Source organism: Haliscomenobacter sp. (assembly GCF_040403615.1).
GTDB lineage: Bacteria > Bacteroidota > Bacteroidia > Chitinophagales > Saprospiraceae > Haliscomenobacter.
On sequence record NZ_JBBAKG010000005.1, the window covers coordinates 1 to 57,671 of the forward strand.

Sequence of the window (57,671 nt, forward strand, 5' to 3'; positions counted from 1 at the left end):
TCAATGCGGCCAAAGTCAAAACGGGATCTTCGGTAGTCGTCTTGGGCACCGGAGGTGTAGGTTTGAACGTCATTCAAGGCGCTAGAATCGCCGGAGCAGCCAAAATCATTGGCGTAGATGTCAATCCATTGCGCTTGGAAATGGCCAAAAAATACGGCGCAACCCATACGGTATTGGCCGATCGGAACGATACCGGACTGTTAGAAGCGGCAAAAACCATCAAATCCATGACCCAGGGGCGCGGCGCAGATTATGCCTTTGAATGTACCGCCATTCCTGAACTGGGTGCAGCCCCTTTGGCCATGGTCAGAAACGCAGGCACGGCAGTTCAGGTCAGCGGCATCGAGCAAGAGATTGTGATCGACATGAACCTGTTTGAGTGGGACAAAATCTACATCAACCCTCTTTACGGCAAATGTCGGCCTCAAATCGATTTCCCCATTCTCCAGGAACTCTATGCCAAAGGTGACCTGGTATTGGATGAAATGGTCACCCAAACCTATCCTTTGAGCGCCCTGGAGCAAGCCTTTGCCGACATGCACGCGGGCAAAAATGCCAAAGGCGTGATTACCTTTGTTTGACGCAAAAAATCACTTTGTACCATGAGTCAATTTTTCACCATCGAAATCGCTGAGTCTGGAGGCTTGCACCTCCTTACCGTCAAGAGCAATGCCTTGGGGCAGCGCGTCGACATGAGTGTTTTTGTCCCCGAAACAGCGGTGGCATCTAGCCCCGTAGTCATTTTGCTGCACGGCGTATACGGCAGCCATTGGGCCTGGTCGGTCAAAGGCAAAGCGCATTTGACTGCGCAAAGACTCATTCAAGATGGGCAAATCCAGCCCATGATTTTGGCCATGCCATCGGATGGATTGTACGGAGATGGCAGTGGATACGTTCCGCACCACGACTCCAATTTTGAACAATGGATCGTGGAAGAAGTGCCTCAAGTACTGCAAGAACAATTCCCAGTTGTGACCACCGAGTCACCACTTTTCATTACAGGCTTATCGATGGGTGGTTATGGGGCATTGCGGCTGGGAGCCAAGTATCCGCAGGTTTTCCAAGGATTTTCAGGGCTTTCTTCGATCACGCAGTTTGAGCAGATGGCGCAGTTTGTCTCCAATTTTGCGCAGCTACAAAAGGATGCCCTCGAACAGGATGGCGTGCTGGAATGGATGCTGAAAAATCGTGCTCAGCTCCCTCCTTTCCGTTTTGATTGCGGCAGCGAAGACATCCTGATCGATGCCAATCGGCAACTGCACCGGGAGTTGATTGAACAGGGGATAGCGCACGTCTACGAGGAGTTTCCTGGTGGACACGAGTGGCCTTATTGGGAGCGCAATCTAGAGTATAGCCTGAAGTTTTTCAATGAAAGTCTCAAAGTTTGATTTTTTTGCAAAAAGTCCTATTTTAACGTGAGTTAGGGGATTTGCTCAAATACATCTATCATCTTGTAACCCTCGACTTTAGTCGGGGGTTGAGTGCCAGAGTTCTCTCACATCTAACATCCTTCCAGTGGCTTGCATCTACTACAGCTTCATGATGCAGGCCTCTAGAAGGATGTTAGATGTGAAGAGTGAATGCGCTTGGCCCCACCCGTTGAAACGGGCGGTTACAAGATGATAGATGTGGTTAGTGCTAACACATAGCGTATTCAATCTTTTTGAAAATCTCCAAACTCACGTTATTTTAGTCCAATTCAACCCTTCAAAAACACCACCATGCTCAAAGCCGACCACTGGCAAAGCCAAATCTACATCAAAGGATTCGCTGGAAAAATCAACTCCATCAGCCCCGATTTCGACAAACTTGAAGCCCAGGCCATTCAAAAAATGGATCCCAAAGCGGCAGGATACATCGTGGGTGGCGCGGGTCGCCAAGAAACAGTTGCCAACAACCGCTCCGGTTTTGCGTCCTTCAAAATTGTGCCCCGCATGCTGCGCAATGTGGAGCAAAGTGATACGTCGGCAACCCTGTTTGGTCAAAATTTTGCCTCTCCATTTTGGCTTTGCCCCATCGGCGTGCTAGAGATGGTACATCCTGAGGCAGACCTGGCCGTAGCCAGAGCAGCGGCTGAAACGGGTATTCCTTACGTTTTTTCCAACCAGTCTTCGGTACCAATGGAAACTTGCGCCAATGCCATGGGCACTGCGCCGCATTTCTTTCAGTTGTACTGGTCCAAAAACCGCGATCTGGTGGCATCTTTTGTACAAAGGGCTGAAGCCTGCGGTTGTGCGGGCATCGTCCTGACGCTGGATACAACCCTGCTGGGCTGGCGCACCATGGATCTCGACGCAGCTTACCTGCCTTTTATGGAGGGCAAAGGCATCGCTCAATATACCTCCGACCCGGTTTTTCAAAAAATGCTGGACGCCAAAATGCAGGATCCCAATGGCACTCCTCCCCGACCCTCGCTTTCCTGGGATCTGATCAAGGGGCTAATCAAAAGTGTAAACCGCTATCCAGGAGGCAGTTTTGTGCAAAAATTGCGCTCGGGTCGGCCCATGGCGGCAGTGCAACTCTTCGTGCAGACCTACTCCAACCCGGCCCTTACCTGGGATGACCTGGCTTTCCTGCGCGAACACACCAAACTTCCCATCCTGCTCAAAGGCATTTTGCACCCCGACGACGCCCGCAAAGCCCTGGATTACGGCATGAACGGACTGGTGGTGTCCAATCACGGTGGCCGTCAGGTAGATGGGTCCATCAGCGCCATCGAGGCATTGCCTGACGTGGTGGCCGCGGTAGATCAGCGTGTTCCGGTGATCATCGACAGTGGCATCCGCAGTGGCGCCGATGTGTTTAAAGCGCTGGCATTGGGGGCTTCCGCAGTTGGGCTAGGTCGGCCTTACGTGTACGGGCTCACGCTGGATGGCCAATCAGGTGTATTCCAGGTATTGCGCCACCTGATGACCGATTTTGAGTTGACGATGCGTTTGGCAGGATGCAAGTCAGTGGCAGAGATCAATAGGGAGTGTTTGATGTGAATTAATTACTCCCATTACGCAATAGCAGCTTCGCTGCTGTAATTTTTTCACCACCTCAGACACCTGAGTTGCACCTTAGAATCCGAACTGTATTACCTCAGGTGCCCCTTAGGTCTCTAAGGTGGTGAAAAATCAAAGCAGCGAAGCTGCCTGCGTAATCTGAATCAATTAAAAAAACACTTTCGATTCAAATCAGAAATACCCCGAATCAAAAACTAAAACACCTATTCCATGAACTCATCTGCTGATAGCCGCCTGAAATACGGCCTGCTCGCTTTGCTCCTATTTGGCACCGAAGTACTCATTGCCCTTTACCTGCACGACCGCATCATTCGGCCTTACATTGGTGATTTATTGGTGGTCATTTTGATCTATTGCTGTGTCAAAGCCGTGATCAATGCGCCAGTATTTGCTACTGCAATGGGGGTGCTGTTGTTTGCTTATGCGGTAGAGATCTTGCAGTACTTCCGTGTAGTTGATCTCCTGGGGCTGGGGCATTCCAAACTGGCCAGGGTCATCATTGGCAGCTCCTTTGAGTGGATGGATATGCTGGCTTACACGCTGGGGATAGGGCTGGTTTTGATTTTGGAACGCTTGGCTGAAAGAAGCAAGTAAAATTGACTTTTCCCCGACAAAAAACCACCAATTACCCGTGTGCAATCCTCTAACTTCGTGCATCATCGAAGCTAAACGCACACGTTATGAAAAAATACTTAACCCATTTTACTGTTCTGGCTTTCATTCTGAATGCCTCAATATTGTTTAGTCAGGGTTACAAGCCCTTATACTTTCGCCTCAGTCCCGCTGAAGCAGAATACTTGTACCAAAACCCGACAAAAGCGCCCGATTCCAGTTTTTTTCATTCGGAAATCGATGGGTATGAAGAAGAAGAAGGGCATTATCTGAGCGTTACCAATCAAGGGGAGTTGGCAGAAGTCACACTTTACAGTATCGATTCCGCTCAAATCCAGCTGCTCAACAACCACAAAGGACTTGCCTTTTTGTTTACAAATGACCAAGGGAAAAAATTCATCCCCAGCAAAGTATTTTTTGAAAACAAACAAGTCCCATTCAATCCAAAAACTCAATCCTTCCAACTTGCCCACGCTCCGAAAGAAGGTTTGTTAAAAATTGAAACACCGACCCATCAAAGTTATTTCCGATTGGGGCAAATCGACGAAAGGGATCGTTATAGGAGGGGTTTGTACTACCGATTCTCCCACACTAGAGTAGGTTGGATCCTAACCTGGCCAATCCGCAATTTCATTTCCATACCTGTGTATTATGTCAAACGCGGTATAAAAACCAACCAATGGAGTAGACCCTGGCGTTACTGGTTTCCAGGACGACCTTCTCGCAACCTGCAAGGTTACATCGCCCTCAACCAGCCCATGTTCAGACACGGCGACACCCTGAAAATCAAAGCTTTTGTCAGCAGTCCGAATGGCCGACCACTAAAGGGAGGCCTCCAGTTGGAAATAACCCAGCACTGGGGGAAAGTTGTCTACAATAAATCCATTAGTGCTGAAACGCCAGGAAGGTACATTTTGGAATGGCCGCTCAAGGACAGCCTACCACTTGATCAAGATTACAACATCGAGATCTCTTACACTGGGCCAAAAAACTGGAAAGGTTTGAACCATACTTTTCGACTTGAAGATTATCAATTGGATGAAATCAAGTACGAACTGAAGGCTTCGAGTACTTCGTTTCATCGCGGCGAAAAATGTATCCTCAAACTAAGCGCCAAGACAACCAACGAATTGCCAGTTCCAGATGCCGAAGCTGATGTGTATTTGTTGAGCAGTTACATCAAACATTTTCATGCAGACAGCCTTGTGGTGCCAGATACGCTCTGGCACAGCAGAGAAAGCCTGGGCGCAAGGGGAGAATGGAATCTGGTGCTTCCTGATTCCCTCATTCCAGCCGTTTCTGCCGAATTATTCGTGCACGTCAATTTCATCAATAGCTCAGGGGAGTTGAAGCACAAAGAACAAACCCTCCAGTTTTGGCATACAGCAGCTTTAAAGGCTCGAAACACCCCACAAAATACCGATGCATCAGTCAGTGTGTCAGGTTTGCGTACGTCGGATTCCATCCAGATGCGCATCAACAATCCCCAAAAAATTCCGGTCTGGTTTCAAATCAAAACGAGAGGCCAACTGATCAGGGAAGGCTTTTTTCAGGATTCAACCTGGGCTTGGGAAGATCGAGACTTGAGTCCTCAGACCTATCATCTTTATTACCAATATTTATGGCAAGACGAAATTATCCAAGAACAGCAGACCTTTGAGCATTATGAAAAAGCTTTGACCATTGCATTAGAAGGGCCAGACCGGGTTATTCCTGGTCAGGAAGTCAGTTTCGAAGTAAAAGTAAACCGCGGCAATGAACGTCCGGCCAAAGGGGTAGACCTCAGTGCTGGGGCCATCAATGCCCAATTTGGGGAAAAGACAAGCTACACCTTGCCCAATATTGGCTATAAAAAACAACAGAGTCCCAAAAAAGCCAAACAATACTACAAAAAGCCGCCGATATCGAAATACCAAGTCCCGTTTACCCGGTTTTTAACGGAAACCTTTCAGGTCAAAGATTCCCTGTTCTACCAGTACCGCTATACCCAGCAACTGCTTCAAACCTGGCGGGACACTTCCATGAAGAAAGATACTTTTTATCGAACCGTGGCGCAGTTTGCTCCTTTTTTGGTCAAAGGAGGAAAAATGCAGCCCATCTATTTGATTTATGCCAATCGGAAACTGGTATACTATTATGACACCCAGGACAAGGCTTCCTATAGCTTTGTCGGCTTGCCTGGAGAAAACCAAATCACCATTCGAACCCGTACTTGTGAATACATCCTCGACAATGTTATGCTTCGCAAAGGAGAAAAACTAGAGTTGGTCATCAATGAAGATTATTGGAAATATGGGGAAAATAAAGCCCACATCAGGCAAATTCCGCGATCGGATTTTTTCACCAAAGAGGAAAAGCTATTGATCAATCAAAGCATTTTGGCTTTTCATGAGCCGAAAAACAACAATTCCTGGAACAGAGACAGTTTTTTCATCTGGGATACTCCCAACAATCTTCACTTTATTGCGAATCCCAAATTTGGCGATAAAGTGGGGCCGTTTTTCAATCATGCTACCTTAAACTACGTTTCAATCAACAACTTCAAAAAGCAGTTCTTGTTTGAACCTGGCTTTAGCTATTCCATTGAACAGAACCGCGAAAGATTGTATGCTTATAACGTAGTGCCAGAATTGCCCAAAAACGCACCCCTGCAAAAAGCGTTGCCCCAACCCAAGCTAAGACAGCATATCATTTCGCCCAGTTCCATCCGCTTGTATTCGCCCATTCGGCCCTGGTTTCCTTACGACCCAATACCCTTCAAAAAAATAAAACAAAGTGGACGATACCAATTTGAATACCCTACACCTATTCCTTCAGTTGACTCTTTGAACTTATCCTTGGTCGTTGTTCAGAATCTGGAAGAAGGCATCAAGTGGGTCTTACAACCGGGGACTCGCAGTATAAATCATCTTACCGCCGGAGAATATGAGTTACTGTTGTTCAATTCGAAAAAAGACGTTTTTCGCAAAAAGATCATAATAAAAAGAGATACCCTCATCTATAAAAACCTGACTAACATCCATTTCCAAAAAGCAGATAGCCTATTTTGGAAGATACTTAAACACCATGTACCTGAACCATCCTACCTCTATAATACCAGAAGAGACTACAGTTCAACATTAATCAAAACAAGTGGCAAGACAAAATTACTTCAGGGTCAAATTCAAGATGATAACGGAGAACCATTGATCGGTGCTTCGATATTGGTAAAACATACCTCAATAGGAACGAGTACCGACATTGAAGGAAAATTCAGCCTTGAAGTACCGATTGAAGCCACTGAAATCGTCATCAGCTATACCGGCTTCACCACCGAAGAAATCCCTTGGTCACCCGCAACGGGAAGCCATCCCTCAGTTGTTGTTATGAGAACTTCAGCGAATCTATTGTCAGAAGTAGTTGTCACCAGCGGGTACAGCGTATTGCGAAGCAGATCGAATGTGGGCAGTGCTACAACCATCACAATGGCTTCAATGTCGAGTGTAATAGGTATTGAAAATGCTGTACCACAACGAAAAGTGCAACACAAATCTTTGAATTCAATTTTGTCATTTCCAGATACAAGTAGCTTTAGCAATGCCATCCGCAAAAACTTCCACGATCACGCTTTCTGGCAACCCCGTTTGCGTAGCAACCGATATGGAGAAGCCCAGTTCAAGGTCAAATTTCCAGACGACATCACCAATTGGAAGGTGTTTGTCATTGGAGCGGATAAGCGGCTGCAAGCAGGTTTGTACCAAGGCAATATACAATCGTACAAGCCTCTGATGGCCCAATTGGCGACCCCTCGTTTTTTGATCCAGGGCGATCAAACGACCTTGAACGGGAAGGTGCTCAATTACACCAATGATACCTTCAGCATTCACACCTACTTTCAGGTGGAAGATCGCCGCATTTTTGATAAAACCCAAACCCTGAAAGAGGGGTTAGTAGACAGGGTCAGCATTGAAGCTCCGGCTCAAGCAGATTCGCTCCATTTTACCTACGCTTTAGAAACCAGCAATGGCTATCTGGATGGAGAGCAACGATCGCTTCCCGTATTGCCAGTCGGCACCAAAGAGACAGAAGGAATTTTCCTGGTGATCGAGCGAGACACCGTTCTGGATTTCAGTCATAAAACGGGCCAGATCAAATTTCGCGCCGAACCCAACACACTAGCCCTTTTGTTGGATGACATCCAATACCTACGCGATTACCCCTTTGGTTGCAATGAACAAACAGCCAGTAAATTGATGGGATTGCTCAGCGAAAAACAAATCCGCAAGGCACAGTCTCAACCGCTCAATACCGAAAAGATGATTCTTGAAGGCATTGCCCGTTTAACAAAAGGCCAAAACGAGAATGGATCCTGGGGATGGTGGCCAAATGGAGCGGACAATCTGTGGATGTCCAATTACGTCATTCAGGCGCTGATAAAAGCCCAGCAAGAAGGGTATTCCTGTAATGCATTGGAGGACGGATTGCGCTGGCTCAACATAAAATTGCCAATCCTGAAGGAAACAGAATTTTTGCAAAGTTTGAAAACCTTGATCCTGTCTGGTCAGAACATCGATACGACCGGGTTATACACTAAATTGGCTTTACCACAAACCACCTTGCACGACCATTTATTGCGCATCTGGATTCAGCAAGAACTGGGCTTTGGTCCATCCGTATCTACCTTCCTCAAATACCGTAAACTCGACGCCCACGGCGGTGCATTTTGGGAAGAAGAAAACCACGACCTGCACCGCTACAGTTGGGACAACAACCGCCTAGCCAATACCCTCCTCGCCTATCAAATTGCCAAAAAAGCAGGCTTGACGGAAGAACTCAAGCGCATCCGCTTGCACCTGCTGACCCATCGGGGATACATCCACGATGGCCAGCGCGTGGGCAATGGCTGGATGAATACCCGGGAGGTCGCCAGTGTACTCACTACCATTTTGCCAGAACTGTGCGAAGGCAACAGCACCCTAAACATCAGCACCTTACAATTGAGTGGTGCATTGAAAAACACCGTAAGCAAACAAACTTTTAGTGCCAGTTTCAATGCCAATCAACCATTGGTTCTCTCAGTCAAAGGCACCGGCCCATTCTTCTGCACCGCCTACCAGGAATCCTGGAACACGAACCCCGCCCCCAAATCCGATCTGTTTGCCGTAAGCAGCCACCTCGAAGCTGCGGGAGAACCTGTCAAATCGCTTCAATTTGGCAAAGCTGCTCAATTGATTGCTGAAGTGGATGTCAAACAAGAAGGCCAATACGTAATGATCGAAATCCCGATCCCGGCGGGCTGCTCTTATGGCGAAAAAACCAATGGCTACCGCTACCCCGAAGTGCACCGCGAGTACTTCCCAGAAAAAGTCAGCATCTTTTGCGAGAAACTACCGATTGGCCAGCACCGCTTTTCAATCAACCTTGAACCTAGGTTCAGCGGAGTTTACACCTTGAATCCAGTGCGGGTGGAGGAAATGTATTTTCCAGTGCTGTATGGGCGAAATGGTGTGGAGTCGGTAAAGATTAAACCGTAGTTGGGTTTGAAAAAGAGCTATTTCAAAATCGGAATATTGTATGGTAAAACACTCTGATTTCACATTATAAATGTATTTTTTAAATTAATCGGCGTTTTGTATGTCTATTTGAAATAATTGGATAATTTTAAATTATTATTCAGCTCAATTTTAATTCTCTCTAACAAACAAAATTTATGAAACAAACAAAACTTTGGAGTCTTACCATACTCATTATGTGTATGTTAGGACTAAGTCTCCCCCCGAGTGCGTTTGCACAGAGCAAGGTCACTGGGAAAGTTTTGGAGAAAGGGAAAGAAGCGCTCCCCGGCGTAAGCATCCTCATCAAAGGCACCAGCCAAGGCACAGTTACCGAAGTAGACGGTACCTTCAACTTGATGGTGGCCAATGTAAATGATGCGGTCTTACTCTTCTCTTACACCGGATTTGTAACGCAAGAAGTGCCACTCGCTGGCCGTACGAACCTCGACATCAATTTGGTTGCCGACAACCTCCTGCTCAACGAAGTAGTAGTAGTAGGTTACGGCGTACAAAAGAAAGAAACCGTTACTGGCGCAGTATCCAGCGTGAAAGGTTCCGACCTGGTTAAATCTCCCGCGGTCAACGTTTCCAACTCTATTGCTGGCCGCATGGCCGGGGTAGTAGCGGTCAATGGCAGTGGGGAACCGGGCGCCGATGGTTCGAGCATTCGGATTCGGGGTACAAATACGTTGAACAACGCCAGTGCTTTGATCGTAATCGATGGTATTCCGGCTCGTACAGGGGGCTTGGATCGTTTGAACCCCAACGATATCGAAACAATTTCGGTATTGAAGGATGCATCTGCGGCCATCTATGGCTCTCGTGCAGCCAACGGGGTTATCCTGATCACCACCAAACGGGGTAAAATCAGCAAGCCAGAATTGTCTTATTCTTTCAACCAGGGTTACACCCAACCCACCGAATTGCCAAAACTAGCTGATGCTGCTCAGTACACCGAAATGTTGAACGATCTGGACATTTATGGTTTACCTGCCAGCGAATGGGCGGCTGCAACTACTGCTTATAAAACCACGGGCACTTACACTCGTCCTAACGGTCAGGTGCGTAAAGCACCATTCCAACCTGACGACTTTCAGAAGTACCGCGATGGTTCTGACCCTTGGGGCCACCCCAACACCGATTGGTATGCGGCAACCCTCAAAGAATGGTCGCCACAACAACGCCACAACCTACAGTTGACCGGGGGGGGTGAAAACCTCAAATACATGGCATCTTTGGGTTACCAAAATCAGGACGGCGTGTACATCAACTCCGCTACAGGATACAAGCAGTACGACCTGCGCATCAACCTCGACGCCAAAATCAACGAGTACATTAGCGTAAATATGGGGATGCTGGGACGCCAGGAAAACCGCTTTTACCCAACCCAATCAGCGGGTGCCATCTTCCGGATGTTGATGCGGGGCAAACCACAACAGCCAGCTTACTGGCCTGATGGACGCCCTGGGCCAGACATCGAAAACGGCCAAAATCCAGTGGTCATTACCACCGATCAAACGGGTTACAACGATACAAAAAGCGATTTTTTCCAAACCAATGGCCAAATCGACATCAAAATCCCGGGCATCAAAGGTTTGAAATTTTCCGGTACTGCTGCAATCGACAAACTCAACCAAAACAGCAAAGTTTGGACTACTCCATGGACTTTATTTGAGCGAGGCACTGGCTTTGAAGCCGATGGGGTTACCCCAAAATTGGTTGCAGCCAAACGCGGACCTGCCGAGCCAAACCTGAACTTAGGCAATTCGACTCGGTTAAACATCTTGTTGGGTGGAGTTTTGACCTATGAAAAAACCTTTGGAAACCATAGCCTGACCGCTTTAGCGGGTACCAACCGGGAAACCATCGACGGTACCAACTTCAGCGCTTTCCGTCGTTTCTTCATTTCACCAGCGCTTGACCAGCTGTTTGCGGGTGGTGACCTCGAAAGAAACAACAATGGTGGTGCCTTCCAGACTGCACGTATCAACTACTTTGGCCGGGTTGCTTACAACTACAAGGAAAAATACCTCCTGGAGTTCCTTTGGCGTTACGATGGCTCGGATATCTTCCCTGAAGAAACCCGTTATGGCTTCTTCCCTGGCGTAATGGGTGGTTGGGTAATTTCGTCCGAAAAATTCATGGACGCCATCCCTGCGATCAATTACCTGAAATTAAGAGGATCCTGGGGACAATTGGGTAATGACCAAATCGATTCCTACCAGTACCTGTCTACTTACGGCTTCAATAGTTACATCCTCGGCAATGTGGAAACCAAAACCTTGTTTGAGGCGCGGATTCCCAATACCAACATTACCTGGGAAGTCGCTACCAACGCCAACATTGGTTTGGAAGGATCGATCCTAAACGATAAGGTCACCTTTGAATTTGACTACTTCAACAACAAGCGGACCAATATCTTGTGGTTTAAAAACGCATCCGTTCCTCAATCAACAGGTTTGACTCTGCCAAGGCAAAACATTGGCGAAGTAGCAAACCAAGGCTTCGACGCATCGATTGGCTATCGCAGCAACATTGGCGCATTCAAATTCAGTGTCAATGTGAATGGAGGGTATGCCAAAAATAAAATCCTGTTCTGGGATGAAGCTCCTGGATCACCAGAATGGCAACGGACTACTGGACGCCCCATCAACGCCGTCCAGGTTTACCAGTACGATGGAGTATTCGCGACTCAGGAAGAAATCAATGCGGAGAAAATTGACTACAAAGCCATTGTCAATACGCTGCGTCCTGGCGACATGAAGTACAAAGACTTCAACGGTGATGGAAAAATCAATCCCGACGACCGTGTGCGTACTGACTTCAACAACGTTCCTACCTTCCAGGGTGGTTTGAGTTTGATTGCCAGTTACAAAGGTTTTGATTTGAACATCCTTTTCCAGGGTTCGGCTGGTGCAAAATCTTTTGTTAGTCCAGGTGAAATGGGCAACATTGGAAACTATCTATTGGAAATGTACCAAGACCGTTGGACGGTAGAAAACCCCAGCAGTGTACATCCACGGATTGCCAACCGCAGTGACCAGTATTTCTCTGGTGGCAATGATTATTGGTTCAGAAGTACCGATTACATCCGCCTGAAAAACATGGAAATTGGTTACACCTTGCCTGAAAATGTGATCAAAAAAGCAGGTATGACCAGCGTACGTTTGTACTTCAATGGTTTGAACCTGTTCACCATTACTGATTTCAGTGCGTTTGACCCAGAGGCTAGCAGTACATCTGGCCAGTTTTACCCACAACAGCGAGTACTCAACGGTGGCATCACGGTTACATTCTAACATCACCCAAAAAAATCTAAGTAACGATGAGAAACATCATCTTAGCATTAGTTGCAGTTTTGTTCATCAACAGTTGTAATGACGATTTTGTCAATACACAACCTTTGGATCAGTTAGCGGAAACAGCGGTCTGGACCGATGGCTCCCTGGCAGAAGCCTTCGTATCGAATATCTACGCCGGATTGGGCAATGGTGGTTTCGACGAGCAAATGCTCGCTTCATTGACCGACGAAACCATGTTCACTCACCCTGGTCGCAACATTACGACCATTACCGAGTCACGTTCCAACCCAGCCGATCCAGGTTGGATCAATGGCACCTTGAGCTGGAACAACATGTACCTGCGCATTCGTGCCTCCAACCTGGCACTGAGCAATCTGGAGAACCCACAATTCACCAATCCAACCCTGGTGGATCGTTTGAAAGGGGAAGCCAAGTTCATGCGCGCTTATTACTACCAGCAATTGCTGCGCTATTTCGGTGGGGTGCCCATCGTAGACAAACCATACAAATTGGACGATACCGACTTTTTGTCGGCGAGAAATACTTATGAAGAGTGTGTCAATTTCATCGTCAAAGATTGTGATGAAGCCGCAGCTTTATTGGACGGGAAAACGCTAGTAGCCGGTCGTGCTACCAAGGCTGCTGCCCTGGCACTGAAGTCGCGCGTATTGTTGTACGCAGCAAGTGACTTGCACGACATGCCGACTGCCAAAGCGAAGTCAAGTGTACTCTCCGCTTATGCCAAACCTGAATTGGTTGGCTACGTGAGTGGTGACCGCAAAGCCCGCTGGGAAAAAGCCCGTGATGCCGCCAAAGCAGTGGTGGATTTGCCAGGTTTCGGCTTCCAACTCGGTCTATCTGCACCTGCTGCACAGGCCGACGCAGTGAACAATTACAGAAACGCCTCTTTGTCTCAAAACGGTGGCGAAAAGGAATTGATTTTGGCGCGTTATTTCATCAACCTCAAACAGGAAGGTGGCGGTCGCCAAGGTCTGTTCAACGGGCCTAATGGCTATAACAACTGGGCGGGTAACACCCCTATCCAATTGATGATCGACGATTATGAAATGATGGATGGTAGTAAATTTGACTGGAATAATCCAGCCCACGCTGCTGCCCCTTACACCAATCGTGATCCACGTTTCTACTCTTCCATCCTGTACGATGGTTCAAACTGGAAACCACGTCCTGCCGCCGTAGCCTCTAAGGATCCTGTCAACCAAATTCAAACGGGTACTTACGAAGTAATAAGTGGTTCTACCAAAGTGCCAGCCTTTGGCTTGGACACCCGTAAGAGTAGTGTAGAAGACTGGAATGGCAGTTACACAGGCTACTATGCCCGCAAGTTCATCGATCCAAACCCAGCTATCGTTGACCAAAACACCTGGCAGCAAGTGCCATGGCCTACCCTGCGCTACACTGAAGCCATCTTCAACTACGCTGAGGCTTTGATTGAATTGGGTGACGATGCCACTGCCCGCACCTGGCTCAACAAAATCCGCTTCCGTGCAGGTATGCCTGCACTGACCGAATCTGGCGATGCCCTCAAGCAGCGCTTCCGTAACGAGAAACGCATCGAAATGTACCTGGAAGAGCAGCGTTACCACGATACCCGCCGCTGGATGATTGCACCCACTACCCTGGGCCGCAAAGCCAATGGCATCAACATCAATGGTACCCTGAAAGCGGGTAAAAATGTGACACTTTACAAGTACGATCCGACCAACTACGATTATACTTACAAGGTCTTTGAAATCGACCCAGGTAAGGAAAACCGCGCCTGGTTGGACAAACAGTATTACCTGCCGATCCAACGCGATGAGATGAACCGGAACAATAAACTGGTGCAAAACCCAGGGTATTAATCCTGAAGTTCTTCAACTAGAATAAATGCAAGGGGCGCAAGAGAACGAATGGTCTTTTGTGCCCCTTTGCTTTGCTTTTGTATCCTTTGTGCTACATTTGTGCATCAAGTCCAGTTTTTTTTGAAATTCTTGCAATTGAAACATTATCAATAATGAGAGTCATCTACACCATTCAGAAAGCAATTACTTTACTTGTTATACTTCTCTTTTTCTTTCAGTGCAAAAGCGATCAAGCCACGGATACCGCCCCCGCCGATGCACTTTTCACTTTACTGAACCCGGCCAAAACAGGCATCGATTTCCAAAACGCCATCACCGAAGGACTCAACACCAATGTGCTGATGTACGAATACTTTTACAACGGTGGCGGTGTAGCAGTGGGCGATGTCAACAACGATGGCCTCGACGACTTGTATTTCACCAGCAATATGCAGTCCAACCGCCTTTACCTCAACAAAGGCAAAATGACTTTTCAGGACATCACCGCATCAGCAGGAGTCTCCGGTCGCGATGGCCCCTGGAAAACCGGCACAACCATGGCCGATGTAAACGGCGATGGCTTACTCGATATCTATGTTTGTTATTCGGGAAGTTTGAGCCCTGAAAAGCGCACCAACCAACTGTTTATCAACCAGGGCGTGTCTCCATCTGGCGAAGTAACTTTTGTAGAAAAAGCCGCCGAATACGGCCTCAACAGCCCCGCGACCAGTACCCAGGCGACCTTTTTTGATTTCGACAAAGATGGCGATCTCGATATGTTTCTGCTCAACCACAACCCCCGTTCTCTCCCGGTTTTGGATGAAGCCACCACCGCCGAAATCCTCAAAGTAGACGACCCCAGCAACGGCATGCGCTTGTTTCGACACGATAAAAGCGCCAATGGCGAACCGTTTTTTCAAGACATTACCCAACAAGCCGGCTTACTCAGCTCTGCCCTTTCATACGGCTTGGGCGCCGCAATGGCCGATTACAATGGCGATGGCTGGATCGACATGTACATCTCCAACGATTACACCATTCCCGATTTCCTGTACCTCAACAATAAAAAAGGGGGCTTCGTCAATCAAATTCAAAAAAGCATTGGCCATACCTCCCACTTTTCGATGGGCAGCGACGCCGCCGACATCAACAACGACGGCCTGACCGACATCCTCACCCTGGACATGCTGCCAGAAGACAATCGCCGCCAAAAGCTATTGATGACACCCGATAATTACGAAAAATTTGATTTCAACCTCAAGGTCGGTTTTGGACACCAATACATGCGCAACATGCTCCAGATCAATCAAGGGCTGATCAACAACGAATTGAGCTTTGCGGAAATGGGCCAACTGGCAGGCATTTCCAGTACCGACTGGAGTTGGGCGGCCCTGTTTGCCGACTACGACAACGATGGCTGGAAAGACCTCTACATCACCAACGGTTACCTGCGCGACTATACCAACCTGGATTTTCTAAAATACATGGGGGATTTTATCCAAAACAACCAGGGCAGCATCCAGCGCCAAAACGTGCTGGAATTGGTGCAACAAATCCCGGCCTCCAACCTCAGCAACTACCTCTTCAAAAACAACGGCGACTTGAGCTTCCAAAATGTCAGTCAGCCCTGGGGCATCGCCCAACCTTCCAACAGCAATGGGGCAGCCTACTCCGATCTGGACAACGACGGTGACCTGGATCTGGTGGTCAACAACATCAACCTGCCCGCCTCGATTTACCAAAACGAAGCAGACAAGCGCTTTAAAAACCATTACCTGAACCTCAAACTGGAAGGCGAAGGCCAAAACAAACAGGGCCTGGGTGCAAAGGTAACACTGTACCAAAAAGGCAAAATTCAATACCTGGAACAAATGCCTACCCGTGGTTATCAATCAAGCGTATCACCCGTTTTGCATTTTGGCTTGGGCCAAAACAAAACCATCGACAGCTTGAAAATCGTTTGGTTGAGTGGAAAACTAGAGCTAATCTACAAGCTCAGTGGTGATCAACTACTGACCCTCAAGGAGCAAAAAGCAGGCAATGCCGCTTCTACTTCACCAACGTTTCCTGCGCCAATTTTTAAAGAAATAGCATCTCCCATTGCTTTCCTCTCCCCGACCAACAGCATCAATGACTTCAAAAGACAGCCACTCCTGAGCAATCCATTGTCTCAGCTTGGCCCATGTTTGATCAAAGGCGACATCAACGGAGATGGATTGGAGGATGTATACGCAGGTGGCGAGGGCGAGCAAGCTGGCGCACTTTTTTTGCAAAACAAAAATGGCAGTTTTACCCGCAAGACTCAGGCAGCTTTTGAAGCCGACAAAGCCAGCGATGATTCCGATGCCGCCTTTTTGGACGCCAATGGCGATGGCTTCACCGACTTGTACGTGTGCAGCGGTGGCTATGCCAATTTTCTACCCGATGATCCGGCCTTGCAAGATCGCTTGTACCTGAATGACGGCAAAGGCAATTTCAGCAAAAGCAGCAGCGCATTACCCACAATATTGTCCAGCAAAAGCTGCGTTGGTGTTGCTGACATCAATGGCGACAACAAACCGGATTTGTTCGTTGGAGGGCGGGTTATCCCCGGACGTTATCCCGAGACTCCCCACAGTTATTTACTGATCAACAACGGGAAAGGACAATTTGTAGATCAAACCGCCTCCCTCGCACCAACGCTGGCACAGATCGGCATGGTCAGCGACGCAGCCTGGCACGATTTAGATGGCGACAAACGCCCTGAATTGATCCTCGTTGGCGAGTTCATGCCCATCACCGTTTTTGGACAAAAAAATGGCAAATGGACGGATGTGACCAACGCTTACTTTGACAAAAAATACGCAGGATTGTGGAATACATTGCTCCTGGAAGACCTGAATGGCGATGGCAATACCGATCTGCTGGTGGGCAACCTGGGAACAAACTCACAGTTGAAAGCCAGCGACAAAGAGCCCGTGGAACTCTACTTCAAAGACTTTGACGACAATGGCGCCGTTGATCCAATCCTTTGCTACTACAACCAGGGCACCAGCTATCCGTACATTACCCGCGATGAATTGCTGGATCAAATGAGCATCATGCGGCCTCGGTTTCCGGATTACAAAAGTTACGCCGACGCCACTTTGAAGGAGGTATTTACCCCCGAGGAATTAAAAGGCGCAACGCGACTTGAAGCCAACTACCTAAAAACGGCTTTATTTGTAATGGGTTCAAGCCACAAATTTCAGGAGAAAGCCCTGCCATTGGAGGCTCAGGCATCGCCAATCTATGCGATTTGCACGCTGGATGTTGACCAGGATGGCAAAAAAGACTTGTTCCTGGGCGGCAACATCAATAAAGCCCGCCTTAAATTCGGCAAATACGACGCCAACTACGGCCTGATCCTGAAAGGAGACGGCAAGGGCACATTCAGCTCCGTTCCACAAAAACAGGCCGGATTGCGGCTATTGGGAGATGTGCGGAGTGTGCTGACGCTTCAGCGAAAATTGATTGTTGGTGTTCATCAGCAAATGGTTAAGGCATATCAGTTTTGATGATTTTTATTTTTAGTCGTTGAATGCGCAATATTACTGTTGCCTAAGAACCCTGAAAGCAGGGGCGATAGGCTCTAACATTTCGTGCATCGGAAGCCCCGCTAGGGGCGTAATATGGGTAGAAAACAACGGTCCCGGTGTTTTCCAGAGTCCCGTAGGGACGGAATATGGGTATTTTTGCACTTAAAATACCCATGTTCCGTCCCTAACGGGACTTCGGAAATATTGGGAATCCATTTGCTACCCATATCACGCCCCTAACGGGGCTTTTTGCCATGCTAAAATGGAACCAATCGACCCTTCCTTCAGAACTCAGGGGTTCTTAAGCAACAGTAAGCTTATGCATTCAACGCATGAATTTTCCATAAATATCCACCACTCATGCGGAAGTACATTTATAGTTACGTACTGCTTTTTAGCCTATTTGCGTGTACAAAAAAGGCGCCGACTAGCCCCGAAATCACGTCTCAAAACATCTCCAAAGTCATCACCCAAATGACCGACGTGATGATCCACGATGTCAGCAACCCTCCACTGGCAGCGCGATTTTTTGCGTACACCTGTTTGGCGGCCTACGAAGTCATCGCCCTGCACGAATCGGAATTCCCTTCGATGTACGGCAAATTGACCGATTTTCCAAAAATCGAAAAACCAGCTACCAGCGAGGCGTATGATTACAAACTGGCCGCGGTTTTGGCCATGTACGAAACCGCCAAAAAACTCCAGCCTTCCGGCCCAAAACTAGACACTTTGGAAAAAAAATGGCTGGATTCGCTAAAATCAGCAGGGGTAGTACCGACTCAATTGGATCAAGCCCAGGCTTTTGCGCAAGCCATCAGTGTTCAAATCCTCGCCTATGCCAAGGCCGATCGCTACAACCGCATTAGCAATTACCCCCGCTACACGCCGCTGGGTACAGAGGGCAGTTGGTATCCCACGCCTCCGGGCTATTTTGCACCGGTAGAACCTTACTTCAATACCATTCGATCTTTCACCCTGGATTCGGCTGCGCAGTTCAAACCAGTGCCACCAGAACCTTTTTCGGCAGATAAAAAATCCGGCTTTTATGCCCAAATGCAGGAAGTGTATGCCCAGGATTTAAGCCCGGACAAAAAGGAAATCGCCGCTTTTTGGGACTGCAATCCCTTTGCTTTACAAGACAACGGCCACTTGATGGTGGGCATGAAAAAAATCTCCCCCGGGGCACATTGGATGGGGATCGCGGGAATTGCCTGCGAAAAATCCAAAGCGAGCTTGTCAAAAACAATCCAGGCCTATACCGTACTGGCCATTGGCCTCATGGACGGATTTTACTGCTGCTGGGACGAGAAATACCGCAGCAACCGCATCCGCCCTGAAACCGCCATCCGTAAATACATCGACCCAAAGTGGAAGCCTTTTTTGCAAACGCCTCCTTTCCCGGAGTACCTGAGTGGCCATTCCACCATCTCCGCCGCCTCCGCCACGATTCTGACTCATTTCTTTGGCGAAAATTTTGCCTATACCGATACCGTGGAGGAACGCTTTGGCCTGAAGTCCCGAAATTTCCAATCCTTCCAGCAGGCCGCCGATGAGGCTGGAATCTCGCGCATGTACGGCGGCATTCATTTCATCGACGCCATCACCAATGGCCAAAAACAAGGGGAATTGGTGGGGAAATGGGTGCTGGGGAAGGTGGATTGAGGTTGTGCCTTTACACTACTGGACATTTTTATTTCGCGCAGATGCTACACAGATTAAATCGCAGATTTCACACAGATTTTTCTGCGATTTAACCTGCGTCAAATTTGTGTGAACAAAAAATGTCCAGTCGTATGAGGCGCCGCCCCTACTCCACCCCCATCTCCTCCCTCAAAAACGGCGCAGCCTTCACAAAATTCGCCGCGTGCAAGTGGTACACCCAAGTATCCTGAGCAAACAAGAATAGTCCTTGTACCACGATGGCCCAACCAAAGCCTTGCCACAACTCGGGTAAAGACACGCCTTCACGCAAGCCGTGTTCGTGCAGCAACAAACCCGTGAAAACATACGCAAAATCAAGGCCAATATTGAGCAGTAGCATTTTTTCGACGTGGCGCTGGGCTTCAAAACGCTCAAAAGCATTGCCCTTTTGGAATTTGCGAAAAATGGCGTGGTAAAAAACCAGCACAGCGAAGGCCAGATTGATAAAACCCCAAACCATGTGCATCATGAAAAAATAATAGGTCTCTCCATGAAAGGCAACAATGGCCAGCGGCCCGGTTGCAATGCACAACAAACTCCACCAGGCCAACACGGCCAGGTGCCGCCGTACAATGCCCCGGAAACGCTGGTCAAAATCGCGGATTTCATCAAATGGCTCATTCAAACGCAACGGAGTGGTGAAAGCGGTGATGAGATAGCGTGTGTGGCGAAGTTGCATGGTGGATTTTTACCCAAAAATCAACTAAAATTCCTAGTCCTTGCAATGACTAACTCGACTTCAAAAGAATGATTTTTTACCAACTCAGCTGAACATCCATTTTCTCTCCATTTATGAATGCCAAAATGCCAAAAACATCTTTCCCAGATAAAATCGAAGACACTACTCCAATAACTTGGCATTTATTTTTATATTCGCGGCTTAACCTTTTACCATCGACCATGAATCTGAAGCCGCTCTTTTGCATTATCCTGAGCGTCATAGCTCTGACTGCTTTTGCGCAAAAAAACAAGACTGCCCCCAAAGTGATTCCCCCCGCCGATCCCGGCACTGAGGCCACCAGTCCCTTGAGTTTGAATACCGACCATTTAAAAGCCCTGAAGTTTCGCTTCGTAGGCCCAAGTCGAGGTGGTCGCTCTACCGCAGTTGAAGGCGTGCGCCAAGAACCCAACACCTTTTACATGGGTGCAACCGGAGGAGGCGTTTGGAAAACCACCGATGCTGGCCTGACCTGGAAAAACCTCTCTGACCACGACATCAAAACGGCTTCCGTAGGCGCCATTGCTGTTGCGCCGTCCGATCCCAATGTCGTGTACGTCGGCATGGGTACCGCCGATCCGCGTGGCAACGTCATTCCCGGCGATGGCATTTACCGCAGTACCGATGCTGGAAACCATTGGACGCATTTGGGGCTGAAGCAGGCCGGACAGATTGGCAAAATTGTGGTGCATCCCCAAAACCCGGACTGGGTTACGGTGGCGGTTTTGGGCAATGTGTTTGGCCCCAGTACTGAGCGCGGCATTTTCCGCAGCAAAGACGGAGGCAAGACCTGGGAAAAAATCCTTTACGTCAGCGATAAAACCGGCGCAATTGAACTCGTGGCCGATCCTTCCAACCCACGCATTTTGTACGCCGGATTCTGGACTGCCGAGCGCAAATCCTGGACACTTGTCGACGGCAGTGCCGAAGGCGGCGTATGGAAAAGCCTCAATGGTGGCGATACCTGGGAAAAACTCGCTGGTGGATTGCCCGATGGGGTTGTTGGCCGCATTGGCATCGCGGTTTCGCCAGTAAAACCTTCCAGGGTTTGGATTCAAATCGAAGCCAAAGACGAAAGCAAAGGCGGTTTGTACCGCTCTGAGGATAGCGGAAAAACTTTTACCCGCATTTGTCGCGACCATACGATTCGCCAACGTGCCTGGTATTATTCGCGGATTTATGCCGATCCCAAGGACGAAAATACGGTTTACAACCTCAACGTCAACTTCATGAAGTCGATCGATGGGGGCAAAACTTTCTCCCGCATCAATGTACCGCATGGCGATACCCACGTGCTGTGGATCAATCCAGACAACTCCAATACCATGATTCAAGGCAATGATGGCGGGGCTTGCATCACTCTCAACGCAGGCAGTACCTGGAGCAGCCAATTGAACCAACCTACCCCGGAGTTTTACCGCCTCACGCTCGACAATCAGTTTCCTTATCGCTTGTACAGCGCCCAGCAAGACAATTCCACCATTTCCGTCCCCAGTCGTTTTGATCCTGCCCTTAGCCCACAGGAACAATGGCGCGAAGTAGGCGGCGGCGAAAGTGGCCACATTGCGGTAGATCCCCGTAATCCCAATGTGATTTACGCGGGCAATTACATCGGACAGATCACCAAAACCGACTTGAGTCGGGGGCACCGCCGCGATGTAGTTGCTTATCCGCAGATGCACGACGGTACCGCTCCTCGTGATATTCGCTACCGCTTTCAGTGGAACGCGCCGATCCGGGTTTCCCCGCATAATCCTGATGTGGTGTACCACTGTTCGCAATACGTACACCGCTCTACGGATGCTGGCCGCAACTGGGAAGTCATCAGCCCAGATCTGACCACCAACAACGACAAGTACCACGACATTCCTGGTGGACCAATTCAACACGACCATACCGGGGTGGAGCTGTATACCACTATATTTGCTTTTGAAGAATCTACCCAAACTCCCGGTGAGCTTTGGGCTGGCTCTGACGATGGTCGGGTACACCTCTCCCGCGACAATGGCAAAACCTGGCAAAACATTACCCCTGCCAATATTCCTGTAGATGGCACGGTCAACATGATCGATCTTTCGGCACACGCAGCGGGCAGGGCTTTGATTGCCGTACACAAATACCGCGAAAACGATTTCAAACCCTATATTTTTCTGACGGACAACTACGGCAAAAGCTGGACTTTACTCAGCGATGGCAAAAACGGCATTCCTGCTGATCAATACGTCAAAGTGGTACGCGAAGACCCCAAGCGGAAAGGCTTGTTGTATGCAGGCACCGATTTGGGCCTATTTGTGTCTTTTGACGAAGGCAAAAACTGGCAGCCTTTCCAACTCAATCTGCCTCCGGTTTCCATCGCCGATATGGCCATCAAAGATGGAGATTTGGTGCTGGCCACGCATGGCCGGGGATTCTGGATTCTGGATGACCTGACGCCTTTGCACAGCATTGCCACCAAAGTTCAAAGCGAGTTGACCTTGTTCAAACCTCGCGATGCTTACCGCAGCCAATTTCGTGGCTTCCGGGGGCCAGCAGCTCCCGATCCAGCCCCCAATGGCGCGATCATTTATTTCTTTTTGAAAAACAAGGTTGCCGATACGTCTACCTTGAAACTCTCCATCATCGACCCTCAAGGCAAAGCGCGAAAGGTATTTTCTTCAAAACCTGAAACTGACGAAGAATCCTTACGGGCAAGCACCGGCCTCAATCGCTTGGAATGGAATCTGGAGTACGAAGAGCCGATCGCTCAAAATGGCGCACAGTTTTCATTGGCCGATATGGGCGCAGTAAAAGCCATGCCCGGCGCACATAAAATTGTACTGGAATACCAGGGACAGCGTCAAGAACAAGTACTGAGTGTCAAAAAAGATCCACGTTGGAGCCAAAGTGAGGCAGATTTGCAAGCCCAGTACGACTTGACCATGCAGGTAAAAGAACTGTTCAATACCTGCCACTCCACCATTGGTGACATCCGCTCCTGGCGTACCCAAATCAAAGATGTATTGGAACGCAGCAAAACCAATAAGGCCAATAGTGCTAAAGCGGTGAAAGCAGCTGGAGATCCCCTGATAAAAGCATTAACCGAATGGGAAGAAAAACTCATTCAAACCAAAAGTGAAGTGGGGCAAGACCCCATCAACTACCCTTCGCAAATCGACGATCAAATGGCCTATTTGTATTCGATTGTCAACGGCCAGGACGACCGCCCTAATCCGGGTTGTTACGAGCGGCTCGAAGATTTGAAAAAAGCCTTTGTGCCGATCCAAACCCAATTGAACGCATTCAAATCCACCGAGATCAGTGCGTTCAACCGGATGTTGCAACAGCAAGGTTTACAATTGATCATGACCAAAGAAAGATAAACAACTATGTCTTTTCCCATTAAGGAATTAGAAAGATACATCCACCCGACCATTATGGAGCGGGGTAAAAGAATGTTTTTGGAAGATGCTGTTCAGGAACTTGCTCCTACTAGCCCCAATCATTGGCAAGCCCTGGTACGTGGTGAAAACGACAAATACAAGGTCAACATCCTGCTCGATAACGACAAATTTGAAGAAGCCCATTGTACTTGTCCTTACGATGCTGGCATTATTTGCAAACACAGCGTTGCTGCTTTGCTGGAATTGCGCGAAAAATTTGACAAGGATCCGATTATAGTTCAGAACTTGAATACCGTCAAAACCCCTGAAAAACTGTACCAGGAATTTCGCTCGCTTTCACCCGATAACAAACTGGTATTGCGTATCCTGGCCGTGGCATACGAAGGCGTCAACATCAACAAGTTTACCTACATCATCACTGATGCACGGTTTAAAGTAGAGTTTAGCCAGGCCACTTTGCGTAACAGTTTGAATAAAATGGTGCAAAGCGGTTTTTTGACCAGAGAGAAAGCCGATCGTTACGCCATAGATCCTGTATTTGCAGATTATTTATTGGATCAAGAGTTTAAAACCGAAAAAGACTTTGCCCAAGCCATTCCTTCGGTCAAGCGATTTTCGGATTCGGAATGGTGGTTGACCAACTCTCCCGACAAAGCGCGCCGCGCATTTCGAAATGCCCGTCTGGCCTATTATCAAGACGATTTGGCGGCATTTACCAAGGAAATTCAAACGGCAGATACCCATTCACCCAAATCCGGAGAACCCATTTGGCGTTCTTTTTTGCCCAATGAATTTGACCTTGAAAAGCTGGAAAAAGCACCAGTTGGGATTCGCTATCAATTGCTGATCAGCCATTTATCCTTGCTATTGCTGCACCTTAAGCCCACGGATGGCTATTTTCTCTACCTCCTGGAGAAAAAAAACCTGCCCGAAAACCTAGAAACCCGCAATACCATCCTACGCTTGATGGCTCAAATCGTGGTTTTTCAAGGCAAATGGGATCTGTTGGTCAAACTTGCGGTTCATTTCGATGAGTTGAATCAATTGAGTTTTGCGGCGCAACACCATTTTTTCAAAGGCAAATACCGCGAAGCGGAAATCGGATTTGAATTGGCCCAAAAATCCTTTCGCCGTCAAAGCCGCAACAACAAAGCTTTATTGCCAGGACTCAATGGCATTTTTTACCTTTTGGCGCGGAGCAAAGGCCTGGATATGGCTGAATCCGGCCCATTGCTTGACGAAATCAAACGCCAGATTAAACTCGGTGGCAATTACCTGGATATTTTCCATTACCTCGATGCCGTATTGGGCATGTATACAGGCGGATTAGCCCAGGCCAGAGCGGCCGTTGCACTGCGTCCCTGGCACAACATTGGGCTTTTTTTCCAGACTCTGGCCATTTACTGGGTAGATGAAACGGCCCTGAGTGCCAAAGAAATTGCCGGGATGGCCGAACACCTTCAACTCAAAGGTTACCGTTGGCTGGCCTGGCAATTGTGGGCTATCCTGGCCCTCAACGAACCGCAAAATCCGCGTTGGATCGAAGCCAGACAAGCTCTTGAACAAGAAGGGGACAACTGGGAACCAGTCGTAAATATTTTTCCTAAAGTAGAAATCTGGGAAAGCGCCCTCAATGCCCTGCTCAACCTCAGCAGCAAAATCAAACCTTCTACCGTGGAAGGCGCCACCAGATTGGTGTGGCTGGTGGATTTTGAAAACTCCGAAGCCGTAGCCAAGGAGCAAACGTTTGGGAAAAAAGGCTGGACTGCTGGCCGCAACATTTCCATCAACCGACTCATCAACCGGGAGGTCAAAGGAATGACCGATCAGGATGCCAATGCGATCAAAAAAGGCGTGATCCGTGCGGGCTACGACCAATATGAATTGAATGCCACTGCCGTTTTCCCTGGTTTGATTGGTCACCCGTTCTTGTTCCTGATGAAATCACCGGAAATCGCGGTGCAATTGTTGGAAGAAAAACCCGTCCTGCAAACCCGGGAAGTAGAAGGTGGCTACGAGATCTATTTCTCTCGCGAAATCCACGAAGTGGGTTACGAAATCGTCAAGGAATCGCCCACCCGCTACAAGCTGATCCAATACACCGAAGAGCATTATAAAGTGGCCAAAGCGCTGCAAAAGCAAAAGTTGTTTGTGCCGCTCGAAGCCCAAACCAAACTCAAAGAAGCCCTGGCGGGTTTGATGAGTTTGGTGGATGTAGAATCAACTGCGGTAAGCGTCGATGCCGACGCCCGCGAGGTAGAAGCCGATGCCCGCCCTTGTGTGCACTTGTTGCCCGTTGGCGATGGCTTTCACGTGGAATTGTACGTCAAGCCGTTTACCGACTATCCCCCCTACCAACATGCGGGGGAAGGAGAAAGCTCCATTGCCGCCAGAATTGACGAGGAATGGGTACGCACCAATCGTGACCTGAATGCCGAAACAAACAATCAGGTACGCTTGCTGGAAGGAGTACCGGTATTGCAAGAATACCTCCCACACAACAATATCTGGGAACTCGAAGACGCCGATATCTGCCTAGAATTGCTCCTGCAATTGCAACCTTTTATCGACAGTCAAGAGATCATTTTGGAGTGGCCCAAGGGCGAAAAGTTCCGCATCACCCGCGTAGCCGGACTCGGCCAGTTCAGCATGAACATCAACAGCAGGCAAGATTGGTTTGAAGTAAAAGGCGAATTGCGCATAGATGAAAACATGGTGCTCAACATGCGCCAGTTGATCGAACTTTCCCAGCAAAAACGCAATGGATTTGTAGAAATTGGCCCTGGCCAGTTTCTGGCCTTGACCGAAGAGTTTCGCCGCCGCCTTCAGGAGATTAACGCCTTGATGGCACCCAACAAAGATGGATCTTACCAGTTGCACCCACTGGCAGTTCCTGCCATGGAAAGCTTCACATCCTTGCTGGATCAGGTAGAAGCAGATAAGCGCTTCAAGGAATCGATCGACCGCATGAAGGATGCGTTTACGCGCAGTTACGTGCCTCCTGCCGAGTTTAAAGCCACCTTGCGCGAATACCAAACAGAAGGCTTCGAATGGCTATGCCGCCTGGCCGATTGGGGTGTAGGCGCTTGTTTGGCCGACGACATGGGTTTGGGTAAAACCGTACAAGCCCTGGCACTGCTGCAATTGCGTTCTACGCAAGGTCCGGCACTGGTGGTTGCCCCTGCTTCGGTATGCCGCAACTGGGTGGCAGAAATCGGCAAATTCACTCCCGAGCTAACTGCCGTTCTATTTGGAGAAGGCGACCGGGATGCTGAAATTGAAAAAGCCAAACCAGGCCAAATCCTGATCACGACTTACGACCTGATGACCCGCGAAGCGGAAAGTTTCACCAAAAAGGTCTTTTCAACCATCATCCTCGATGAGGCCCAGGCCATCAAAAACCGGGCCACCAAACGCTCCGAAACCGCCATGCGCTTACAGGGCGATTTTAAATTAATCACCACGGGAACGCCCTTGGAAAACCACCTGGGTGAGCTGTGGAACCTGTTTCAGTTCATCAATCCTGGTTTATTGGGCTCCATGGAGAGTTTCAACGAGCGCTTTGCAATACCCATCGAGCGCTTTGCCGATGATACCCGCCGCGATCAATTGCGGAGATTGATTCAACCCTTCATTTTGCGTCGCCGCAAAAACGAAGTGTTGAAAGAGTTGCCAGAAAAAACGGAAATCACCCTCACCGTAGAATTGAGTACTGAAGAAAAAGCGTTCTACGAGGCCTTGCGCCGCAAAGCACTCGAAGACCTAGAGCAATCCATGGAAGGCGGCATACAGGGCGGCCAAAAGCACCTGCGCATTCTGGCCGAAATCATGCGCTTGCGCCGTGCCGCCTGCCATCCCGGCATGGTGGACAGACAGTTCATCAAAGACCAAAGTGCCAAGTTGCGCCTATTTGGAGAAGTAGTGGAAGAATTGCTCGAAAATGGCCACAAAGCGCTGGTCTTTAGCCAGTTTGTTGACCACCTCAGCATCCTGGAAAACTACCTCAAAAGCAAAAGCATCAGCTACCAATACCTGGATGGGCAAACTCCCCTACCCCAACGCCAGAAACGCATTGAAGCATTTCAGGCTGGTGAAGGCGATCTCTTCCTGATCAGCCTCAAAGCCGGTGGTGTGGGGCTCAACCTCACCGCTGCCGACTACGTGATCCACATGGATCCCTGGTGGAACCCCGCCGTAGAAGACCAGGCAACCGATCGCGCCCACCGCATCGGCCAGGAAAAACCGGTGACGGTATACCGCCTGGTAGCCGAAGATACCATCGAGGAAAAAATCCTGAAACTGCACAGCACCAAACGCGATTTGGCCGATTCACTGTTGAGTGGATCCGATATAAGTGCAAGGTTATCGGCAGATGATTTGTTGAACTTGTTGAGGGAGCGGTAATTTAAACGCTAATAAAAATGTTGTCGCACTTCGCTTTCGGCCAAGTGCGGCAACATTTTTTTTCAATTTTTTTAATAACAATATAAACACATAAAAATTAACTTGGATACAACAAAAATTCATCTATATTTGTCATTCGACGATCCAACCAAAATAAAAGTCTGGCTACTATACACGAATCGACACTTGTGTCGGCATCAATTTTATTTTGCCATTTTTTAATCTCGTGTACAGATGAAAAAACTTATAGCCCTGATCGTTCTGCTATTGCCGCAATTGCTGTTTTGCCAATCCATAAAGTGGGGACGTCCCCATCAAAAACCCGATAAAAACCTACACATCAGCCAGGTCATTGGGCGAACCCCACAAGCCATTTACACTTTGCTGACCGATATGCGAAACCCTGCTTTGTTACCGCCCGTCATTCAAGCTTTCAATACCGATTTAAAACTCGAAAAACAGATTCCACTGCGTTTGCAATACGACCAAGGGCTGTTGAACCTTGAAAAAGCGGTTTTGCTCAATAATCGACTGCACCTCCTCCTCAGTTTTAATGACCTGAGAACAGGAAAAATGCGCTTGTACAGCCAGGAGATCAACCCCGAAAACCTGCAACCCTATCGAGCCCCGCGTCAGGTATTAGAACTCAATTGGGAGGAAGGACTTTTTACCAACCCTTTTGGTTTTGAAATCTCTCCAGATCATTCCAAGCTATTGATTTACAATCGATTTCCATATGCTTCCGGCAATTGGTTGCGCAATTGGCTGGTGGTTTGTGATGAGAATGCAGTACCGCTTTGGGCCACCGAACCCGTGTTCCCCTGGCAGGATCGAACCATCCAATTGCTGGGTTACAAAGTGAACAACGAAGGAACCGCAATGGTCTTGCTGAGTCATACCGGAATGACCATTAAAGATCAAGCTGCCGACCCTGCATACGGTATTTTGGCTTTCACAGGACAGGGAAAATCAAAAACGTATACATTCAACCTGGGTTCTGCAAAGCCCCAGCAAATACTATTGGAACTGGCAACGGATGGGCGCATGATTTGTGGCGGTTTTTTTGGCAGCCTTTCAGGTGACCTTACGGGATCTTTCGTATTAGCAATTGATCCGGCTTCAGGAAAGGTAGCGTTGAATCAACAACATTTCGGCCAGGAGGAAATGGCCAACCTGGAAGGTTCTCCCCGGCGCTTATCCGATTTTCAATTGAGAGGATTGCACCTCGATTCCAATGGCGGGATTGCCCTGATTGCAGAACAGTTTCTGCCTCCTTTTCGCGGCAGTGGCCAACGGTTTTATGGGCAAGTATTGATGGTTTGCTTCACTCGGGATCTAGCCAATTGCAAGTTGCAAAGCCTGGACAAAACCCAGGTAAGCTACGATCAGGGATATTTTGATTCCTTTGCCTATCTGGCCAAAGATGATCAAATGCTGTTGCTTTACAACGACAAAAGCAAAAATCCCATGCGCCAGGCCACATTTAACGGCAGTGGCAGTAAACTGAGTGCCTTGGAACACGGCGGCACTGAAAAAGTTAAAGTACGGCCTTCCAACTGCGCGGCACTCTCCAATCAGGAAATGTGGATTTATGCCGAGACCCTGGATAAAAAAAGCTATCAGGTAGCGCTGATGCAATTTTGAAACTGATCTTGGGTGGGTAAGGAATGAGAACAAAATAAATGCAAGCAAATGCCATAAATCACCATGTTGCTGCCTCCGACAAAAGCGCATTGATGGATGGATTTGCTTGCATGACTTATGTTACTTGACCATTTGTGCTTCCACTACCGAAATCGCAATCATGTTCACAATTTCGCGGGTGGTACTGCCCAATTGCAACACGTTTACGGGTTTTTTCAAGCCCATCAACACCGGGCCGATTTTTTCGATTGCTGCCACTTCCTTGACCAGGTTGTAGGCTATGTTGGAAGCAGAGAGGTTGGGAAACAACAAAATATTGGCGCCGTCTTTTCCCAAATCGCAGAAAGGATGGTTTTCCATCAGCAATTCGGTATCAAAAGGCAAGTGGGCTTGCATTTCGCCATCGACGATCAGCCCCGAATGTTTGGCTTTGAGCATCTCCACCGCTTTGCGCATTTTGATGGCATCGTCGCCTTCGGCGCTGCCGAAATTGGAATAAGTCAGTAAGGCTATGCGCGGTTTGATGTTGAATTTTTCAACTTCTTTGGCCGCCAATTCAGCAATTTCGACAATTTCTTCTGCTGTTGGGTTGAAGTTGACCGTGGTATCGGCCAAAAAAAGTGGACCAAAACGACTCATCAAGATGTACATCCCCGACACTTTTTTCACCCCATCCTGGCGGCCAACAATCTGCAAAGCTGGGCGCAGGGTTTCTGGGTAATTGCGGGTCATCCCTCCCAGCATGGCGTCGGCATCACCGGCCTCTACCATCATGCAAGCAAAGTAGTTGCGGCGGCGCATGATGTCGTGGGCTTCCTGCTTGTTGAAGCCTTTGCGTTTGCGTTTTTCAAAAAGGATGTCGCCATATTTTTCAAGTTTGGCCTTGCCTTCGTCGGTTTGTGGCGACATTGGGTCAATGATCTCCACCTGATCCAGGTTCAATTGATTCTCTTCGATCAGGGTCTGGATTCTTTTGATGTTGCCCAACAAAATTGGCGTCGCAATTTTTTCTTCCCGTACTTGTTGTGCAGCTTTGAGTACCGACAAGTTTTCGGCATCGGCCAAAACCACCCGTTTGGGGCTTTGTTTGGCTTTGTTCATGATGGCCTTGGTCAGGGTATTGTCCAAGCCGAGGCGTTTGGACAATTGGGTTTCGTAGGCATCCCAGTCCAGGATCGGAAACTTGGCTACGCCCGTTTCCATGGCGGCACGGGCTACAGCTGGAGCAACCGTGGTGAGCAAACGGGGATCGACGGGCTTGGGAATGATGTACTCACGGCCAAAAACCAGGTTGTCTTTGCCGTAAGCCATGTTGACCATATCGGGAACGGGCTTTTTGGCCAAATCGGCCAAGGCGCGTACGGCGGCCAGTTTCATTTCTTCGTTGATCACTTTGGAGCGCACGTCCAGGGCACCGCGGAAGATGTACGGAAAACCCAAAACGTTGTTGACCTGATTGGGATAATCGCTGCGTCCCGTTGCAAAAATGATGTCTTCGCGTGCGGCCATGGCTTCTTCGTAGGAAATTTCGGGCGTGGGATTGGCCATGGCAAAAACGATACAATCCTTGGCCATGACTTTGACCATTTCCTGATCCATCACATTGCCCTTAGACAACCCGATAAAAACATCGGCGCCTCTCAGCGCATCCAGCAAAGTGGTTTCAGCAGGAACATTGTCGTTGGCAAATTCGATTTTTTTGCCATCAAGATTGGTGCGACTCGGGTGGATCAACCCCTTTGAATCGAACATGAAAATATTTTCCTTCTTTGCCCCCAGGCTATTGTACAACTTTGAGCAAGAAATGGCCGCTCCTCCTGCTCCATTGACCACAATCTTGATGGTGGCAATGTCTTTTTCAACCAATTCCAAGGCATTGAGCAAAGCGGCTGAACTGATGATTGCGGTACCGTGCTGGTCGTCGTGCATCACGGGAATGTTCAACTCCACTTTCAGTCTCTCTTCGATTTCAAAACACTCTGGAGCAGAAATGTCTTCCAGATTGACCCCACCAAAGGTAGGTTCGAGGATTTTGACGGTGCGCACAAATTCGTCGACGTCTTTGGTATCGAGCTCAATGTCAAAAACGTCGATGTCGGCGTAGATTTTGAACAAGAGGCCTTTGCCTTCCATCACAGGTTTGCCGGCAGCAGGACCGATGTCGCCCAATCCCAATACGGCTGTTCCGTTGGAAATTACTGCCACCAGGTTGCCTTTGGCGGTGTATTTGTAGACGTCTTCGGGGTTGGCAGCGATTTCGAGACAAGGCTCGGCAACTCCAGGAGAATAAGCCAGGGTCAGATCGCGTTGGGTCGCCGTTTCTTTCGAAGGGATGACCTCAATTTTTCCAGGGCGTCCTTTGGCGTGGTAGTGAAGCGCTTCTTCTTTTAAGGTTTTATTTGTACTCATGTCAGTAAAAGTGGGTTGAAAAAAGACTCCAAGCTACTTAATTTGTATGACGCAAAAAATTACTTCCCGATTTTTTGACAGGCTTTTGAATAGAAAGCTCACTTAAAATGAACCGTTCGGCTTCCTATTCAAAAGCCAAAATCGGGAAGTTAATTTTTCTGCGTTGCTTGTTAGTGCAAATGTCAGCTTTGTTCCTTTAGATCGCAAATAAAAACTTTATTCAAGTTAAAATTCAAAAATGTACTTTTGGCCATCACAAAAAAACTACTTCGCTATGGCTAGTAAGAATTCATTTGGCAATTCAATGCGGGTTATTCACCGCTATTTGGGCTTCTTTTTGGCTGGAATCATGGCCGTTTATGCATTGAGTGGCGTGCTGCTCATTTTCCGGGATACTGATTTCCTGAAACAAGAAAAGCAAATCACCCAAACCATCAAACCCAACGCTTCTGCTGCCGAAATTGGCAAAATGTTGAAGATGAGAGAGTTTAAGGTAGACAAAGAAGAAGGTGATGTCGTCTATTTTCGGAACGGCACCTACAACAAAAGCACAGGCAAGGCGGAGTTTACGGTAAAAGAGCTGCCGAGGCTTTTGGATAAAATGACGCATTTGCACAAGGCAAAAACGGAAGATCCCTTGTATTTTTTCAATATCTTTTTTGGACTTTCCTTGCTGTTCTTCGTTGTATCTTCTTTTTGGATGTTTATGCCCAGCACCTCCATCTTCAGAAAAGGGTTGTATTTCACGTTGGGAGGTATTGTGCTTACGTTGATACTATTGTTTGCGTAATTCCATCCTTGACTGTTGGATTTGGCAATTCAACAATCCAGGTATGGAGTTTTTAGGTTTTCAACTCCCATAATATTGTCTGTCCATGAAAAAATTCATCTTCATCTTTTGCGCCATTGTATTTAGTTTGGCCTGTTCTCAAAAGAACACCCCCATCACTGTTGATCCACCCATAGATACAAGCAAAGTTGAATTTGCCAAAGGTGCAGATGTAAGTTGGGTCACCGAAATGGAAGCCGCAGGGGTCAAGTTTTACGATGCAACCGGCAAATCCCAGGAATGCATGGCGTTGATGAAAGCCTTGGGAATGAATACCATCCGCTTGCGGGTTTGGGTCAATCCTTCTCCAGTCTGGAACAATACAGCAGATGTGGTGGCTAAAGCCCTGCGCGCCAAAAGCTTGGGCTTGCGCATCATGATCGATTTCCATTACAGCGATTTCTGGGCCGATCCGGGCAAACAAACCAAGCCTGCTGCCTGGGCAGGCAAAGACTTGGCTGGCTTAAAAACCGCGCTGGCTGAACACACCACGGAAGTGCTGAGTGCCCTCAAAAATAATTCCATTGATCCCGAATGGGTACAAGTGGGCAACGAAACCAACGATGGCATGCTTTGGCCAGAAGGCAAAGCCTCGGCCAATATGAGCAACTTTGCCCAATTGCTCAATGCAGGTTACGATGCGGTAAAAGCGGTTTTCCCCAAAGCCAAAGTCATTGCACACATCTCCAATGGTTACAGCAATACGCTCTTTCGCTGGATGTTTGATGGATTGAAGGCCAACGGGGCCAGGTACGATGTGATTGGCATGTCGTTGTATCCAGGCCCCAGCGATTGGTCAAACTTCAACCAACAATGCTTGAGCAACATGAATGACATGGTAACCCGCTACAGCAAAGAAGTGATGATTGTAGAAGTGGGCATGAGCTGGGACAGCCCACAGGAATGCCGCCAGTTTTTGAGTGACCTGATCAGCAAGGTAAAATCTGTGCCTGGCAACAAAGGGCTGGGGGTATTGTACTGGGAGCCTCAGGCTTACAATTGGAAAGGTTATTCGCTGGGTGCTTTTGACAATGCTGGAAAGCCGACTGTGGCGTTTGAGGCATTTAAAAACTAAAAAAAGCCCCTCCCTAATTTAATAAAAATAGAGAGGGGCTTTTTTGAAAATTCTAAGCAATTAGAACAAAATTATTTCGCAGGTTTAACAAAAACTTGCTGGTCGATTTCCCCGTTGATGACGGTTTTATTGGTAATCATGGTGATAGCGCCCATCTGAGAGGTTATGTCAATGGTATTGGCAATTTTGATGCCGTTGACTTCTTCGTAATCGGAAAAAACCAACTCTCCTTCCTGGCCATTCACATTGGTTACCACTTTGTAAGGCAGGTAAGTTTTGGCATCCAGATATTCATCCAGGATTACGCCATCTTTTGAGGTGATTTTCAAGTGGATCATGTCCTTTTTGTCCACTTTTTCTGTACCTACCAGTTCAACTTTATTGCCTTTTTCCTGATAGTTGTACAAGGCGCCAAATGGATCCAATTGTCCCAACAACGGTTTGATTTCGTCGGCACTCATGTCTTCAGGTTCGCCTGTACCGCCCATCATAGAGGGCATGATTTTCCAACCTTTGTCGCCGTTTAATACTTGTACCATCGAGGTACCCATGATTGAGGATTCGCTGCGCATGGATTTGCCAATTACGATTACGCTTTTGCTGGGAATTTCCATGCCTTGCACCGCGATCGTTCTTTCTGAAACCACAGTATTTACGGTTTTCAATTTATCTGCGCCACCCAAGGCGGTAACGTGTAAGGCGACAATTTCGTCTACTGTTTTTTGTGCGTATACATTGGTAAATGCAATAGTGGCTAGCAACAGCCCTAGGAATTTCAATTTCATGTTATCGTTGGTTTAATGTTAAAAAAAGATTAAATGAAGTAGGTTTATTGTCGGTTTTGGCCACCACCAGGTGTTCCTCCTGTGGAATTTTGGCCATTGCCATCGGTCTTAATGTCATCGTTGTTGACAGATTTGCCTTTTTTCCTAGGCATTTCCATCGCGCTCATTTTGCCAACCTTGTAACTGAAGGTGAGGCGAACCCCACGGTTGTAAAGGTATATGTCGTTTACCTGATTGAAAAGGGCTGAATTCAATTCAGTATGGATATTAAAGCGTTTGCTGAGAAAGTTTTCGGCAGCCAATCCCAAACTGGCTTTTTTATCCTTGAATTCCTTTTTCACACCCAAGGTATAAAAGCCAAATCCTCCCTGACGGCCTTGCAACTGAACTTGTGAACCTTGCAAAAATCCAAAGGCTTGAAAACCCCATCCTTTTTTGAATTGTGCCTGGCTAAACATGAACCCGCTGATGTTAAAGCCGGCATTGTTGCGGGATTCGGACACCCCATCCAAATTGATGACTTGTCCATTGAGTTTGGAATAAAGGATGTTCGTGCCAAAACCCACGTTTATTTTTGACGTAACCGCAACATTGGAAAAAATGTTGGTACCATACGTCTGTTGGTTGCCAATGTTATCGTAGGTATTGATCACTGCTCCAGCCAGGCTATCGGAAGGCTTGGTGATTTGCAGAATTGCATTGTTGGTGGTGCGGGCAAAAAACGAAGCAGTAACAAAGGTTTTTTTGATGGTTCTACTCAGGGAGAGTTCGTAGTTATTGGTCAATTCAGGACGCAGGGACGGGTTGCCCACACTGATGTTTTGAGGGTTGGCGGTGTTGAAGTTGGGGTTTAGTTGCTGAAGTCCAGGCCGTTGAATCCGGCGGTTGTAGGCCAGTTTTACGGTAGTCCCTTTGAAGGTTTTGGATGCGTTAAAACTTGGCACCAGCACTCCGTAGTCACCAATGCCAATGACCCCACCTTCGCGGGTGCTGGCATCAATCATGGTGTGTTCGAAACGCAAACCGCCTTTAAAGGTAAAACGCTTTTTGGTGGTATAGGTATAAGAAGTATAGCCAGCTGCAATGTTTTGATGGTAAGTAAGCGCCCCCGCTGGCTGGCCATTGTCGGTGTTGTAATCACCGGTTGCCCCTGCGCTCAGGTAGCGGTAATCGCTATCGACCTGGCGAAAAATACCTTTGCCCCCAAATTCGAGCATTTGATTCTTTTTGATGGGCGTTTGGTAATCTGTTTGCAAGGTAAACTCCTGATTCAGGTTGGCATTGAGGTTGCGCTGTCTTGCAAACAATGCTCCTTTTCCGTCCAACAAGTCTGCGTCAAAATTATTGGTCAGGTCGTTGCGGCTGTACAAGGTGGAGATGCTCCATTCGCGCTGAGGCTTGTAGGTATGCACATAATCCACATTGACATCCAGGGTACCCGACAGGTTTTTGCTGTCCACCGCACGGCTGGAGGAACTGGTTTGCAAACCACCGTTGAACAACTGCGTCAAAAAGTCTTGTTGAAAGCTCATGTTGCGGACCCCGTAACGTGCTCCGGCGGTAATGCTTTGGTTTTTGGCCAAATCATAATCAAACCCCAGGTTGTATTGTCCAAACAAACCTTGGCTGTACCCATCTCCGGTTTGGCGTACCAGGGTGGTAGCGCCATTTAAGGTGCTGCTTTGGTCCAGTTTGGTTTTGGTAACGGTATTGTAATTGGCGCGTCCAAATCCGCCGAGGGTAAAACCTGCCTTGCCTTTGCGGTAATTGCCATTGAGCATCAGGGAAGAACCCCGGTTGCCCACACCTCCGTCTACATTGAGGTTTAGCCCCTGCAGGCTGTTCTTTTTGGTGATGATGTTGATGATGCCCGCCGAACCTTCCGCGTCGTATTTGGCAGAAGGACTGGTGATGACTTCTACGGTTTTGATTTGATCGGCAGGAATTTGCTTCATGGCGTCGGCTACGCTGCTGGCCATGATGGTGCTGGGTTTGTTGTTGATCAGCACCCTGACGTTTTGGCTGCCCCGCAAACTGACGTTGCCATCCAGATCCACGGTGAGTAAAGGGACTTTGCGCAGCACGTCGGTGGCGTCGCCCCCTTTGGAAGAGATGTCTTTTTCAGCGTTGTACACCAAACGATCCACCTTTTCTTCAATGAGTTCCGTCGTACCGGTAATGGTCACTTCATCGAGGTTATTGACGGAAGGGTTGAGTTTTATTGCCCCCAAATCAAAGTCCTGGCCTTTCGTAAAGTTAAGTTTATCCAGGGTTTTGGTTTGGTAGCCGATAAAAGAGATCTGCAATTTGTATTCTCCAGCTTCGATTTTGGTAAAGCTAAACTTGCCTTTTTCATCCGAAACGGCTCCATCTACAGCCTTATCGCCGGGCAATTTGTAAAGGGCAATGGTGGCGTATTCGACGGATTTGACAGTGCTGGAATCAATAAGTGTACCACTGATTTTAACGTTGCCTTTGGGGCTTTGGTTGGCAATGGTACTGGGGGTGCCCACCATGGGGAATTGTGCAATCAAGGTATGTAGTGAACAAAAAAAGAGGGTGATTGCAGTAAGAATCGGGTAAATTTTTTTCATTGTTTGGATTTGATCTTACAAAGGGGCGATAAAAAAATAAGTGTTTCATTTTGCCAAGGGATTAGATGAGTAAACGGTTCATTTCAAGTTTCTTATCTAATTCTTTGGCTCCGAGAAAATGAAACACTTATTTTGCCCAACTACAAAGATGAGGCACAAGTCAGAACCTTTCAAAAAAAGTAGATCAAAGCAGAACTTAGCAAGATGGAATTCAGAAAAAAATTCGATAAATGGCAACTATTTAGCACTCGCCTTCGGCGAGTGCTAAATAGTGTAAAAAAGCAAGCTTAATCCGCATGGTGCATGGTCAAGGTCACCACTCCGGCTTTGTTTTGCACTTCCATGTGGTACAGTTCATCCCCGCTCAATAAGTCAATGATGCCTTTACTGATGGTGGATTTGATTTTTTCGGCATCTTCCATCCACAGTTCCTTACCAATCAGGTAAGCTTCTTCTACGGTCATTTCTTTGTTGAAGCGGATAAAGTACTCTGAACCACCTTCACCCGTATTCACTTCTACCACAGTACCATTGGTATATTCTACCCGGTAGTGATCGTAGCGGCTTTCGCCTTTGGGCATGTCAATACGCTTGCCTTTGGGAGGAGAATGCATTTTGATGTAACGCTCCTGGATGGAACCCGACTCGCTGTCGTTGTCATCATTGGGCAAACTGCCTGGTGTCTTGTACTTGGAAAGGTAGCCATCAAAAACAAACCCTTCTTTTCCGGCGGAAGTGCGCACTTTTACCCAAAAGCCCTTGATGGTGTACCCAGTAAACGGTGTTACGGAATGGGGCGTTTTTTTAAAACTGTCTTTTAAAACAGTTACCAGGGAGCCATAATCAATGGTTGTGATTTTCTTGCCAGTTGGCGCGGCGGTTTCGCGCAAAATCAATCCACTGGTAGCGTGTACCGTAAGTTTATCGCCCACGGCATACGTTCCGATGGAAAAAACCGCAGCCGGAAATGCCAGTAGTAGAAAGAGCAGAAAAAATGGAATGTTTCTCATGTTTTGAATAAAATTTATGAGTATTTGATTTACCAACAATGAATTAAATTTTAATACCCCAACACGGCATCGTCTTTTGCCCTGATGTCGGCCACCCCCTCCAGTTTTTTATCCTTGCGCACCAGGATGGATTCCACCTGCCCGATGCCAGACCACCCCACCACTTTGTGTCCCATGTTCTGGAGTTTGCGGCGCGTGGCTTCGTTGGCAGCACCTTTTTCGAGGTACAATTCGTCGGGAAACCATTGGCTGTGGAAGCGCTTAGCATGGGTAGCGGCGGTCATGTCCATCTTAAAGTCGATCACATTGGTGATGACTTGAAAAACCGAGGTAATGATGGTCGTCCCTCCAGGAGTACCGACCACCATGAATAGCTTGCCATCTTTGGTAACAATGGTAGGCGTCATGCTGCTCAAGGGGCGCTTGCCGGGCAGAATGGCATTGGCATCGCCACCAATCGCGCCGTATAGATTGGGTACGCCAGGTTTGGCGCTGAAATCGTCCATTTCATTGTTGAGCAAAAATCCCGCACCACCTACCACGGTCATTGCCCCATAACCCGCATTGAGCGTGGTGGTGATGGCAACCGCATTGCCTTCGGCATCCACGATGCTGTAATGGGTGGTCTGTTTGCTTTCTTTGGGAAACTCACCGCCTTCGATGGCGCTACTGGGAGTCGCTTTGCTGGGGTCGAAATTGGCAAAGCGCTGCTGGATGTAGCTGCTGTCGATCAAATTGGCAATGGGTACGGTGTAATAATCTGCATCTCCCAGGTGCTTGGCCCGATCGGCGTATACCCTGCGCTCCGCTTCGGCAAACAGGTGAAAGTGCTCTGGCGAGTGAAAGCCAATTTTGGAAAAATCCTGAGGTTCCACCATTCCCAACAATTGAAAAAGGGCGATGCCGCCACTCGAAGGCGGAGGCATGGCAATCAGATCGTATCCCCGGTACTTCCCGAGCATCGGTTTGCGCCATACCGCGTGGTAAGCAGCCATGTCTTGCACGGTGATCCAGCCACTCCCGCGTTGCATCTCAGCAGCCACCAATTCGGCTGTTTTGCCCGTGTAAAACCCTTTGCGGCCTTGGTCCCGGATGCGTTTCAGGGTTTCAGCCAGGTCTTTTTGGATCAGCAATTCGCCAGTTTTCCAACGTTGGCTTGTGTCTTTTTTGACAAAAACACAAGCCTGGGTGTTGTTTTTGATGAACCCCAGTTTGTATTCATTCAACCCATTGGCTTCGGACTCGGTGATGCGAAAACCCTTTTCGGCCAGATCAATGGCGGGTTGCACCAGGCGCTTCCAGTCTTTGAGTTTGGAATATTTTTGAAACATTTGCCAACAACCTTCAACACTGCCGGGTACTCCAGCCGCCAGGTGGCCTTCGGTACTTTTGCCATTGATGACATTGCCTTCGGCATCGAGGTACATATCGCGGTTGGCCTTGGCGGGTGCTTTTTCCCGAAAATCCAGTGCCGCTAAGTCCTGGCCATCGCCACTGCGGTACACCAAAAAACCACCACCTCCAATATTGCCCGCCACGGGATACACCACGGCCAAGGCCAGTTGTACCGCCACTGCTGCGTCGATGGCGTTGCCGCCATCTTTGAGTACTTGCAAACCCACTTCCGAGGCCAGGGGGTGCGCGGTGCTGACAATAGCGCTATCGGCTACCGTGGATTTTTGGATGGAATAGCCTGTGAATGCTGGTTTTTGTTTGCAGGCGGATAAAGCCAGAAACAAGAGAGCAAAGAAGTAAAGGTTAAGGCGCATGGATGAAAGGTTGAATGAGTCGAAAATGGAGGTTTTTATTGTGGCAGCTTCGCTGCGTTTTTTCTTTTTTTCACCACCTTAGAAACCTTAGAAGCCTTTTGCTTAATGCTTTCTGAGGTGTCTAAGGTGGTGAGAAAAATCAAGCAACGCGCAAACCGTTAGGCACAGGGCGTTCGGGGTGGAGCAAGGTAATGGCTTTATCCGAACCGATCAAACCCAGCACCAGACATTCGGAGAAAAAATTGGCGATCTGTTTGGGCGGAAAGTTGACCACGGCAATGACCTGCTTCCCGATCAGGTCTTCTTTCTCGTACAATTTGGTGATCTGCGCCGAACTGCGCTTGATGCCGTGTTCCCCAAAATCGATGGTCAGTCGATAGGCCGGATTGCGGGCTTTTTCAAAATCATGGGCTTCCAAGATGGTGCCTACGCGCATTTCTACTTTTTCAAATTCTTCCCAAGTGAGCATAAATCGGAATTGTTTTTGATTAGGGGCGATAAAAAAATAAGTGTTCATTTTGCCAGAGAATTAGATCAGAAAACGGTTCATTTCAAGTATCTTATCTAATTCTCTGGCTCAAGAAAAATGAACACTTATTTTTGCCCTACTGCTTAGCGTTGGATGAAAATAGAGAATTGAATTAAACTGGCGCTATTTTTTTCACTCATCTCCCTACATTCCTCCTTAACTCCAAATTTGCGTTATTGGGCGACGCAGCTAAAAAATTCTCGCCAATTGTTGTTTATTTGCTCCCATTCGACCCAAACAACAAACACCATGAAATTTGTCATTTCCCTAGTCGTCACCATTTTTTGCCTAGGATTACCGGCAATTGCGCAGGAGCAGCACGATACCATTCGGGTAAACAAAAGCCCCATCCCCATCAAAATAGATGGCGTGCTGGATGAAGCCTGGGCCAATGCAGCCGTTGCAACCGACTTTTGGCAATACTTCCCGATGGATACCTCCCGGGCCTGGAATCCTACCGAAGTGCGGTTGTTGTACGACGACAATTTTATCTACTACCTGGCCATTGCCAAAAATCGGCTCCCTGATGTGATGGGGGATTACGTTACGCCTTCGCTTCGCCGAGATTTTCGGGGCGAAGCCAACGACGCGGTTACTTTTACCATCGATCCCTTTCAGGATGAAACCAACGCTTTTCAATTTGGGGTCAATCCCTTTGGCGTACAACGCGAGGGCTTATTGACCAATGGCGCCAATGGCCCCATGGATTTGGATCAAGCCTGGGACAACAAGTGGTTTGCGGGGGCCAAACAATACAAAGGTTACTGGATTGCCGAGATGGCTATTCCCTTCAAAACCCTGCGGTACAAAGAGAGCAGCCAGTTTTGGAATGTCAAATTTTACCGGATCAGCAGTGACGGCCCGGAGCGTTCGAGTTGGCCAAAAATTCCCCGGCAATATCCCATTATCAATCTGGCTTATCACGGTGTGATGACTTTTGATCAGCCGCTCAAAAAACCTGGCGCGAACATCTCCCTCATCCCTTACACCCTGGTGAATTACAGGGAGGATCGAGTCGACCAAAGGGTTTTTGACCGGGGTTCAAACATCGGTGGAGATGCTAAAATTTCAGTTGGCCCAGCGCTGAATTTGGACTTGACGGTCAATCCTGATTTTTCACAGGTAGAAGTCGACCAACAGGTGGCCAACCTTGATCGTTTTGAGATTTTTTTCCCGGAGCGGCGGCAGTTTTTTCTTGAAAATGCTGACCTGTTTGGCAGTTTTGGCGCACAAAATTTACGCCCTTTTTTCTCGCGCCGCATTGGAATTGCCAAGGATACTACAACTGATTTGAATGTACAAAACCCGATTTATTTCGGGGCTCGATTGAGCGGCAAGTTGGATAAAAACTGGAGGATGGGCTTCCTGAGCATGCAAACTGCGAGAGATTATGACATCAGCCAGCCCTCTACCAATTATACCGTCGGGGTCTTGCAACGCAAGGTGTTTTCCCGCTCCAACATCGGGATCATTGCCATCAATAAACAACCCCTGCGGGACAAATTACTGGAGACCGCCAGTTACGATTTCAACCGGGTAGTTGGCGTTGATTACAACCTGGCTTCCAACGACAACAAGTGGACGGGCAAATTTTTTCACCACCGCACTTTCGACCCAGCTTTAACCGGAGGAAACAATGGCGCCAGTTCGGCCACGATCAATTACAATGCCTTAAACTGGGATGCCTTGTTTATCGTTCAGGATGTTGGTGCTAATTTTAATCCAGAAGTTGGATTTGCCCGTAGAACGGATTATCGCCGGGCGGCGGGAACCATCAATTGGAAGTTTTATCCCAAAAAAGGGCCGCTTCAAAGCCACGGACCAGGGCTCGACTTTGACGTTTTGGGCAATGACACCTATGGAACGACAGATTGGGATTTGAATATCCTTTATAAACTGCGTTTTCGGAATTCAACCATCGTCGATTTTAGATTACGGCGGGAATATGTTTATCTTTTTAATGCCTTTGATCCCACGAATTCAGGTGGATTGAAATTGTCTAAAGGCAGTGCTTTTGCCAATAACCTGTTTCGCTTTATGATGCTTTCCGATGCGCGCAAGCGGGTTTATTTTGAATTAAGTGGACGTATTGGGGAGTATTTTAATGGTTCCCGGGTGAATCTGGAGGGAACCGTCAATTTCAGAAAACAACCTTATGGTATTTTGGGCCTCAATTTTAGTTACAATCGCATTCGCCTGCCTGAGTCTTATGCTGATGCCAATTTTTTATTGATTGGGCCTAAAATTGACCTCTCGTTTTCGCGCAGTTTGTTCTGGACTACTTTTGTTCAATACAACAACCAAAGCAACAACCTCAACATCAACTCCCGGCTGCAGTGGCGTTTCCGGCCCGTATCGGATATCTTTTTGGTATACACCGACAATTATTATTCCGATACGTATGTCAATAAAAACCGGGCTTTGGTGCTTAAATGTACTTATTGGTTGAATCTGTAAGTTGAGGAAGGTTGAGGCTACCTCAAAAGTATTGACAGTCAAGATAATGTAAAGTCTTAGTCGATTTTTGAGATAAAAACCAGAATCAATTGAACAATCGTTCAATAAAAATTTTACCTTTGTTCAAAACCTGAAATCGATGGAAAATCTCAGCGCCGCACATCAAGCTTTAGCGGAAACCTTAGCCGCAGTAGACCAACTTTTCAAGCTGGTTAATGACGAAAAGATCAATTTCAAACCCACCGAAAAATGGTCGTTTGGGGAAGAAATGGTGCACCTCACCTTGTCTACAAATGGAACGGCTATGCTGCTGTCCAGTCCTGAAGAGCGTTTGATGCCCAGTGACCACCCTTCTCGAACCTATGAAGAAATTGGGGCAGAGTACCGCGAAAAACTGGCCTTGAACCCTACCATTGGTCAAGCCATTGCGGATAAGGAAGCAAAAAATTATACCGTGGTAGGGCTGCAAGCCAATTTTGCAGCAGCCACTCAAGCGGCCTTGCAATCCCTGTCTAATTGGGAGGAAGCCAAATCAGATCTTTGGATGGTGTGGAAGCATCCTTTGCTGGGCAAAATGACGGCCAGGGAAATGGTGTATTTTACGGTATACCACAGCAGGCATCACTTGTCGACTTTATCGACAAAGGCAGGGCAGAAAGCACAGTAATCAACAAGTGAATTTGCTTAAATCTAATGACTACTGGATGTTTTCTGTACGGACAGGCTTCTGAAAAATTTGATCCACAGTAAGTTCGAAATTTGGAATTACTGCTGCGGCAGAACACTTGACCTCGCCACTGCAAATGGTCATGTTTTCGCCCTGATAGACATGTACTTCCTTGAGTTCAGGATAAACATGCCAGACTACTTTCACCTTTGCGGCCCGATAATCTTGCATTTTTTTAACGACTCTATTAATGGTATCGTAATTGGAGATGATTTCAATTACAAAATCGGGCTTTTCTTTTTGACCATAAGCCATGTTGCTGCGTTGTTCAGCAGAAAAATAGGCAATGTCTGGTCTGCGGTGAATGTTTTCAAGAAAAAAAGTATCCGCTTCAGCATAGAAACAGCCTAAAACCGAATTGTTTACCCTGAGTTGATCCAAAAAAGCAATTAAATTATCTAAAATGTAGTATTGATCCTGATTCATTGATCGAGGTGCTTTTTCTACAAAACCATTTACCCATTCATATTTATAGGTGTCTTCACGCCGCAAGTACCGGCGTTGGAAGTCGAGCCATGAAATGCTTTTTTTTGCATCTGGAAGTCTGCGAGGCTCACGTGTAAGGGCAATCGATTCTGCCATTTAGATAATTTTTGACCAAAATACGAAATAAGGGATGATAAAAAAAATAAGTGTTTCATTTTGCCCCACTACTAAGGATTACAAGATTTAGTGGTCCTTCTTTTTACCAAAGTATTCTTTTTCCCCGGCCAAAATACGCACCTCCAAGTGATTTTCATCCGGTGGAATCGGGCAACTGTACCCGTCGCTGTAAGCGCAATAAGGGTTGTAAGCTTTGTTGAAATCCAGCACCAAAGTGTTGTCAACAATGTCCTGGACTCGAAGGTCGAGATAGCGCCCGCCCCCGTAAGTGCTTTCGCCATTGCTCTGGTCTTTGAATGGGACAAAAAGTAAATCGCGGTATTGAGGCAAGATTCTGCCCGACATGCGGTAGATGTTCAATTTGTATTCCTGCCCGCTGAGGGTAAATTTGGCGATTCCATATTGAACGTATGTCTTACTTTCTCCGCTGTAAGTGGGCATTTCAAATGGAGTTGCATCAAGTGTTGGGGTAAATGTGCTGGCAAGCAAAAAGGCTTCATCCGGGGCAAAAAAGGCCACTTTTTTGAGTTCTTTTTTGCTCAAGGGCGAAGCAGGGTTTTGCAAAAAAGCACGCAAATAGGACTTGCGGTGGGCCGCGATTTTTTCGAGGTAGACGGTGGAGGTTTGGGCTTGGAGGCTCTGGCTCGATAAACACAAGAACAAAATCCAGGTTATTTTTTTCATGCGGAGGATGGTTGATTTTGGTTACCTTTCGGCAACCGTGGGGGCAACCGCAAGGGTTGCAGCTACTGTTGCCCGACAAAAACAATTTTCCCGTTGTCGGGACTGACTTCGATGCGGGTAATTTTTTTCATTCCGTAAAACGAAAAATCGGCCATTTTTTTCCAATTGCGGTCTACGCCAGGTCGAAAACGATACAAAACCGATCCAGAACCTATCACCAGCGACCCATCGGCCATTACGGCAAAGTCTTCACTGCCATTCAAGGTATTGACCACTTCGGTAACTGCGGCACGACCAAGCACCCGTTGATCCCATTTCATGATTTTCCAGGGCTGGGACAAACTGGAACTTTTTTGAACAAAATACGCGCCATTCCCTGGTACCTTGCGGATGCAGCGCCCAGGATTGACGGCAATGGTCTCTTTACGTGGAGACCCAATTTCGACCTTCACCAGTTGATTGGGTTTGTCGACCAGGAACAGCAACAATTCACGCGCACTCAGCCAGAGGTAATAACCCACATTGTTGATGTCGGTAAAAACGGGTTGCCCCTTGCCCGAACGGCTGAGTGGAAATTGCCAAAGCCTTTGGATGGTATCCCCTACCGGAAATTCCATCCGCACTGCCGAAAAATTCTGCCCATCGCCAACTGGACGAGGAGAGTATTCGCCATCGTAAGTATCGGTCACCCGCGTGCGGATTCCGGTAAGGATGTTGAGGCTGTACAATTCCGGTTGGGATTCTTTGGGGGCTTGCGAAGCAATGTACAACTCATTGTCATTGAAAAAGTAAGGATGGTTGTTGTAGCCCTTCAGGTTAAAAGCGGAAAGAAATTTGGGCGCAGAAAATTGAAAGGTGGTGTCTCCGGTTTTGGCCACATTGAACAAATACAAGTTAGAATTAGGCGCTTGTGCCGACAGATACACCGCAGAACCTAGGATTAGCAACAACAAAGCAATTTTCTTCATGGTCAGATCATCTGTTTGAACGAAGATAGTCAAAAGTTTAAACCTGAAAATTAAGCCTTTGATCTAGTTTTTTTCAGCGTTGATGCACTGCATTTTAATTTGAGCATCAAAGCATTTAAAAATACGGGTTTGTCATGAAAACCAAAGACTTTTACGTCCTCCTTATACGTCTTTTTCTGGGTTATATTTTTGCTTCGGCAGGTTTGTGCAAATTGACCGACGGGAATTTTGGACAACTGATTGGGCCTCCCCTATTGATCGCCCAAATGGCCAAGTATGACCTGCTGCTGTTTGCTCAATTCATCGCATTCTCCCAGGTTTTGGTCGGTTTTTTGGTGATGTCGCAACGTTACTCCGTACTTGGGTTGATCATGTTGATGCCTGTCAATGTCAGCATTTTAATGGTCACTATTTCCCAAAAATGGACGGGAACGCCCTACGTCGATGCTGTTTTGGTAGCGCTGAATATCCTTGCTTTGCTGTACGAATGGCAATCCTTGCGTTTTTTGCTGCTGCCCGACACTACCCAAATCAGCATTCCAGCCCGGGTAAATGAGTTGTTTCCCAATATCTGGTGGGGTACTTTTGGGATAGTTTTGGGCGCAATGGCGGGTCTATTTGGCGCCTGGTCACATTTGGCCACTTTGGTGTTTGGAGCGATGGCTTTTGTTTGTGTCTACATCAACGTTTTCACCTTCAAATCCTATTTTTTGATGGAAAAGATCATCCTCGCGCTGTCGGGTGTCGCCATCTTGACCGTTACTTTTGCGTTTCAGTTGAATAGGTTAGTACCATTCCTCTTGATGGGATCGATTGGATTGACGTTAATTTTGCTTTTGGCACGCACTTTTATACACAGAAAATAGTTTACATTTTGTATATTCATGCTATTGTTTGACTAAACAAAAACCGTCATGACCCTATTCAACCCTGAAGGCAACCAGGCCATGGTTGCTCGAATTGAAGCCCTCCAACCCGATGCCGTCCGCCAATGGGGCAAAATGGAGGTTGCCCAGATGTTGGCGCACTGCATTCAGCCCTTGAAAATCGCTTTTCGCGAAGTCAGATCCAAACGTGCCTGGATTGGCTTTTTCTTTGGAGCAATATCCAAACGCAGATATGTAACCGGCCCAGGTGATTTTGACAAAAACCTGCCCACCGCCCCTACATTTGTACAAACGGGTGAGCGCGATTTCGAAGCTGAAAAAGCAAAATTGTTGACTTACATCAAGCGATTTGTTACCGAAGGCCCTGAAGCGATTACGACGGATTTGCATCCTTTTTTTGGGAAAATGACGCCCGATGATTGGGACAAACTGACCATTAAGCATCTTGATCACCATTTGCGGCAATTTAGCGCCTGAGTACTGCGTTCAAAATCCATATTTTTGAGGTCAAGTACTGGATTTGCATCGAAAGAAATTGTAATCTTGTATAATAGACTTTACGTTAACCCTAAAAGAAGATCAATGAATCGTTTTGCATTTTTCATTTTGTTGCTGGGGATGGGAGTAGGACTCGTAGCCCAAGAAAATACAGCAGGCATCGCTTTTCAAAAAGGCGAATTCCAAACCATGCTGGATAAGGCGAAAGCCGAAAACAAACTCATTTTCATGGACGTATACACCACCTGGTGTGGCCCTTGTAAAATGTTGGATCAAAGTACTTTTTCGGATGCTCAGGTAGGCAGCAAATTCAATGCAGGATTTGTCAACTACAAACTGGATGCAGAGAAAGGCGAGGGCATCGCCATTGCCCGCAAATATGCAGTACGTGCCTACCCCAATATGTTGTTCATCAATGGACAAGGCGAAATCGTACACCGGGTAGTAGGCTACCGTCCTGCGGAAGAGTTGCTCAAAGAAGCAGAAACGGCTGCCCAAAAAGGTGCAACCATGAAACCCCTCTCCTATTTTGAGGAAAATTATGCCAAGAAAAAGACCGACAAGGCTTTCATGCAAGCCTATGTGACGCAGTTGAAAGCCTCCGATAAAGACAACACCAAAATCCTCAACGAATACCTCGCATTGCTGACTCCAGAGGAGAAAGTCTCCGAAAACGTCGTCAAACTGGCTGCCGAAAACATCACGGCTCTGGAAGGTTCTGCTTATCAAATCCTGGCGGGCGTTATGCGCGACGCAGCCAAGCAACCTCGTGCAGTATTGCAGGCGGCTTATTCGGGGTTGATGCAGGTTAAATCTGCCACTTTCCAAAAAGCAGTGCAAACCAAAGACCGTACCCTGCTCGATAAGCTGATTCAGGTGAGCAAGGAAACCGACGGCCCTGGCGCTGCCCAGCAAATTGCCCAGTACGAAATGGAATTTTCCAAAGCAACTGGAGACATGAGTGCTGTGCGCAAGGCTACTGAGAAACAAGCTGACGAGCAGATGAAAATTAAGAAGGAAGTCTTGGCCAAAATGGATGTAGATCAATACGCTTTGTTCAAAAAGCAAGTCCAATTGGAAGAAGCCGATACAACCTCTGCTGATTTCAAGATGATGGACGAAATGATGAAGAGCGCAGCGACCAAAGGCACGGCGATGCAACTAAACGAATTGGCCTGGAGTTACTTCGAAACCATGACCGATAAAGCAGATTGGACAAAGGCGCTGGCCTGGTCGGCCCGCTCCCTGGAATTGGATCGCGATGCCAACTACCTGGATACTTACGCCAACCTTCTTTTCAAATTGGGTAGAAAGGCCGAAGCCATCAAGTTCGAAACGGAAGCTTTGGAAAAAGCAACTCCTGACCAAAAAGAAGGTTTTCAGGAGACGTTGAATATGATGAAGCAATAAAGGCTTTCTTTTGGCAAAAGCAACGATTTTTTTGATTTGGCTGCGCCAAATGTTTTGTAACCGCGACGACACGACGGCGCGACGATTTTGTGCTTCGCACATCATTACGTCGTATTACGTCACACATTTGGCGTAGCCAAATGAATCGTCGCGCCGTCGTGTCGTCGCGGTTACAAAAAAAAGCAGCGGAGCTGCTTACTGCGTAATGTGAGTAATTCATTCCGCCAATTTCTTATGCATTCCCGTCCCTACAAACACCCCGATTAATACACCCATCAAGCCAAAAAACAGCACACTCAGCCAAAAATTATACACCACAATCGCCACCAGACACACCAGCGATAACACCAAGGCAATCACCGGAAAAAATGGATAAAACGGCGCCCGAAATGGCCGTTCCAGCTCAGGTTCTTTTTTGCGCAGCACAAACAAACTTACCATACTCAGCACATACATCACCACCGCACCCAAAGCAGAAAGTACAATCAACTGCTGAGTCGTACCCGAGCATACCGCAATGATGCCGATAATTCCACCGACCACCAAGGCAATATGGGGCGTATGAAAGCGGGGATGAATAGCCGCCAAGCGTTGAGGCAAAAAACCTCCCCTCGCCAACGCAAACAACTGCCGGGAATAGCCCAATATGATGCTGTGAAAAGAGGCTACGAGTCCAAATAAACCAATGCCCGCAAAAAGCTTGGTCAGGCTGCTGTCTTTGCCCATCACGATCCCAATGGCCTCGGGCAAGGGATAATCGATGGCCTCCAGGCGGTGCCAATCGGTAATGCCACCACTCACCATCATGATGCCAATGGCCAAGATGGCCAACGTCGCAATGCCCGACAGATATCCAAAAGGGATGTTGCGCTGAGGGTTTTTGGTTTCCTCGGCCACCATCGCCACCCCTTCAATGGCCAAATAAAACCAAACGGCATAGGGCAAAGCGGCAAACACGCCCACATAACCATGCGGCATGCTATCATTCAAAAACAGCTCCATCCGAAAACTCGGCGATACAATGCCAATGAACAACAACAATTCCGCCACCGCCAACAAAGTAACTACGAGCGTAAATACCGCCGATTCCTTAATGCCCCAAAAATTGATGAGCGAAAAAACAACGTAGCACCCAATCGCCGTATACAATACATCAAAAGCGGGATACAAAAAGTGCAGGTAACTGCCCAAAGCAAACGCAATGGCGGGCGTGGCAAACAAAAACTCAATCAAGGTAGCATACCCGGCAATGAGCCCTGCAATGGGTCCCATCGCCCTTCGCGAATACTCAAATGGCCCGCCAGAGTGGGGAATGGAAGTGGTCAGCTCCGTGAAACTGAAGATAAAAGCAATGTACATCAGCGTCACCAGCAAGGTAGCGATCAGAAAGCCGACGGTGCCTGCGGCGCCCCAGCCGTAGTTCCAGCCAAAGTACTCGCCGGAAATGACCAGGCCAACGGCAATGGCCCAGAGGTGGATGGAGGTTAGGGAGCGGGTTAGGGTGTTGAGCATGGGTACATTAGGTTTCTGATTGAATTCTCGCTTGCAAAATAGAAATTTATATGTATTTTTCTTGTGGGATAAAATTAAGTTTGTTTTTTAAAGGGATTAGTTGAATATTTGTTGAAGTTGACGTTCACGTCCTGAAAATGATAGTGTTCAGCAACTGAATTGAAATTTTTTACCCCCAGAAATATGATCAAAATCACAATTGCCGAAACCCAGCCTGTATTTGCAGAAGGCATTACCAAAATGTTTTCACACACAGCAGGACTACACCTGAACCAACTGACCGATAGCTACCAAGAATTATTAGAGATTTTAAGAACCAGCACAACCGATCTACTTTTACTTGATGCCGAGCTAGATGCTACCATTTCTGAAGAGCTTTTGATCACCCGCATTAAGAAAGAATTTCCTAAATTAAAGATTGTACTTTTTGGCAAAAGTCTCAACTTGGGATTTTTGCCCAGGCTTCGTCGTGCAGGTTTAGACGCATATCTTTTCAAAAACATTACCTGCCAGGAATTAAGAAAGGCCATTTTTACTGTATTGGGCGGAAAAGCTTATTTGCAAGAGTCACTCAGTGCTGCATTGAACAGTTTTTGCACTGAGTTGGATGTAAACTTAAGGAAAAACGATAGAAGACTCACCAAAAGAGAATTACAGATCCTCACCTTGATTGTAGAAGAATATACCAATCAAGAAATTGCCGATCAACTGTTCATCAGCATTCCTACTGTGGAAACCCACCGTAAAAATTTGATTTCAAAAATGGGTGTGAAAAATACCGCTGGACTGGTGCGAGAAGCAATCCTCAGACGAAGTTACCAAGGGTTTTATCATGGTTTTCCATGATAAAAATAAACCTATGGTTTTGGGTGAGAAATAACCAATAATATTTCATTTGCTTTGCAGAAGGGTAAATTAGTATTAGTCAATGTTTGTTTTATAACTTTTTAATTGTACCCATTCAGTTTAATACCTTATAAATATTTATTTTTTTACTGAGTTACTCCCAAATGTGACTCAGAGCGGCGAAGCCATAAAATTTTCGATCATTTATAAAACTATCCCAATGCTTAATGAAGAGAAATGGCATGTTCTGCAAGTAAAACCAAGGTCAGAAAAAAAGGTAGGGCAGCGCCTTCGAGATTTAGGCTTTGAGTCTTGCGTGCCTACACAAAAACAACTCAGAAAATGGAGTGACCGCAAAAAAATGGTGGAGATGGTGCTGTTCAACAATTATGTTTTTGTGGCTACGGATCAAAAACATCGCAACGAGGTATATCAAGTGGGAAATGTTTTTGGCTATCTTAGTTTTTCGGGCAAAGCGGCAATTTTGAGCGATAAAGAAGTAAAAATGATCAAACAACTGTGCCGTCTAATAGAACCTGTTCAAATTAGTTATGATGGAATTAAAGTTGGAGACGAGGTTGAAGTAATTGCTGGTACTTTGATGGGTATATCTGGAAAAGTCATTGCGCTAAATGGGACTTCAAAATTACAACTTGCTTTACCAAGCCTTCATTGTTTTGCCCATGTAGAATTAAAAGAAGTGGAAGTAAGGAAGGTTGTCCGCAGCGCCGAAGGTTGAAATTTCAATCTGAATCAGGAGGATTTAAATACTGATTTTGTTTGAAAAAACTTCTTTTGTTTCTTCACTTTTTCCTTTTTTCTCAACCAATCATTAATTATTCAATATGATAGCAGAAGCGGTTGCTTTCTTGAGAGAAGAATTGAGTAGGTATGTCCTGGTTAATCAGCGACCTGAATCCCCCTTGAGGAGAGAAGACATTTTGCTGGGGAATGTCGCAGCTTTGGAAACGGATACACAAAATAGTCTCAAAAACAAGGTATTGATCAGCCTGGTAAACCTGGAAGAAGAAAGTACCCTGAAAAACGGAAAATCTTACATAAAAAATCCACTAACCAATGGCATAGAATACTTACAACCGCCCGTTTACCTCAATCTTTATTTACTCTTTTCTGCGACCTTGCCAGATTCAGCAGCAAATGATGATTACGATCGGGCATTGCATCGTTTGGGATTAATCATTCAGTTTTTTCAATCGAAAAAATTATTCACCATAAAAAATTCTCCACAGTCTCCTTTTGCGGCTTCTGAAGATGAGGTTTTAAAAGACGAACTGCGCTTACTTCCCGAACTCTACACGCTTACATTTGAACAGATTAATCATTTGTGGGGATCCTTGGGAGGCAAACAAGTACCATTCGCGATGTACAAAGTGCGATTGATCAAGATTCAGGGCAGAATAACTACTGAAGCCCCCCTCATCGAAGAAATTCAGAAAAAAAGTGAAGAATTGGTTGCGCCAAAGATTGCTCAATCAACCAGAAAACCCAATGCAGACGAGGACAATTGAATACAAAATAGTATGTGAGATTCACATTTTGCATGACTACTATCTGATTGATAGTGCTGGTGCGTCTTTTTTTGCAAAAAACAAAGAACAGCAGCAATCACTTTTGAACCGAAAATTACAGGCTGGCAAATATGATGTAAGCAAATTGTTTGAGTTGCAAATCGACAAAGAAACAATTGAAACCATTAAAAATCTCAAATTACGGTTGATCCCCACTTCATTGGGTTTTAACCTTGCAATGGAAGTAAAATCAGAGCCTCAATCTGACGGGAGTGTACGATATCGTCCCGCTATACCGCCAGCTAAAAATGCGACTCTTACCATCGGACTAAAAGCGATTAACCGGCTTTTTGGCAACATCACTAGTGTCGCCCTCAATCAAAAGGACAATAAGATTTATGCTTTTTCGAATGTAGGCAATCGCAGCGATAATGTACTTTCTGTACCCGTATCGGCTTTTGATTCAACTCAGTCCTATCAAATGGGGGATTTAGCATTGATTGGGGGGAAAATTCAACAGGCTTTGGAAAACATTAAAGGAGATCGCACAAAGTGGACGCCAGTAATCGGATCAGGTTTTGTGAATAATGCCGATCGATCAATAGATACAACCTCAGATTTTTATCAAGATTGGAGATTAGGGTTTTCAACCCCAATTGCCCACCCATTTGGCTTGATACAGTTGCAAATTCAAACCGACAATCCGGCTTTAACTTTGATTACACCAGATGGGTATTTGGTTACTAGCAGAACTCCTGGGTTATTTCGAGCTGTTTCAAAGAAATTTGAGCTTCGATTTTTAAGCAGATGTACTTATTGGAGATATGGAAAAGCAGATGGATTTACTAAGGCTGAAATTGATAGTATTAACAATAATCCTTCTGCCTCTTTTGAATGGAATGGCGAAAAATTTGTAACCCGAAAGCCTCGTTGTTTTGCTCAAACTTTGACCATAGACGAAAGTTACAAGGCTTTTCCAAATGCCCAACCTGAATCCCTTCGTGCAGAAGGAGGACGCTTGTACAGCGACATTCATTTTAGCGCAATCAATGCATTCCCTAAATAAGGGTTCCATAAACATCAGTAAAATCAAACAATTATGGCAATAACATCATTAATTCCACGCCTAAAAACACCAGGTGTATACGTTGAGGAAATTCCAAAACTTCCTCCTTCAATTGCCCAGGTAGAAACGGCGATCCCAGCTTTTATCGGTTATACTGAAAGAGCGCTTGACAGTAGAGGGGAGTCTTTGGTCAACAAACCCCAACGAATTACTTCTTTGCTAGAGTATGAACGATATTTTGGCCGTGCAAATGCCGAGAAGGGTAGTATTACGGTCGATATTGTGAAGAAGAAAGAGAATGAATTTGAGTTGAATGGAAAGATCGACCCAGCGAAACGTTCCAAGTTTTTAATGTATTACGCATTGCAATTGTTCTTTGACAATGGTGGAGGTCCTTGTTGGATCGTATCTGTTGGAACTTATGAGACATCAGAGGCGGGCGCTGTTTTAAAAGCAAATTTGTTGAATGGATTAAGCGCTACAGAGCGCATCGATGAAATTACGCTTTATGTGTTTCCTGATGCGCAAGGACTCGATACTGAAATAGACTTTTATGACGTATACGGCAAAGCAATCGATCTTTGTGTAAAATTACAGGACCGGTTTACGGTAATGGATGTTTGGGAAGCCCCAGGTCAGCCAGCTGATGAATGGTTTAAAAGTATCGAAGGTTTCAGGGATAACACACCAACGGAAGTAGATATTATCAAATATGCTGGAGCATATTATCCGCGATTAAAAACCAGTATTGATTTTTGGTACGGTGGGAAAGGTGTTGGAGATGCCAACGTTCTCATTTCAAACTTTGCTGGGGCAAGCAATCTTGCGGAACTTAAGAAACTAGATAACTCATTGTATTTCCGGGCAAGAAATGCGATCGAAGCTATCCCTTGTGAAATGCCACCCTCTCCGGCTATTGTTGGAATATACGCCCGCGTTGATGCATCTAGAGGTGTTTGGAAAGCACCAGCCAATGTAAGTCTTCGTTCGGTGATTGAACCAGTCAAGTTGCTCACACATGAAGAACAAGGTAGGTTGAATGTGGACACCCTGGCTGGAAAATCTATCAATGCCATTCGTACTTTTCCAGGTCGTGGAAACTTAGTTTGGGGCGCACGCACCTTAGCTGGTAACGACAACGAATGGCGATACGTTCCGGTTCGTCGTTTTTTCAATATGGTGGAAGAATCGACCAAAAATGCGACCGCTCAATTTGTTTTTGAGCCCAACGATGCCAATACTTGGACTCGAGTTCGTGCTATGATTGAAAATTTTCTTACCCTGCAATGGCGTGCTGGCGCACTCATGGGAACTACCACTGATGAGGCATACTATGTGCGGGTTGGATTGAACGAAACCATGACAGAATTAGACATCTGGGAAGGCAGAATGATTGTCGAAATAGGTATGGCTGTAGTACGACCAGCGGAGTTCATCATATTGCAATTTAGCCACAAAATGCTTGCGGAGTCCTAATCTCCAATTTGCTACCTAAAAAATAATTTAATATGTCTAATGCTAAATCTAAATGCGCTGATGTGGTCAAGCTGCCAGCTGACCTTATCTGTAAGTTCAGCAAAGATTTAAAAACGCAGATATCGGAGGAATGGAGTAAAATCAATTCATCCCGTACCATGATTGAATGTTATGAAATGGTTCGGGGGTACAAGCTTTGCTGCTTCAACATGACCGAAGAAACGTATCGATATTTTCGAGATATCGACAACTTCGAAATTTTTGACATGCATAAAAGTACCGAAATTATCCAGGCCAATATCGATGCTTACATCAAGAAAAATCTGGAATTGTCGACTGAAATCAAAGCAGGCTCAAAATTATTGAATGATCTGAAGACAAAACTCCACGACGCCAATAACGCTGCTTGTGCAATGCGCAATTGCCTGAAGAGTATTCTGGGCTTTACGGATGATAATGTTCCTAAAGAAATTTCTAAAGTAACAGAGATTGCTAAAGCATTAAGCGCAGATGGTCAATACGCTGCGGAGGCACTGGTCAAAATAGCTGGCATTCATACATTTGCAGATGTAGCTGGGCTCAAAGATTTCGGACAAAAGCTTGTAACCGCATCAAAGGAGCTAAAAACCAAAGTGGATGACAATGCAAAAAAAGCAGCGGAAGAAAACAGATTGGCACAAACGGAATTGACGAACAGCATTAATGAACTCAACAATACTGAATTCAGATTTTTTGGAGAAAATAGTACCATCAATGCGCTTCTCCATACGCGTGAATTCATTTGCGAAGGAGAATGTGAATCCATTGAGGTAGTTGAAGAAATTTGTAAGGAATTCAACGATAAACCTGTGGAAACACCACCAGCTCCTCAAAAAGTCAAAGGGGGGAAGTATTCCAAAGATGATCGAGATTAATTCATTTTTTTGACACAAAAAAAAATAAAAAATGGCAGTATACAATACAAAGCCTTTTCTTAAAGAGAAGGTACCTTTTCTTAATCGACTAGAAAAGGAGTGCTGCTGCGCCGACGAATCACCTGTTGATAACGGAGCAGAGGATTGTGATTGTTTGGAGTGTTGGGAAAAAGAACTTCAAATCGCAACCAATGAATTGAAGGAGGCTACTGCAAAATACAATAAGGCAAAAAGTATTTTTGAGAATGCCTATGCTTGGGAAAGCAAATTAAAGCTGTGGATTGAAAATACCAAAGCCACTCATGAAAAGGCTATAGTTACCTATGCTGAATTGGTCTTATTCATCGAATCCGTGAAAAAATTGGAGGTGAATTCCCAAAAGACCATATTGGTTATACAAAGTCTGGTCTGTTTGATAAAGAAAATTTTTGACTTAAACAGTCAGCTTTGTATTGAATGGGAAGGGAACATTGGTTTCAATTTGATTTATCAATTGAAGGAATACATCCGCTGCCATCAATCACTGGATGAGCCTAAAAAGCAACAGGCATTGGCTTGTATTGAATCTTATGAAGTTAAGGTAAAAGAAATTTACGAGCTGCGGGTTACCATTTTGGGAAAAATGTTGCAACTCCTTCACCTTGCCACTGTAATTGCGACTTTTATTTACAATGAAGAAAGAAATTTTGGATTAAAATGGCAATTGAACGATTTACGGAAACGCCTCATTCAAGAAACGACTTCTCTCGGCAAAATGAATGAATGTTTCTGTGCTCCAGTTGAGCAACCTGATTTGACCCATCCTTGCGGCAAAGAAGAAGAACGAGCTTTGTTGCCAATCATGGCGATGGAAGGAAAAGGGAACAGTGATTATTACAATAAACTAAGCAGGTTGTATAATAAAGCGGAGACTGAATCAATAATGTACCGTCTTGAAATGCAAGATGCTCGCAAGCGCTTGGATGAAATTTCATCAAGAAAAAACAGTCTTGAATTAGCTATCAACGCCGCTGAAGCAGCTGAGGCCGCAAAATAGCAAATTAGATTCCCCTTTTTACAGAAAAAGGCTAATCTATCAATTTAATTTATTCATCAACACAAATCAGCTTTATCATGGCAGCTAAAGGAGATTATCCAATTCCAAAGTTTCATTTTATGGTGGAGTGGGGAGACGGTTTTCGCGTGGGTTTCACCGAAGTGAGTGGACTTGATTTTGAAACCGAAGTGATCGAGTACCGCGAAGGCAGTAGTAAAAAATACAACAAATCCAAGCAACCAGGTCTTACCAAATACAGTGACATCACCCTAAAACGTGGAACATTCGAAGGTGACCTTGATTTTTTCAACCTTTGGAAAGAAACGGTTTTCTTTCAAGAAGGCAACAAAACTG

Annotated in this window: 38 protein-coding genes (1 of these 38 running past the window's edge); 27 read left to right on the forward strand and 11 right to left on the reverse strand. The window is 46.7% G+C overall.

What is annotated here, in order from left to right; genetic code table 11:
- From ABW391_RS02845 to ABW391_RS02885, 9 genes are all read left to right on the forward strand, one after another.
- The coding region (locus ABW391_RS02845) for a zinc-binding dehydrogenase (protein ID WP_353480309.1) at window positions 1-581 on the forward strand (581 nt) is incomplete at its 5' end.
- A 21-nt stretch (window positions 582-602) separates the two neighbouring features.
- A complete protein-coding gene (locus ABW391_RS02850) occupies window positions 603-1,388 on the forward strand; it encodes an alpha/beta hydrolase (protein ID WP_353480310.1) in 786 nt (261 codons plus the stop codon).
- Between the two features lie 333 nt (window positions 1,389-1,721).
- Window positions 1,722-2,987, forward strand: coding sequence for an alpha-hydroxy-acid oxidizing protein (locus tag ABW391_RS02855; protein WP_353480311.1), 1,266 nt, complete (start codon window positions 1,722-1,724; stop codon window positions 2,985-2,987).
- Window positions 2,988-3,218: 231 nt separating this feature from the next.
- On the forward strand, window positions 3,219-3,602 hold the full coding sequence (locus ABW391_RS02860) for a ribosomal maturation YjgA family protein (RefSeq protein WP_353480312.1): 384 nt from the start codon (window positions 3,219-3,221) through the stop codon (window positions 3,600-3,602).
- An 86-nt stretch (window positions 3,603-3,688) separates the two neighbouring features.
- On the forward strand, window positions 3,689-9,133 hold the full coding sequence (locus ABW391_RS02865) for an alpha-2-macroglobulin family protein (protein ID WP_353480313.1): 5,445 nt from the start codon (window positions 3,689-3,691) through the stop codon (window positions 9,131-9,133).
- A gap of 176 nt (window positions 9,134-9,309) precedes the next feature.
- On the forward strand, window positions 9,310-12,453 hold the full coding sequence (locus ABW391_RS02870; RefSeq protein ID WP_353480314.1) for a SusC/RagA family TonB-linked outer membrane protein: 3,144 nt from the start codon (window positions 9,310-9,312) through the stop codon (window positions 12,451-12,453).
- A gap of 26 nt (window positions 12,454-12,479) precedes the next feature.
- Window positions 12,480-14,321, forward strand: coding sequence for a RagB/SusD family nutrient uptake outer membrane protein (locus ABW391_RS02875; RefSeq protein WP_353480315.1), 1,842 nt, complete (start codon window positions 12,480-12,482; stop codon window positions 14,319-14,321).
- A 152-nt stretch (window positions 14,322-14,473) separates the two neighbouring features.
- The gene (locus ABW391_RS02880) at window positions 14,474-17,836 is read left to right on the forward strand and encodes a VCBS repeat-containing protein (RefSeq protein ID WP_353480316.1); all 3,363 of its coding nucleotides are present in this window, start codon (window positions 14,474-14,476) and stop codon (window positions 17,834-17,836) included.
- Window positions 17,837-18,217: 381 nt separating this feature from the next.
- Window positions 18,218-19,519: a vanadium-dependent haloperoxidase gene (locus ABW391_RS02885; protein WP_353480317.1), complete on the forward strand. Its 1,302-nt coding sequence runs from the start codon at window positions 18,218-18,220 to the stop codon at window positions 19,517-19,519.
- A gap of 145 nt (window positions 19,520-19,664) precedes the next feature.
- On the opposite strand, the gene ABW391_RS02890 is transcribed toward ABW391_RS02885, so the two are convergent.
- A complete protein-coding gene (locus tag ABW391_RS02890) occupies window positions 19,665-20,237 on the reverse strand; it encodes a DUF6992 family protein (protein ID WP_353480318.1) in 573 nt (190 codons plus the stop codon).
- Window positions 20,238-20,458: 221 nt separating this feature from the next.
- Here ABW391_RS02890 and ABW391_RS02895 point away from each other — a divergent pair, with 221 nt between their 5' ends.
- From ABW391_RS02895 to ABW391_RS02905, 3 genes are all read left to right on the forward strand, one after another.
- Entirely contained in the window at window positions 20,459-23,635 is a 3,177-nt protein-coding gene (locus tag ABW391_RS02895) for a VPS10 domain-containing protein (protein WP_353480319.1), read from the forward strand.
- A gap of 6 nt (window positions 23,636-23,641) precedes the next feature.
- A complete protein-coding gene (locus ABW391_RS02900; RefSeq protein ID WP_353480320.1) occupies window positions 23,642-28,060 on the forward strand; it encodes a DEAD/DEAH box helicase in 4,419 nt (1,472 codons plus the stop codon).
- Window positions 28,061-28,294: 234 nt separating this feature from the next.
- The gene (locus tag ABW391_RS02905; protein ID WP_353480321.1) at window positions 28,295-29,704 is read left to right on the forward strand and encodes a hypothetical protein; all 1,410 of its coding nucleotides are present in this window, start codon (window positions 28,295-28,297) and stop codon (window positions 29,702-29,704) included.
- Window positions 29,705-29,824: 120 nt separating this feature from the next.
- Here the strand turns inward: ABW391_RS02905 and ABW391_RS02910 are convergent, their stop codons facing one another.
- Window positions 29,825-32,113: an NADP-dependent malic enzyme gene (locus tag ABW391_RS02910; RefSeq protein ID WP_353480322.1), complete on the reverse strand. Its 2,289-nt coding sequence runs from the start codon at window positions 32,111-32,113 to the stop codon at window positions 29,825-29,827.
- A gap of 274 nt (window positions 32,114-32,387) precedes the next feature.
- Here ABW391_RS02910 and ABW391_RS02915 point away from each other — a divergent pair, with 274 nt between their 5' ends.
- Together ABW391_RS02915 and ABW391_RS02920 are read left to right on the forward strand one after the other, a co-directional pair.
- A complete protein-coding gene (locus tag ABW391_RS02915; protein ID WP_502916310.1) occupies window positions 32,388-32,903 on the forward strand; it encodes a PepSY-associated transmembrane domain-containing protein in 516 nt (171 codons plus the stop codon).
- A gap of 85 nt (window positions 32,904-32,988) precedes the next feature.
- The gene (locus ABW391_RS02920; protein ID WP_353480324.1) at window positions 32,989-34,017 is read left to right on the forward strand and encodes a glycoside hydrolase family 53 protein; all 1,029 of its coding nucleotides are present in this window, start codon (window positions 32,989-32,991) and stop codon (window positions 34,015-34,017) included.
- 71 nt (window positions 34,018-34,088) lie between these two features.
- Here ABW391_RS02920 and ABW391_RS02925 read toward each other — a convergent pair whose 3' ends face one another.
- The 5 genes from ABW391_RS02925 to ABW391_RS02945 all read right to left on the reverse strand — a co-directional run bounded on the left by ABW391_RS02925 (window position 34,089) and on the right by ABW391_RS02945 (window position 40,644).
- A complete protein-coding gene (locus ABW391_RS02925) occupies window positions 34,089-34,802 on the reverse strand; it encodes a LolA-like protein (protein WP_353480325.1) in 714 nt (237 codons plus the stop codon).
- Between the two features lie 44 nt (window positions 34,803-34,846).
- Window positions 34,847-37,396 (reverse strand): TonB-dependent receptor, encoded by a 2,550-nt coding sequence (locus ABW391_RS02930; RefSeq protein WP_353480326.1) that lies wholly within the window; start codon window positions 37,394-37,396, stop codon window positions 34,847-34,849.
- Window positions 37,397-37,683: 287 nt separating this feature from the next.
- Window positions 37,684-38,406, reverse strand: a complete 723-nt coding sequence (locus tag ABW391_RS02935; RefSeq protein ID WP_353480327.1) for an SH3 domain-containing protein — start codon at window positions 38,404-38,406, stop codon at window positions 37,684-37,686.
- A gap of 50 nt (window positions 38,407-38,456) precedes the next feature.
- Window positions 38,457-40,175: a gamma-glutamyltransferase gene (ggt, locus tag ABW391_RS02940; protein WP_353480328.1), complete on the reverse strand. Its 1,719-nt coding sequence runs from the start codon at window positions 40,173-40,175 to the stop codon at window positions 38,457-38,459.
- 139 nt (window positions 40,176-40,314) lie between these two features.
- Window positions 40,315-40,644 (reverse strand): tRNA-binding protein, encoded by a 330-nt coding sequence (locus tag ABW391_RS02945; protein WP_353480329.1) that lies wholly within the window; start codon window positions 40,642-40,644, stop codon window positions 40,315-40,317.
- Between the two features lie 309 nt (window positions 40,645-40,953).
- Here ABW391_RS02945 and ABW391_RS02950 point away from each other — a divergent pair, with 309 nt between their 5' ends.
- A complete protein-coding gene (locus ABW391_RS02950; protein ID WP_353480330.1) occupies window positions 40,954-43,161 on the forward strand; it encodes a DUF5916 domain-containing protein in 2,208 nt (735 codons plus the stop codon).
- Window positions 43,162-43,300: 139 nt separating this feature from the next.
- Window positions 43,301-43,828 (forward strand): DinB family protein, encoded by a 528-nt coding sequence (locus ABW391_RS02955; protein WP_353480331.1) that lies wholly within the window; start codon window positions 43,301-43,303, stop codon window positions 43,826-43,828.
- A gap of 30 nt (window positions 43,829-43,858) precedes the next feature.
- Here the strand turns inward: ABW391_RS02955 and ABW391_RS02960 are convergent, their stop codons facing one another.
- The 3 genes from ABW391_RS02960 to ABW391_RS02970 all read right to left on the reverse strand — a co-directional run bounded on the left by ABW391_RS02960 (window position 43,859) and on the right by ABW391_RS02970 (window position 46,143).
- Complete coding sequence (locus tag ABW391_RS02960) at window positions 43,859-44,470, reverse strand: Uma2 family endonuclease (RefSeq protein ID WP_353480332.1); 612 nt, start codon at window positions 44,468-44,470, stop codon at window positions 43,859-43,861.
- Window positions 44,471-44,557: 87 nt separating this feature from the next.
- The gene (locus ABW391_RS02965) at window positions 44,558-45,175 is read right to left on the reverse strand and encodes a DUF1684 domain-containing protein (protein ID WP_353480333.1); all 618 of its coding nucleotides are present in this window, start codon (window positions 45,173-45,175) and stop codon (window positions 44,558-44,560) included.
- 62 nt (window positions 45,176-45,237) lie between these two features.
- Window positions 45,238-46,143 carry a hypothetical protein gene (locus ABW391_RS02970; RefSeq protein ID WP_353480334.1) on the reverse strand — a complete coding sequence of 302 codons (906 nt, stop codon included), beginning with the start codon at window positions 46,141-46,143 and terminating at the stop codon, window positions 45,238-45,240.
- Window positions 46,144-46,277: 134 nt separating this feature from the next.
- Here ABW391_RS02970 and ABW391_RS02975 point away from each other — a divergent pair, with 134 nt between their 5' ends.
- The 3 genes from ABW391_RS02975 (at window position 46,278) to ABW391_RS02985 (ending at window position 48,938) form a co-directional block, all read left to right on the forward strand.
- Entirely contained in the window at window positions 46,278-47,009 is a 732-nt protein-coding gene (locus ABW391_RS02975) for a hypothetical protein (protein WP_353480335.1), read from the forward strand.
- A gap of 48 nt (window positions 47,010-47,057) precedes the next feature.
- Window positions 47,058-47,507 carry a DUF1569 domain-containing protein gene (locus tag ABW391_RS02980; protein ID WP_353480336.1) on the forward strand — a complete coding sequence of 150 codons (450 nt, stop codon included), beginning with the start codon at window positions 47,058-47,060 and terminating at the stop codon, window positions 47,505-47,507.
- A 105-nt stretch (window positions 47,508-47,612) separates the two neighbouring features.
- Complete coding sequence (locus tag ABW391_RS02985) at window positions 47,613-48,938, forward strand: thioredoxin family protein (protein WP_353480337.1); 1,326 nt, start codon at window positions 47,613-47,615, stop codon at window positions 48,936-48,938.
- Window positions 48,939-49,154: 216 nt separating this feature from the next.
- On the opposite strand, the gene eat is transcribed toward ABW391_RS02985, so the two are convergent.
- A complete protein-coding gene (gene eat / locus ABW391_RS02990; RefSeq protein WP_353480338.1) occupies window positions 49,155-50,450 on the reverse strand; it encodes an ethanolamine permease in 1,296 nt (431 codons plus the stop codon).
- Between the two features lie 183 nt (window positions 50,451-50,633).
- Between eat and ABW391_RS02995 the strand changes: the two genes are divergently transcribed.
- From ABW391_RS02995 to ABW391_RS03030, 8 genes are all read left to right on the forward strand, one after another.
- Window positions 50,634-51,296: a LuxR C-terminal-related transcriptional regulator gene (locus tag ABW391_RS02995; protein ID WP_353480339.1), complete on the forward strand. Its 663-nt coding sequence runs from the start codon at window positions 50,634-50,636 to the stop codon at window positions 51,294-51,296.
- 220 nt (window positions 51,297-51,516) lie between these two features.
- Complete coding sequence (gene nusG / locus ABW391_RS03000) at window positions 51,517-52,035, forward strand: transcription termination/antitermination protein NusG (protein ID WP_353480340.1); 519 nt, start codon at window positions 51,517-51,519, stop codon at window positions 52,033-52,035.
- 106 nt (window positions 52,036-52,141) lie between these two features.
- Window positions 52,142-52,825 (forward strand): Pvc16 family protein, encoded by a 684-nt coding sequence (locus tag ABW391_RS03005; protein ID WP_353480341.1) that lies wholly within the window; start codon window positions 52,142-52,144, stop codon window positions 52,823-52,825.
- Complete coding sequence (locus ABW391_RS03010; protein ID WP_353480342.1) at window positions 52,806-53,891, forward strand: hypothetical protein; 1,086 nt, start codon at window positions 52,806-52,808, stop codon at window positions 53,889-53,891. The genes ABW391_RS03005 and ABW391_RS03010 overlap by 20 nt, the downstream gene beginning before the upstream one ends.
- Before the next feature lie 33 nt (window positions 53,892-53,924).
- Complete coding sequence (locus tag ABW391_RS03015; protein ID WP_353480343.1) at window positions 53,925-55,367, forward strand: phage tail sheath family protein; 1,443 nt, start codon at window positions 53,925-53,927, stop codon at window positions 55,365-55,367.
- 329 nt (window positions 55,368-55,696) lie between these two features.
- Complete coding sequence (locus ABW391_RS03020; RefSeq protein ID WP_353480344.1) at window positions 55,697-56,281, forward strand: hypothetical protein; 585 nt, start codon at window positions 55,697-55,699, stop codon at window positions 56,279-56,281.
- A 31-nt stretch (window positions 56,282-56,312) separates the two neighbouring features.
- A complete protein-coding gene (locus ABW391_RS03025; RefSeq protein ID WP_353480345.1) occupies window positions 56,313-57,317 on the forward strand; it encodes a hypothetical protein in 1,005 nt (334 codons plus the stop codon).
- A 77-nt stretch (window positions 57,318-57,394) separates the two neighbouring features.
- A protein-coding gene (locus ABW391_RS03030; protein WP_353480346.1) for a phage tail protein crosses the window boundary here: on the forward strand, window positions 57,395-57,671 show its 5' portion. 188 nt of this gene lie beyond the right edge of the window; only the first 277 of its 465 coding nucleotides appear in the window; it begins with the start codon at window positions 57,395-57,397; its stop codon lies off the right edge, out of view.

Bases quoted from the DNA above. Each gene is read 5' to 3' on its own strand.
- ABW391_RS03005 (WP_353480341.1), top strand. From the start codon at position 52,142: ATGATAGCAGAAGCGGTTGCTTTCTTGAGAGAAGAATTGAGTAGGTAT.
- ABW391_RS02965 (WP_353480333.1), bottom strand. From the start codon at position 45,175: ATGAAAAAAATAACCTGGATTTTGTTCTTGTGTTTATCGAGCCAGAGC.
- ABW391_RS03015 (WP_353480343.1), top strand. From the start codon at position 53,925: ATGGCAATAACATCATTAATTCCACGCCTAAAAACACCAGGTGTATAC.
- ABW391_RS02865 (WP_353480313.1), top strand. From the start codon at position 3,689: ATGAAAAAATACTTAACCCATTTTACTGTTCTGGCTTTCATTCTGAAT.
- ABW391_RS02985 (WP_353480337.1), top strand. From the start codon at position 47,613: ATGAATCGTTTTGCATTTTTCATTTTGTTGCTGGGGATGGGAGTAGGA.
- ABW391_RS02855 (WP_353480311.1), top strand. From the start codon at position 1,722: ATGCTCAAAGCCGACCACTGGCAAAGCCAAATCTACATCAAAGGATTC.
- ABW391_RS02915 (WP_502916310.1), top strand. From the start codon at position 32,388: ATGGCTAGTAAGAATTCATTTGGCAATTCAATGCGGGTTATTCACCGC.
- ABW391_RS03010 (WP_353480342.1), top strand. From the start codon at position 52,806: ATGCAGACGAGGACAATTGAATACAAAATAGTATGTGAGATTCACATT.
- ABW391_RS02885 (WP_353480317.1), top strand. From the start codon at position 18,218: ATGCGGAAGTACATTTATAGTTACGTACTGCTTTTTAGCCTATTTGCG.
- ABW391_RS02875 (WP_353480315.1), top strand. From the start codon at position 12,480: ATGAGAAACATCATCTTAGCATTAGTTGCAGTTTTGTTCATCAACAGT.
- ABW391_RS02920 (WP_353480324.1), top strand. From the start codon at position 32,989: ATGAAAAAATTCATCTTCATCTTTTGCGCCATTGTATTTAGTTTGGCC.
- ABW391_RS02860 (WP_353480312.1), top strand. From the start codon at position 3,219: ATGAACTCATCTGCTGATAGCCGCCTGAAATACGGCCTGCTCGCTTTG.
- ABW391_RS03025 (WP_353480345.1), top strand. From the start codon at position 56,313: ATGGCAGTATACAATACAAAGCCTTTTCTTAAAGAGAAGGTACCTTTT.
- ABW391_RS02950 (WP_353480330.1), top strand. From the start codon at position 40,954: ATGAAATTTGTCATTTCCCTAGTCGTCACCATTTTTTGCCTAGGATTA.
- ABW391_RS02870 (WP_353480314.1), top strand. From the start codon at position 9,310: ATGAAACAAACAAAACTTTGGAGTCTTACCATACTCATTATGTGTATG.
- ABW391_RS02970 (WP_353480334.1), bottom strand. From the start codon at position 46,143: ATGAAGAAAATTGCTTTGTTGTTGCTAATCCTAGGTTCTGCGGTGTAT.
- ABW391_RS02880 (WP_353480316.1), top strand. From the start codon at position 14,474: ATGAGAGTCATCTACACCATTCAGAAAGCAATTACTTTACTTGTTATA.
- ABW391_RS02980 (WP_353480336.1), top strand. From the start codon at position 47,058: ATGACCCTATTCAACCCTGAAGGCAACCAGGCCATGGTTGCTCGAATT.
- ABW391_RS02995 (WP_353480339.1), top strand. From the start codon at position 50,634: ATGATCAAAATCACAATTGCCGAAACCCAGCCTGTATTTGCAGAAGGC.
- ABW391_RS02850 (WP_353480310.1), top strand. From the start codon at position 603: ATGAGTCAATTTTTCACCATCGAAATCGCTGAGTCTGGAGGCTTGCAC.
- ABW391_RS02895 (WP_353480319.1), top strand. From the start codon at position 20,459: ATGAATCTGAAGCCGCTCTTTTGCATTATCCTGAGCGTCATAGCTCTG.
- ABW391_RS02900 (WP_353480320.1), top strand. From the start codon at position 23,642: ATGTCTTTTCCCATTAAGGAATTAGAAAGATACATCCACCCGACCATT.
- ABW391_RS02910 (WP_353480322.1), bottom strand. From the start codon at position 32,113: ATGAGTACAAATAAAACCTTAAAAGAAGAAGCGCTTCACTACCACGCC.
- ABW391_RS02945 (WP_353480329.1), bottom strand. From the start codon at position 40,644: ATGCTCACTTGGGAAGAATTTGAAAAAGTAGAAATGCGCGTAGGCACC.
- ABW391_RS02955 (WP_353480331.1), top strand. From the start codon at position 43,301: ATGGAAAATCTCAGCGCCGCACATCAAGCTTTAGCGGAAACCTTAGCC.
- eat (WP_353480338.1), bottom strand. From the start codon at position 50,450: ATGCTCAACACCCTAACCCGCTCCCTAACCTCCATCCACCTCTGGGCC.
- ABW391_RS02890 (WP_353480318.1), bottom strand. From the start codon at position 20,237: ATGCAACTTCGCCACACACGCTATCTCATCACCGCTTTCACCACTCCG.
- ABW391_RS02975 (WP_353480335.1), top strand. From the start codon at position 46,278: ATGAAAACCAAAGACTTTTACGTCCTCCTTATACGTCTTTTTCTGGGT.
- nusG (WP_353480340.1), top strand. From the start codon at position 51,517: ATGCTTAATGAAGAGAAATGGCATGTTCTGCAAGTAAAACCAAGGTCA.
- ABW391_RS02905 (WP_353480321.1), top strand. From the start codon at position 28,295: ATGAAAAAACTTATAGCCCTGATCGTTCTGCTATTGCCGCAATTGCTG.
- ggt (WP_353480328.1), bottom strand. From the start codon at position 40,175: ATGCGCCTTAACCTTTACTTCTTTGCTCTCTTGTTTCTGGCTTTATCC.
- ABW391_RS02925 (WP_353480325.1), bottom strand. From the start codon at position 34,802: ATGAAATTGAAATTCCTAGGGCTGTTGCTAGCCACTATTGCATTTACC.
- ABW391_RS02930 (WP_353480326.1), bottom strand. From the start codon at position 37,396: ATGAAAAAAATTTACCCGATTCTTACTGCAATCACCCTCTTTTTTTGT.
- ABW391_RS02935 (WP_353480327.1), bottom strand. From the start codon at position 38,406: ATGAGAAACATTCCATTTTTTCTGCTCTTTCTACTACTGGCATTTCCG.
- ABW391_RS02960 (WP_353480332.1), bottom strand. From the start codon at position 44,470: ATGGCAGAATCGATTGCCCTTACACGTGAGCCTCGCAGACTTCCAGAT.